Origin of the sequence: Streptomyces sp. NBC_01264 (assembly GCF_026340675.1) — a bacterium.
Taxonomy (GTDB): Bacteria; Actinomycetota; Actinomycetes; order Streptomycetales; family Streptomycetaceae; genus Streptomyces.
In genome coordinates, this window is the sequence record NZ_JAPEOX010000003.1 from 57,351 (window position 1) to 115,021 (window position 57,671).

Here is a 57,671-nt window from a genome sequence, read left to right on the forward strand (position 1 = left end):
CGAGCCCTCGCCCGACATCCAGTGGCTGCACGAGAGCGTGCTCAGCCCGGCCCGGGTCCCGGCTGCCCCCGCCCTCGTGCCGGGCGGGGGTGTGGTCGTACCCCTGTGGGAGTCGGCGCGCACGGGCTGAGCACGGGGGTGAGCACGAGCGTGGGCGCCGGTCGGCCCCGGGAGGGGACCGGGCGGGCTCAGCCCGCGCCGACGACCGCGGACTCGGCGCGCCAGGCCGGAAGGTCGTCGTGGAGGTGCGCGGCCCTGGCGGCCGAGATCTCGAGGCGGGGCAGGACGGTGGGGGTCGCGATCGCGGGCAGCAGGAGCTCGAGGAGCAGAGCGACCTCGTCGGCCAGGCCGTAGGTGCCGGGAAGTCCCTCGGTCACCACCCGGACGCCGGTCCAGGTGCTCACGATCATGCGGGCGGTGTCCGCCTCGTTGACGTGGGGAAGGACCTCTCCCCGTTCCTTGGCGTCCCTGAGGAATCCGACGAGCAGCTCGACCCAGTCCGGCCAGGCGGTGCCGAACTGCCCGCGCGACTGGGGGTCGACCGCGATCCGCAGGGCCGCGCTGAGCATCGGCTCACGAGGCAGCCGGTAGGCCAGCAGCAGCAGGGTGTCGACCATCTCCTGGAGCTTGAGCTCCTGCGGGCGGACGCCGTCCGTGGTCACGGCGGCGGCGAGTACGGCGCGCGCCAGATCCCCCTTGGAGGGGAAGTGGAAGTACAGGGCTCCCTTGGTCACATCCGCCCGCTCCAGGATCTCGGCGATGGTCGTCGACTCGTAGCCGCGCTCGTCGAACGTCTCGGCAGCGGCCTCCAGGATGCACCGCCGGGTACGGATAGCACGTTCCTGCTGCGCCACAGGCCACCTCTCAGTACTTGTCTTCTAAAAACTGTTCCTTGAAAAGGACCGCTCAGCCGGTATCTTATCTCGTGCCGGAACCCGGCGCCTCAATCCAGGCCTGACCCAGGGGGGATCATGCCCAAAGCCTTACTCTCCGATCGCAGACGGCACACGAAGGCCGTCCATCGGATCGGTGCGTCCGTCCAGAACGTCCCCCAGGAGTACGTGCATCTGCACGACGCGGAGGCCGTCCTGCTCACGAAGTGGTCCTCGCTGGGGTCGGACCGCTACGCCCTGAGCGCGCACTGGCCCGAGACCGGGGTCTACGGCGGCTCCGTCCCACTGCTCCTCACCCAGACGGTCCGTCAGGGTGCACTGCTCATAGGGCACTCCGAGTTAGAGGTCCCGCTGTCCCATCAGACGCTCATGGAGCTGATGGACTTCAGCGTTTCCAGCGATTTTTACGATCCGAATAACAAACCGGGCAACCTGTTCATTTTAGTGACGGTCAAACGCAACAGGCCGCGCTCCCTGCGCGTCGAGCAGTCGATCCTGTCCGAGGGACGGCTGGTCGCGGAGGCACGGCTCGACTACAGCTGGATAGCCTCGGCCGCCTACCGCCGGCTGCGCGGCGAGCACACCGAGGTCGCGTGGGAAGAGGTGACCTCCCCCGCTCCGGTACCCGCGCACACGGTCGGGCGCACCCACGAGCGCGAGGTCGTCCTCGCTCCGAGCGACGTGCCGAACCGCTGGCAGCTGCGCACGGACGTGTCGAACCTCGCATTGTACGACCACCGGGTCGACCACGTGCCCGGCCTCGCGCTGATCGAGGCCGCCTACCAGGCCGCGCACGCGGTCACCGCACCGGACTGCCACCCCATCCGGGTGATGAGCACCTTCAACCGCTACGTCGAGTTCGACTCCCCGTGCTGGATCGACGCGATCGTCGTCCCGGCTCCGGACAAGGGCGTCATGCACGTCGAGATCACCGGGGTGCAGAACGGCGAGCGCGCCTTCTCCGTCTCCATGGACTGCGCACGGTAGCGAAGCCGGCGTGGGGGGGGTACGGTCCGCGGGCAGGCGTCGGCCCCCGTTCCGTACCCGCCCGACCGCGCTCAGTGGTTGAGGTAGCCGCCGTCCACCGGCATGACGACACCGGTGACGTACGAGGACCTGTCGCTGAGCAGCCAGGCCGCGGCCTCGGCCACCTCCTCGGGTGCGGCGGTGCGCTTCTGGGAGGTGGCCGCCTCGACCGTCTCCTCCAGACCGGGGTTGCGCGCGAACCAGCCGAGCGTGATCTCGCTGCGGGTCGGACCGGGCGCCACCGCGTTCACGCGGATGCCCCGCAGCGCGTACTCGTCGGCGGCGGCGCGGGTGAGGCCGGCCACCGCGTGCTTGGACGCCACGTACGGGGCCGCGGCGGAGATCGCCACCAGGCCGCCCACGCTGCTGTTGTTGACGATGGCGCCGCCGCCGGCGAGCATCGCGCCGATCTCGGCGCGCAGGCAGTTCCACAGCCCCCGCACGTTGGTGTCGAAGATGCTGTCGTAGACCTCGTCCTCCATCTCGTGGAGGGGGGTCCGGTCCCCGCCGATGCCCGCGTTGTTGAAGGCCCCGTCGAGCCCGCCGAAACGTTCCGTCGCATGCGCGACCGCCCGCCGTACGTCGTCGGCGCGGGTCACGTCGCAGACCATCGACGAGGCCCGGAACCCCTTGTCGTTCAGCTCCGCCGTGAGGGCGGTCAGCCGCTCCTCCCGGCGCGCGGCCAGGACCACCGACGCGCCTTCCCTGGCGAAGACGGACGCGGCCGCCGCCCCTATGCCACTGCTCGCCCCCGTGATCAGGACGACCTTGCCCTGAAGTAACCCACCCTTATCCACATCCACCATGGCGCCGATGCTGCCACGTTCCGCCGAGAAAGGTAAAGGATGTCTCAAGTCGAAGGTCCGGGCCTGGTCACGCCGTTGGAACCGGGCCCGGACCTCAGGGTCACGCGTGCGCCGGCACCCGTCCCGGCGCGGGCGGGAAGTGGCCGACCTCCACGAAGAACTCGACGTACCGGGCGAAGAGTCCGGCGGTGAGCGGCGGGCAGTCGACGCCGGTCCCCGCGAGGGCCGCGAGGGTGTCGGAGGTGTCGATCGGCGGATAGAAGCCGTCGGTGTCGGAGGTCATCATCTCGAAGGCGTGGAGCAGGGGACGGAGCGCGTTGTCGCCGCTCGCACCGACCGTCTCGCTCCAGCTGTGCCAGTCCTGCTCGGCCAGCGCGTACCCGTGCTCCCGGAGGTACTCCACGCACTGGGCGAGGCTGAGGGAGCTCCGGTTGAACAGGTGGAAGGTGCGGCCGACGGTGTCCCGCTGCCGGGCGAGGGTGGTGATGGCGGCGCTGACGTAGTCGACCGGCAGCAGGTGGAACCGGCCGCCGGTGCCGGTGGGCACCGCCGCGGACTGGAGGATGCCCTTGAGGCTGAGCCAGACGAAGTCGCGGGTCTGGCAGGCCCCGCTGCGTGTGTCGCCGGAGATCACGTCGACCCGGTAGACGGAGACGGGCAGTCCCCGCTCGCGGGCGATGCCGATGAGCTGCTCGGCGACCCACTTGCTCTGGAGGTAGCCACTGGGCAGGGCCTCGGCGGGGCCGGTCGGGTCGGTCACCTTGAGCGGGACGCCCTCCTCCCGTACGCCGTCGAAGACGCCGACGGTGGACACGTAGTGGACGGGCACGGTGCGGTGACGGGCCGCCAGGCGCAGCACCTCCTGCGTGCCGCGGACGTTGGCGTCGCGCAGCGTGGTGTACGGATGCAGCCAGTGGACCCGGGCGCCGTTGTGGTAGACGGCGTCCACGGTCCGGGCCAGGGCGTCGAAGCGCTCCTCCGTGAGACCGAGCCGCTCCTCGGCCAGGTCGCCGAGGACGAGGGACAGCCGGCTCCCGTCGACCTCGTCCCACAGTCGGTACCACTCCATGTTGGTCCGCAGCCGGTCCAGGGCCTCGTCCTGGTCGGCGCCGCGGACGAGGCAGTGGATCGTCGCCGTGGTCGTCCGCATCAGGTCGCGCAGCAGGAAGGCGCCGAGGAAGCCGGTGGCTCCGGTGAGCAGGATCTCCCGCGGTTCCCCGGCCGGCGCCGCGACCCGGGCTGCCGGGCGGATGTCCTCGGCGAGGCGCACCTCGGCGGCGAAGTCCACGGCGGGGAGGGCCGGGACGGCGTCCGGACCGGGCCCGCCGGGGAGCTGTCCGGAGACGAAGGCCGCGAGGGCGGCGGGGGTGGGGTGGTCGAAGACGAGCGTCGCGGGCAGCTTGGAGCCCGCCAGGGCGCTCAGCCGGTTGCGGAGCTCGACGGAGGTCAGCGAGTCGAAGCCCAGCTTGGTCAGCGGTTGTCCGGCCTGGATTCCGGAGGTGTCGGCATGGCCGAGAACGGCCGCGATCACTCCGAGCGCCGCGTCCAGGACGGCCTGTTCCCGCTCGGGCCCGCCGAGTCCGGCGACCAGGTCGGCCAGCGAGCCGTTCGTGGCCGCGCCCTCCTCGGAGGCGGCCCGTCGGAGGGGGGCGGGGGCGAGCCCGGTGAGCACCACCGGGATGCGGCCGGGCTGTTCGCGCAGGACGGCGATGTCCAACGGGGTCGTGACGACGGCCGGACGGCCGAGGGCCATCGCCCGGTCGAGCAGGGCGGGCCCCTGGTCCTGGGGGACGGGGCGGAAGCCGCTCCGGGCGATCCGGCCGAGGTCGGTCTCGCTGAGGTGGCCGCTCATGCCGCCGGACTGCTCCCAGAGCCCCCAGGCGACCGAGGTGGCGGGCAGGCCGTGCACGTGCCGGTGCTGGGCGAGGGCGTCCAGGAACTGGTTGGCGGCGGCGTAGTTGGACTGGCCGGGTCCGCCGACGACGGCCGCGATGGAGGAGAAGAGGACGAAGGCGGTGAGCTCCTTGTACTGGGTGAGCCGGTGCAGGTTCCAGGCGGCGTCGGCCTTGGGCCGCAGTACGGCGTGCAGCCGCTCGGGGGTGAGGGTGCTGACGAGGCCGTCGTCGAGGATGCCGGCGGCGTGCACGACACCGGTGAGCGGGAGGTCGGCGGGGACCGTGTCGAGGAGATCCGCGAGGGCGACGGGGTCGGCCGTGTCGCAGGCCGTGATGGTGACCCGGGCGCCGAGGGCGGTGAGTTCGGCCGACAGCTCCTTCGCGCCGGCGGCGGCGGGGCCGCTGCGGCTGGTGAGCAGGAGGTGGCGCACTCCGTGCACGGTCGCGAGGTGGCGGGCGAAGAGGGCTCCGAGACTGCCGGTGCCGCCGGTGATCAGGACCGTGCCGTCGGGGTTCCAGGCCGGGGTGGCGCCGGGAGCGGGTGCGACGGCGCGGGCGAGGCGGGGGACGTACGCCTGTCCGCCGCGCAGGGCGGCCTGGGGTTCGCCGGAGGCGGCGAGACCCGCGATCAGTGCGTCGCTCACGAGATCGGCGCCGGGGGCGAGGCCGGGGGCGGCGTCGGGGGCTGCGTCGATGAGGACGATGCGGCCGGGGGCTTCCGACTGGGCCGAGCGGAGCAGGCCCCAGACCGCTGCGCCCGCCAGGTCGGTGACGTCCTCCCCGTCCTCCGTGGCCACCGCACCCGAGGTCACCACGACGAGCCGGGTCTCCTCGAGACGCTCGTCCGCCAGCCACTCCCGCACCAGAGCCAGGGCCTTCTTCGTCGCGGCGTGGACCGAGCCGGGCAGCGAGCCCGTCGGTTGCGGCTCGGCGCGGAGCAGGACGAGGGGAACGGACCGGCCCGCGGCGATGGCGGCGGCCACCTCGGCGGGGCTCGTGAACTCGCCCTCCTCGCCGAGCGTGGCCGGGCGGGTCTCCCCCGCCTCCACGCTCAGGGGCGTCCAGGCCAGGTGGAACAGCGCGTCGTCGTGCCGGTCGACGGCCGTCGCGAACTCGCCGTCGTCGACACGGCGCACCGCCGTCTCGGCGACGAGGGCGACGGGCTGCCCGGCCGGATCGGCGAGTTCGACGCGCGCGGTGCCGGGGCCCCACTGGGCGATCCGGGCCCGGAGCGAGGTGGCGCCGGTCGCGTAGAGCCGTACGCCGCGCCAGTGGGCGGCGTACGGAGTGCCGTCCTGCACGGCGGGGAGCAGGGGCCGCAGGGCCGCGTCGAGGAGCGCGGGGTGCAGGGCGAAGCCCTGGGCGCCGGCCGCCCCTTCGGGCAGGGCGACCTCGGCGAAGAGCTCGTCGCCGCGGCGCCAGGCGGCCGTGAGGCCCTGGTACGCCGGCCCGTACGAGAGGCCCGCGTCGGCGAGCCGGGCGTACAGCTCTTCGAGGGCGATCTCCTCGGCGTCGGCCGGGGGCCACACGACCGGCTCGAACGCGGGGCCTTCGGCGGTGACGCTCAGCGTGCCGTGGGCGTGCGCGGTCCACGGCGCGTCGGGGTCGTCGGGGCGGCCGTGCACGGTGACCGGACGGCGACCGGTGGCGTCGGGAGCCCCGACACCGACCTGGAGCTGGTGCGTGCCGCCCGCGGACAGGACGAAGGGGGTGTCCAGGGCGAGTTCGTCGAGGACGGTCGCCCCGAACTCGTCGCCGGCCCGGATCACGAGCTCGACGAGGGCCGCGGCCGGCAGCACCACGGAACCGGAGACGGTGTGGTCGGCGAGCCACGGATGGGCGCGGGGGGAGAACGTGCTGGTGAACACGGCCTGCTCGGCGCCCGCGAGGACGACGGCGGCGCCGAGGAGCGGGTGGCCGGTCGGCCGCATGCCGAGCCCGGCGGCGTCGGCGGCGGCGGCCGTCGACTCGACCCAGTAGCGCTGGCGCTGGAAGGCGTACGTCGGCAGGGGGACCCTGCGTGCACCGGTGCCGGAGAAGAACCCCTCCCAGTCGACGGGGACGCCGAGCTGGTGGAGTCGGCCGAGCGTGGTGACGGCCGTGACGGCTTCGGGGCGGTCGCGGCGCATCAGGGCGACGGTGGAGGGGAGGAGATCGGCGGCGAGGGCGGAGAGGGTGCTGTCGGGGCCGAGCTCCAGGGTGGTGGTGACGCCCTGGGCGGCGAGCGTGCTCACGGCGTCGGCGAAGCGGACCGTGCCGCGGACCTGGTCGGCCCAGTACTCGGCCGACCGCAGATCGGTTCCGGCAGCCACCTTTCCCGTCACCGTCGAGACCACCGCGATACGGGGGGCCGCGTAGGTCAGTTCGGAGGCGACGGCCTTGAACTCGTCGAGCATCGGATCCATCAACGGCGAGTGGAACGCGTGGCTCACCGTCAGCCGGCGTGTCTTGCGGCCCAGCTCCTCGAGCTTCCCCGCGACCGCGAGGACCGCTGCCTCTTCACCGGAGATCACGACCGACCGGGGGCCGTTCACGGCCGCGATCGCGACCTGGCCGTCCAGCAGGGGAAGGATCTCGTCCTCCGAGGCCTGGACGGCCACCATCGCGCCGCCCTTCGGCAACGCCTGCATCAGCCCCGCACGCGCCACCACCAGACGCACCGCATCTTCGAGGGAGAACACCCCCGCCACATGGGCGGCGGCGATCTCACCGATCGAATGCCCTGCGACGAAGTCGGGCCGCATGCCCCACGACTCCACCAGACGGAACAGAGCGACCTCCACCGCGAACAACGCCGGCTGAGTCCACCCCGTCTCGTCCAGACCCTCACCCGAGACGATCACCTCTTGGAGGGAGCCGCCAAGAGCCGCATCACAGTGCTTCGACACCTCATCGAAAGCCGTAGCGAACACCGGGAAAGACGCGTACAACTCCTGCGCCATCCCCACCCGCTGCGCGCCCTGACCAGTGAAAAGAAAGCCGACCCGGCCGCCGGAACGCTCACCTCGCACGAGACCCGGAGACGTGCCGCCCTCGGCCAGCGCCCGGACCCCCTCAAGGAGTTCAGCACGGTCCCGGCCCGTCACCACCGCACGGTGGTCGAGCGATGCCCGACCCGTCGCCAACGAGAAACCGACGTCCAACGGGGAAAGGGCTGCCTCGTCGGCTGCCTCGCCGACATGGTCGTACAGGCGGCGGGCCTGCTGCCGTAGGGCTTCCTCCGTCTTGCCCGACAGCAGCCAGGGCACGGCGGGAAGCGCTGCCGCGGGCGCGGTCTTCTCGGCGGTCTCCTCCGCGGACTCCTTGGCCGCCGGCGGCTCCTCGATGATCACATGCGCGTTCGTCCCGCTGACGCCGAAGGCGGAGACGGCGGCCCTGCGGGCGCGTTCGGTGGCCGGCCAGGCGCGGGCCTCGGTCAGCAGCTGTACCGCGCCCGAGTCCCAGTCCGCCATCGGCGTGGGGCTCTCCACGTGCAGGGTGCGGGGCAGCACACCGTGTTCCATCGCCTGGATCATCTTGATGACGCCGCCGACGCCGGCCGCGGCGACGGTGTGCCCGATGTTCGACTTGAGGGAGCCCAGGTAGAGCGGGCGGCCCTCCGGGCGGCCCTGACCGTAGGTGGCGAGGATCGCCTGCGCCTCGATCGGGTCGCCGAGGCGCGTCCCGGTGCCGTGCGCCTCGACCGCATCCACGTCGGAGGTGGTCAGGCCCGCGGCGGCCAGCGCCTGACGGATGACCCGCTCCTGCGCCGGACCGTTGGGAGCGGTCAGGCCATTGGATGCGCCGTCCTGGTTGACGGCCGTGCCGCGGATGACGGCGAGGACCTGGTGGCCGTTGCGGCGCGCGTCGGACAGTTTCTCCACGAGGAGCATGCCGACGCCCTCCGACCACGAGGTGCCGTCGGCGTCGGCGGAGAAGGACTTGATGCGGCCGTCGGGGGCCAGGCCGCTCTGCCGGGAGAAGTCGACGAACCCGCCGGGGGTCGCGGTCACGGTGACGCCGCCGGCGAGCGCGAGGTCGGACTCGCCGGAGCGCAGCGACTGGACCGCGAGGTGGAGGGCGACCAGGGAGGAGGAGCAGGCGGTGTCGACGGAGACGGCCGGGCCCTCCAGGCCGAGGCTGTAGGCGATCCGGCCGGAGGCGACGCTGCTGAGCTTGCTGGTGAGCAGGTAGCCCTCGAACTCCTCCGGTCCTTCCAGACCCAGGTAGCTCTGCTCGATGATGCCCGCGAAGACGCCGGTGCGGCTCCCGCGCAGGGTGTCGGGGTCGATCCCGGCCTGCTCGAGCGCCTCCCACGAGGTCTCCAGGAGGAGGCGCTGCTGCGGGTCCATGGCGAGGGCCTCGCGGGGGGAGATCCCGAAGAAGCCGGCGTCGAAGAGGCCCGCGTCGTGCAGGAAGCCCGCCTGGCGGGTGTAGGAGGTGCCGGGGCGGCCCGGGTCGGGGTCGTAGAGGCGCTCCAGGTCCCAGCCGCGGTCGGCGGGGAAGTCGGTGATGGCGTCGGTGCCGGAGTCGACCAGCTGCCACAGGTCCTCGGGGGAGGCCACTCCGCCGGGGAAGCGGCAGGCCATGCCGACGACGGCGATCGGCTCGGACTCGGCGGCCTCGAGCGAGGCGATCTTCCGGTTCGCCTTCTGCAGGTCGACCGTGACCCGCTTCAGGTACTCGACCAGCTTCTCTTCGTTCGACGGGTTGGACATCGGGTTCGTGCTCTCCTCGGGCGAAGGCTGAGTGGCAGGGGCCGGTCCGGTGGGGGCGCCACCGGACCGGCTCTGGGCTCGGTCCGCCACCGGGGCGGACCGGGCATCTAGCTGGTGGAGCTGCCGAGTTCGTTGTCGATGAAGCTGAGGAGCTCGTCGACCGAGGCCAACTCGATGGCGTCGGACGCGCTGCCGGCGCCCTCCGCGGTCGTCTCGTCGGTCCCCTCGATGCGGGACAGCAGTGCCCGCAGGCGGGCGGAGACGGCGGACCGGTCCTGGCCGTTCTCGGAGACGGCGGCCAGCTTCCGTTCCACCTGGTCCAGTTCGTCGAACAGCTCCTGGCGGGCGTCCGGCGCCTTCGGGAGGAGGCGTTCTCGCAGGTACGTGACGAGGGCCGCCGGGGTGGGGTGGTCGAACACGAGGGTGGCGGGGAGCTTGGCACCGGTGGCGGTGGCGATCCGGTTGCGCAGGTCGACCGCGGTGAGGGAGTCGAAGCCCAGGTCCTGGAAGGCGCGGCCCGGGGCGATGGACTGTGCGTCGGTACGGCCGAGGACCGCGGCCACGTCGGAACGTACGAGCGTCAGGAGCAGTTGCTCCTGCTCCGCCTCGCTCAGTCCGGCCAGCCGCGCGCCGAGGTCGGCCGCCGCGTCGGCGGCGTGATCGGCGGGCCCGGACCGGGCGACACGGCGGCCCGTCACGGCCGCGAGCTCGCTCAGGAGGGCGGGGATCCGGGCCTGGGCCCGTACGGCGGACACGCCCACCGGCGTCGCGACGAGCGCGGCCCGGACGTCGGCGGTGGACCGGTCGAACAGGGAGAGGCCCTCGACCCGGGCGATCGGCCGGAAGCCGTCGCGGGCGAAGCGGTTGAGGTCGCTCTCGGCCAGGTGGGCGTTGATGCCGCCCGCCTGCCACAGACCCCAGGCGATGGAGGTCGCGGGCAGGCCCTGGGCGCTGCGGTGCGCGGCGAGTGCGTCGAGGAAGGCGTTGGCCGCCGCGTAGTTGGCCTGGCCGGGGCCTCCGAGGACGCCGACGGTGGAGGAGAACATCACGAACGCCTCCAGATCCAGGTCCCGGGTCAGCTCGTGCAGGTGCCAGGCCGCGTCCGCCTTGGGCCGCAGCACGCCGGCGAGCCTGTCGTCGGTGAGGGCGGGGATCAGCCCGTTGTCGAGTACGCCGGCGGTGTGCACGACGGCGGTCAGCGGGTGCTCCGCGGGGATGCCCGCGAGCACCTGGGCCAGCGCGTCCCGGTCGCCGGCGTCGCAGGCGGCGACGGTGACGTGGGCGCCGATGCCCCGCAGGTCGTCCAGGAGCTCCGGCACGCCGTCGGCCTGTTCCCCGGTGCGGGAGAGCAGCAGGAGCCGGGCGGCGCCGTGCTCGGCGACGAGGTGCCGGGCGATGACGGCTCCGAGTGCGCCGGTGCCGCCGGTGACGAGGACGGTGCCCCGGTCCCAGGCGGGGGCCCGGCCGGCGGGTGCGTCGGTGACGTGGACGCGTCGCAGGCGGGGCAGGAACGTGTGGCCGCCGCGCAGGGCGGCCTGCGGTTCGCCGGCGGCGACGAGGGCGGACAGGGCGCGGGTGCCGGTGTCGGTGCCGGGCGCGGTGTCCGTGCCCGTGCCCGTGCCCGTGCCCGTGCCCGTGTCCGTGTCCGTGTCCGTGTCGATGAGGACGATCCGGTCGGGGGCTTCCGACTGGGCCGAGCGGAGCAGGCCCCAGACCGCGGCGCCCGCCAGGTCGGTGACGTCCTCCCCGTCCTCGGTGGCCACCGCGCCCGAGGTGACCACGACGAGCCGGGTCTCCTCGAGACGCTCGTCCGCCAGCCACTCCCGCACCAGGGCCAGGGCTTCGCGCGTGGCCGTGTGCGTGGCGGCGGCCTGGTCGGCGTCGGGTTCCGCGGGGGTCCACGGCAGCATGACGGCGTCGATCCGGGTGCCGGCGGCGAGGGCCTCGGCCACGGCCCCCGGGTGCGGGTACGCGTTCTCGCCGGTGCCGTTCGGGTCCAGGACGGCCCACGCGAGCGGTTCGGCGGGCTCCTGCGGCGTGGCGGGCGTCCAGTCGACGTGGAAGAGCGATTCGCGTCCCGTGCTGTCACCGCCCACGGCGGACCTGAACTGCTCGTTGGGTATGTCGCGGAAGACGATGGACTTCACGGAGAAGACCAGGTCTCCGGCCGCGTCGGCCAGCTGGAGCGAGAAGGAGTCCTCGTCGGTCTCCGTGACCCGCGCCTTGACGGCGGTCGCTCCGGTGGCGTGGAGCCGTACCCCGTACCAGTCGGCGGGGACCGGGACCGTACCGGCGGCCGGGTTGTCCGGGCGGACGGGCAGGGCCGCTTGCAGCAGGACCGGGTGCAGCCCGTACCGGCCGGCGTCGGCCTGGAGGCCGTCGGGGAGGTGGATCTCGACGGTCCGGCCCGTCGCGCTCTCGTCCCAGGTGAGGGACGCCGCGACCTCAGGCTCCTCGGTCAGGTACCAGCCCTCGGCGTGCATGGTCCACGGCGCGTCGAAGTCATCGGGGCGGGAGTACAGGCACAGGCAGTGCCGTCCGGTGTCGTCGGGGGTGCCGGCCCTGACCTGGAGCTGGATGTTGCCCTCCTCCGGGAGGACCAGCGGTACCTGGAGGTTCAGCTCGTCGAGCGCCGGGTGGCCGATCAGGTCGCCCGCGTGGATCGCGAGTTCGACCAGTGCCGAGGCGGGGAGGACGGGCGAGCCGAGCACCACGTGGTCGGCGAGCCACGGGTGGCTCTTGAGGGAGAGGCGGCTGGTGAACAGGATCTGGTTGAAGCCGGCCACGGTGATGGGTGAGCCCAGGACCGGGTGGCCGGTGGTGGGGGCGCCGTTGCCGAAGGCCTCCAGGACGGGCCGGGGTTCGAGCCAGTAGCGCCGGCGCTGGAAGGCGTACGTCGGCAACGGCACCCGACGGGCACCCGTCCCGGCGTACAACGCCTGCCAGTCGACCGGAACACCTCGCGTGAACAACGACCCGACCGCCGAGAGCAGCGTCGTGACCTCGTCGCGACCGCGACGGAGCGCCGGAACAGCGCCCTCGGCCAGAGCCGACAGGACACCGTCCGGACCGATCTCCAGATACGAGGTCACACCCTCCGCGGCCAAGGACTCCACCGCGTCCGCGAAGCGGACCGTGCCACGGACCTGATCAGCCCAGTACTCCGCCGACCGCAGATCAGTGCCCTCCGCCAGCCGACCGGTGACCGTGGAGACCACCGCGATACGGGGACCCGCGTAGGTCAGTTCGGATGCGACGGCCTTGAACTCGTCGAGCATCGGATCCATCAACGGCGAGTGGAACGCGTGGCTCACCGTCAGCCGGCGCGTCTTACGGCCCAGCTCCTCGAGCTTCCCCGCGACCGCGAGGACCGCTGCCTCCTCACCGGAGACCACCACGGACTGCGGACCGTTGACCGCCGCGATCGCCACCCGGCTGTCCAGCAGCGGCAGGACTTCGTCCTCCGAGGCCTGGACGGCCACCATCGCGCCGCCCCTCGGCAACGCCTGCATCAGCCCCGCACGCGCCACCACCAGACGCACCGCGTCCTGGAGGGAGAACACCCCCGCCACATGGGCGGCGGCGATCTCACCGATCGAATGACCCGCGACGAAGTCGGGCCGCACGCCCCACGACTCCACCAGACGGAACAGAGCGACCTCCACCGCGAACAACGCCGGCTGAGTCCACCCCGTCTCGTCCAGACCCTCACCCGAAGCGATCACCTCACGGAGGGAACCGCCAAGAGCCGCGTCCAGAAGACCCGACACCTGGTCGAAAGCGGCGGCGAACACCGGGAACGACGCGTACAGCTCCTGCGCCATCCCCACCCGCTGCGCACCCTGACCCGTGAACAGGAAACCGACCCGGCCGCCGACGCGCTCACCGCGCATCAGACCCGGAGCGCTGCCGCCCTCGGCCAGCGCCCGCACGCCTGCGAGCAGCTCGCCACGGTCCCGGCCCGTCACCACCGCACGATGGTCCAACGACGCCCGGCCCGTCGCCAACGAGAAGCCGACGTCCAACGGGGACACGCCGAGGTCCACCGTGAGGCGGGCGTACAGCCGCCGCGCCTGGTCGCGGAGCGCGTCGGCGGTCTTGCCGGAGACGGTCCACGGCACGACGGGAAGCGCTGTCGCGGCCACGCCCTCCTCGGCGGTCTCCTCCGTGGACTCCTTGGCCGCCGGCGGCTCCTCGATGATCACGTGCGCGTTCGTCCCGCCGAAGCCGAACGAGGAGACGGCCGCGCGGCGCGGGGTTCCGGTCTCGGGCCAGGGCCTGGCCTCGTGGAGCAGGGAGATGGCGCCCGTGTCCCAGTCGACGTGGGTGGTCGGCTGTTCGCTGTGCAGGGTGCGGGGCAGCACGCCGTGTTCCATGGCCTGGATCATCTTGATGACGCCGCCGACGCCGGCCGCGGCCTGGGCGTGGCCGATGTTCGACTTGAGGGAGCCCAGGTAGAGCGGGCGGCCCTCGGGACGGCCCTGCCCGTAGGTGGCGAGCAGGGCTTGTGCCTCGATCGGGTCGCCGAGCCGCGTCCCGGTGCCGTGCGCCTCCACGACGTCGACGTCGGCGGTGCTCAGCCCCGCGGCGGCCAGCGCCTGACGGATGACCCGCTCCTGCGCCGGACCGTTGGGGGCGGTCAGGCCGTTGGAGGCGCCGTCCTGGTTCACGGCCGAGCCGCGCATGACGGCGAGGACCCGGTGGCCGTTGCGCCGGGCGTCGGACAGCTTCTCCACGAGGAGCAGGCCCGCGCCCTCGGCCCAGCCCGTACCGTCCGCGTCGGCGGAGAAGGACTTGCTGCGGCCGTCGGCGGCGAGCCCGCGCAGCCGGGAGAACTCCACGAAGGCGACCGGTGTCGACATCACGGTGACGCCGCCGGCGAGCGCGAGGTCGCACTCTCCGCGCCGCAGGGCGTTGGCCGCGAGGTGGAGGGCGACCAGGGAGGAGGAGCAGGCGGTGTCGATGGTGACGGCCGGGCCTTCCAGGCCGTACGTGTAGGCGACCCGGCCCGAGGCGATGGAGCCGGCGCTGCCGCTGAAGAGGTAGCCCTCGAACCCCTCGGACGGAAGGTGGGAGCGCGAGCCGTAGTCGTTGTACATGACGCCGGCGAACACACCGGTCCGGGTGCCCTTGAGCGAGGCCGGGTCGATGCCGGCGCTCTCGAAGGTCTCCCAGGCGGTCTCCAGGAGGAGGCGCTGCTGCGGGTCGGCCGCCAGGGCCTCGCGCGGGGACATCCCGAACAGTTCGGGATCGAAGAGGTCGGCGTCGTAGAGGAAGCCGCCTTCGCGGGAGTAGGAGGTGCCGGTCTTCTCCGGGTCGGGGTCGTAGAGGCGCTCCAGGTCCCAGCCGCGGTCGGCGGGGAAGTCGGAGACTGCGTCGACTCCGTCGGCCACCAGCTCCCACAGGTCCGCGGGCGAGGCGACGCCTCCCGGGTACCTGCAGGCCATGGCGATGATGGCGATCGGCTCCTGTTCCTTGTCCTCGACCTCGCGCAGACGCTTGCGCGCGTCTCGGGCGTCGGCGATGGCCCTCTTGAGGTATTCGCGGAGTTGTACCTCGTCAGCCACGTGAATTCAGCTCCCCGGTGTTGGTGTGTCCGATTGCCGTGTGCGCGCCGTGGGCGGCGCGTGCCAGGTGGGTCATTCGAGCTCGTCGAGGAGGGCGAAGAGCTCCTCGTCGCTCGCCGTTTCGAGGTCCTGGTCGTCCTCGGTGTCCTCCGGGCGCCCTAGGTCGCCGGCGCCTTCGGCCGCCTTGAGCAGTTCCTTGAGCCGTACGGTGATCAGGTCGAGCGCCTCCTGGCCGGGTGTGGCGGCGATGGCCGCCTCCAGACCCGCGAGGGGGGCGAGGACCGTTGCGGCCGGCGAGGCCTCCTCCACCCCCAGTTCACCGAGGAGGTGGGTGGCGAGGGCCTGCGGCGACGGGTGGTCGAAGACGAGGGTGGTCGGCAGGCGCAGTCCGGTCGCCCGGCCCAGCTGGTTGCGCAGTTCGACGGCGGTGAGCGAGTCGAAGCCGAGCTCCTGGAAGGCCCGGTCGGCCTCGATGCGGCCGGGGTCTCCGTGTCCGAGGACACCGGCGACCTGGGCGCGTACGAGATCGGTGAGGGCGCGTTCCCGTTCCGCGGGGCTGAGGGGGGCGAGCCGCTGGGCGAGCGGTGCCTCCTCGGTGGTCCCGCCGCTCGCGGCGGTGGTGGCGCGGCGCTTGGCCGGTCCGGCGAGGGCGCGCAGGACGGGCGGCAGTTCGTCGCCCCTGCTGCGCAGGACCGTCGTGTCGAGGCGGGTGACGGCGAGGACGCTCTCGCCGGTGGCGGGGGCGGCGTCGAAGAGCGCCATCCCGTCGTCGGAGGCGAGGGGACGCAGGCCGATGCGGGCCAGGCGGCGCAGGTCGGCCTCGTCGAGAGCGCCCGAGATGGTGCTCGCCTCGGCCCACAGGCCCCAGGCGAGGGAGAGACCGGGGAGGCCGTGGGCGCGGCGGTGGGCGGCGAGGGCGTCGAGGAAGGTGTTGCCGGCCGCGTAGTTGGCCTGTCCGGCGGTGCCGATGAGGCCGGCCACGGAGGAGTAGAGGACGAAGGCCGTGAGGTCCAGGTCCCGCGTGAGCTCGTGCAGGTGCCAGGCGGCGTCGATCTTGGGGCGCAGGACCTTGTCCAGCTGGTCGGGGGTGAGCTGGGCGGCGACGCCGTCGTCGAGGACGCCGGCGGTGTGGACGACTGCGGTCAGCGGGTGCCCGTCGGGGATGGCGGCGAGGACCTCGGCCAGGGAGCCGCGGTCGGTCACGTCGCAGGCGACGGTCTGCACGTGGGCGCCGAGTGCCTCCAGTTCGGTACGGAGTTCGGTGGCGCCGGGGGCGCCGGGGCCGCGGCGGCTGAGCAGCAGCAGCCGGCGGGCTCCGTGTTCCGTGACGAGGTGCCGGGCGAGGACGGCTCCGAGGGCGCCGGTCGCGCCGGTGACGAGGACGGTGCCCCGGTCCCACTGGGGGGTCCGGTTCTCGGCCGCGGGGGCGGTGCGGGTCAGGCGGGGGACGGTGAGGGCGTCGCCGCGTACGGCGATCTGCTCCTCGCCGCTCGCGACGGCGATGTCGAGGAGCCGGTCCTCGGCGGCCGTGCGGTCCCCGCCGGTGGCGGCGGGGTCGAGGTCGACGAGGACGATCCGGCCGGGGTTCTCGGTCTGCGCGGACCTGAGGAGGCCCCAGACTCCGGCGTGGGCCAGGTCGGTGACGTCCTCGGGGCCGGCGGCGACGGCTCCCCGGGTGGTGACGACGAGCCGGCTCTCGGCGAGGCGGTCGTCGGCGAGCCAGTCCTGCACGGTGTCGAGGACCTGGCGTACTGCGGTGCGGGCGCGCTCCGGCAGGGCGGCGCCGTGGTCCGCGGTGGCGCCGGCGGCGTGGCCCGCCGTCTGCAGGAGGAGTACGGACGGTGCCGCGGCACCGGCGTCGAGTGCGACGCCGAGGGCCCGTACGGTTCCCTGGCCGCCGCCGGCGAGCAGGGTCCAGCCGGTGCGGCCCGGTGCCGTACCGGTGTCGGGCAGGGGCGTCCAGCCGAGGCCGAACAGGCCGTCGCGCGCGGCCGTGCCGGCCCCGCGGAGCGCCTCCTCGGACAGCGGGCGCAGCAGAAGAGATGCGGCGGTGGCGACGGCGGCGCCCGCGCCGTCGGCGACGGTGAGTGCGACCCGCAGGGAGTCTTCGCCGGACCGGTTCAGGGTGAGCCTGACGCGCAGGACGGTCGCCCCGGTGGCGTACAGGCTCACTCCGGACCAGGAGAACGGCAGCCAGGAGGGGCCTTCGGGCTCGGTGACGCCGGGGAGCAGCGGGTGCAGGGCGGCGTCGAGGAGGGCGGGGTGGATGCCGAACCGGGGGGCGTCCGTGCGGTGTTCCTCGTCGAGGACGACCTCGGCGAAGAGTTCGTGCGGTGTCTTCCAGAGGCGGCGCAGGCCCTGGAAGGCGTTCTCGTAGCCGTATCCGGCCGTGGCGAGCCGGTCGTACACGCCGTCGAGGTCCACTTCGGTGGCGCCGGCCGGGGGCCAGGCGAGCAGCCCTTCCGGGGTGGTGGCGGCGGCGCCGAGACGTCCTTCGGCGTGCAGGGTCCACGGCTGCCGCGTGTCGTCCTGGTCGGGCCTGGCGTAGACGGCGAGCGGGCGGCCGCCGGTCTCGTCCGGTTCGCCGACGACGAGCTGCAGCTGGACGGCGCCGCTCTCGGGCAGGACCAGCGGCGCGGCGAGCGTCAGTTCGTCGACCCGGTCGCAGTCGACCTGCTCGGCGGCGCAGAAGGCCAGGTCGAGCAGTGCGGTGGCGGGCAGCAGGACGGTTCCGCGGACCGCGTGCCCCTCCAGCCAGGGGTGGGTGCGGCGGGAGACGCGGCCGGTGAAGAGGTACGCGTCCCGGTCCGCGACCCGTACCGCCGCGCTGAGCAGCGGGTGGCCGACGGGGGCGAGGCCGAAGCCCTCGGCGTCGCCGGGTGTGGCGTCGCCCTCCAGCCAGTAGCGGGCGTCCTCGAAGGAGTAGGTGGGCAGGTCGACCCGGCGGCCGCCGGGGAAGTACGACTTCCAGTCGGGGCGGGCGCCGCGCAGTACCGCGCCCGTGAGGGCGGCGGCGACGGTGGTGGCCTCGGGCCTGCCGGAGCGCAGCAGCGGGGCGAGGAAGCAGGCCTCCCGGGTCAGGCACTCCTGGGCCATGGCGGTGAGGACGCCGTCGGGGCCCAGCTCCAGGTACTCGGTCACGCCGAGCTCTTCGAGGTGGCGGACGCCGTCGTGGAAGCGGACCGCTTCACGGATGTGGGTGGCCCAGTAGTCGGGCGAGGTGAGCTGTTCGGTGGTGGCGAGGACGCCGGTGACGTTGGAGACGATCGGGATGCGGGGTGCGTGGTAGGTCAGGCCCTCGGCGACGGTGCGGAACTCGTCGAGCACCTCGTCCATGTGCGGCGAGTGGAAGGCGTGGCTGACCGGCAGCCGCTTGGTCTTGCGGCCCCGCGTGCGCCAGATGGCGCTGATCTCCTCGACGAGGTCCCGGTCGCCGGAGACGACGGTGGCGCGGGGGCCGTTGATCCCGGCGATGGCGACGCCGTCGTAGTCGGTGAGCAGGGACCGCACCTCCTCCTCGGAGGCCTGGAGCGCGGCCATCGCGCCGCCCTCGCGGGCCGCCTGCATGAGCCGGCCCCGCTCGGCGACGAGCGCGCACGCGTCGGCGAGGTCCAGGACCCCGGCCAGGTGTGCGGCGGTGACCTCGCCGATGGAGTGGCCGAGGAGGTAGTCCGGGGTGATGCCGTGGTGTTCGGCCAGCCGGAAGAGGGCGACTTCGGTGGCGAAGAGGGCGGACTGGGTGAAGGCGGTCTGGTCGATCAGGGCCGAGTCGGCCGAGTCCTCGGGGGCGAAGAGGACGTCCTTGACGGGCCGGAACAGTTCGGTGTCGAGGTACTTGCATACCTCGTCGAGAGCGCGCCGGAACACCGGGGAGGTCTCGTACAGGTCGCGTCCCATGCCGAGCCGCTGGCTGCCCTGTCCGGTGAACAGGAACGCCGTCTTTCCGCGCCGGCCGCCGGCGGCCCGTACGACCGAGGGCGTCGACTCGCCGCCGGCGAGGGCGGCCAATGCGTCCATGAGGGTCGCGCGATCGGTGCCGAGGACGGCGGCGCGGTGCTCCAGGGTGGCGCGGGTGGTCGCCAGGGTGAGGCCGACGTCGCCCGGTTCGATCTCGGGGCGGTCGGTGAGGTGGCGGTGCAGTCGGTCGGCCTGGCGGCGCAGGGCGGTCTCGTCCTTGGCGGTGAGGATCCAGGGCAGGACGACGCCCTCGGCCGGGGCGGCGGCGGACGCGGACGGCGACGGGGTGTCGGCGGCCAGCTCCAGGATGACGTGGGCGTTGGTGCCGCTGATGCCGAAGGAGGACACCGCCGCGCGGGCGGGGCGGCCGGTGGCGGGCCACGGCGTCGCTTCGGTGAGCAGCTCCACCGCGCCGGCCTCCCAGTCGATGTGGGGGGAGGGGTTCTCCGCGTGCAGGGTCTTCGGCAGGGTGCCGTGCCGCATGGCCTGGATCATCTTGATGACGCCGCCGACGCCGGCGGCGGCCTGGGCGTGGCCGATGTTCGACTTGAGGGAGCCCAGGTAGAGCGGACGGTCCTCCGGGCGGCCCTGGCCGTAGGTGGCGAGCAGGGCCTGCGCCTCGATCGGGTCGCCGAGGCTGGTGCCGGTGCCGTGCGCCTCGACGGCGTCCACGTCGGAGGTGGTCAGGCCCGCGGCGGCCAGCGCCTGACGGATGACCCGCTCCTGCGCCGGACCGTTGGGGGCTGTCAGACCGTTGGAGGCGCCGTCCTGGTTGACGGCCGAGCCGCGCATGACGGCCAGGACCCGGTGGCCGTTGCGGCGGGCGTCGGACAGCTTCTCGACGAGGAGCAGGCCCGCGCCCTCGGCCCAGCCGGTGCCGGAGGCGTCGGCGGAGAAGGAGCGGCAGCGGCCGTCCTCGGAGAGGCCGCGCTGCCGGGAGAACTCCACGAAGGTGCTGGGGCCGGACATCACGGTGACGCCGCCGGCGAGCGCGAGGTCGCACTCGCCCTGGCGCAGCGCGCTCGCCGCGAGGTGGAGGGCGACCAGGGAGGAGGAGCAGGCGGTGTCGATGGTGACGGCCGGGCCCTCCAGGCCGTACGTGTAGGCCAGGCGGCCCGAGACCACGCTGGAGAGGTTGCCGGCGAGCAGGAAGCCCTCGAACTCCTCGGGGCTCTTGGCGAGCCGCGAGGCGTAGTCGTCGTACATGGCGCCGGTGAAGACGCCGGTGCTGGTGCCGCGCAGGAGGGCCGGGTCGATGCCGGCGCTCTCGAAGGTCTCCCAGGCGGTCTCCAGGAGGAGGCGCTGCTGCGGGTCGGTGGCGATGGCCTCGCGCGGGGACATCCCGAAGAATCCCGGGTCGAACCGGTCGGCGTCATGGAGGAATCCGCCGTGCCGGACGTAGGAGCTGCCGGTCTTCTCCGGGTCCGGGTCGTAGAGGGAGTCCAGGTCCCAGCCGCGGTTGTCGGGGAACCCGCTGATGGCGTCGGTGCCTTCGGCGACGAGCCGCCACAGGTCCTCGGGCGAGGCGACGCCGCCGGGGAAGCGGCAGGCCATGCCGACGATGGCGATGGGCTCGTCGGCCGCCGCGGCGGACCGGCGGGCGGGTGCGGCGCTCGCGGCGGGCCCGCTGCCCGTGGCCTGCTGGTACAGATAGGCGGCGAGGGCCGCGGGTGAGGGATGGTCGAAGACGGCGGTGGCGGGCAGCCGCAGTCCGGTGACGGCGTTGAGCCGGTTGCGCAGGTCCACTCCGGCCAGCGAGTCGAACCCGATCTCCTTGAAGGCGCGCTCCGGGTCGATGCCCTCCGGGCTGGTGTGGCCGAGGACGCCGGCGACGATGCCGCGGACGAGGTCGGCGGCGGCGGCCCGGCCCTCCTCCTCGGAGAGGGAGGCGATGCGGCCGGCCCATTCGGTACCGCCGCGCGCTCCGGCGGCCGTCGCACCCTGGGCGGCGGCCCGCGTGGTGGGGCGGGGACGGATCAGCCCGCGCAGCAGGGCGGGCGGATCGCCGGCCGCGGCCCCGCGCAGCCGGGCCAGGTCGAGCAGGGCCGGAACGACGAGGGCGTCGCCGCCGGCGAGGGCGGCGTCGAAGAGGGCGAGGCCGGTGTCCGGGTCGAGCGGGGTGACGCCCGCCCGGCTCCAGCGGGCCAGGTCGGCCTCGCCGAGCTGGGCGCCCATGCCGTGGCTGGAGTCCCACAGGCCCCAGGCCAGCGAGGTGGCGGCCAGGCCCCGGGCCTGGCGGTGGGCGGCGAGCGCGTCGAGATAGGTGTTGGCGGCGGCGTAGTTGGACTGGCCGGCGGTGCCGGTGATGCCGGACACGGAGGAGAAGAGGACGAAGGCGGCGAGGTCCAGGTCCCGGGTCTGGTGGTGCAGGTTCCAGGCGGCGTCGACCTTGGGCCGCAGGACCTTCTCCAGCTGCTCGGGGGTGAGCGACTCCACGGTGGCGTCGTCGAGGACGCCGGCGGTGTGCACGACCGCCGTGAGCGGGTGCGCGGGGTCGACGGCCTCCAGGAGGGCGGCGACGGCGTCCGGGTCGGCGGCGTCGGCGGCGACCGTGGTCACCTGGGCGCCGAGCTCGGCGAGTTCGGCGGCGAGCCGGTCTGCGCCGGGTGTACGGGGTCCGCGCCGGCTGGTGAGCACGAGGTGGCGTACGCCGTACCCGGTCACGAGGTGGCGGGCGAGGAGGCCGCCGAGGCCGCCGGTTCCGCCGGTGACGAGGACGGTGCCCTCCGTGTCGAGGCGGGGCGCGTCGGCGGGTGCCGCGGCCCGGTCCCGGGTGAGCCGCGGGACGTGCAGGCGCGTGCCGCGCAGGGCGAGCTGGGGTTCTCCGGTGGCCAGCGCGGCGGGCAGCCGTTCCTCGGCCTCGGGGGTGCCGTCGACGTCCAGGACGACGACCCGGTCGGGGTGTTCGCTCTGGACGGCACGCAGCAGACCCCAGACGGGGGCGGCGGACAGGCCGTCGACGTTCTCGCCGCGGACGGTGGCGACGGCGCCGGTGGTGGCGAAGGCGAGGCGGGTGCCGTCGAAGCGCTCGTCGGCGAGCCACCGCCGGGTCAGGTCCAGGGCGCGGGCGGCGTTCTCGTGGGCGGCGGCCGGGGTGAGGGGGTCGTCGGCTCCGACGCGGACCAGAAGGACGTCGGCGGCGAGGGCCCGCGGGTCCGGGAGGGTGCCGGTGTCGCCGGGGAGTTCGGCGATGCGCGGCACGGGTCCGCCCGCCGGGGTGAGGGTGGTCCAGGCGACGGTGAACAGGCCGTCCGTCGTGGCCGCCGGGGCGAGCTTGTCCTTGGCGACGGGGCGCAGCATCAGCGAGTCGACGGTGGCCACGGGGGCGCCGGCGGCGTCGGCGAGGTGCAGGGCGACCGTGTCGGGGCCGGTCCGTTCGATGCGGACGCGCAGGGTGGTGGCGCCGACGGCGTGGGTGGTGACCCCGCTCCAGGCGAACGGCAGCCGGATGGTGTCCGGTTCGGCGGCGTCGGCGGCGTCGAGGACGACCGGGTGGAGCACGGCGTCGAGGAGCGCGGGGTGGATGCCGTAGCGGGCGGCGGCCTCGTGCTGGTCGTCGGGGAGGGCGACTTCGGCGTAGGTGGTGCCGTCCTCGCCGCGCCACAGGGCGCGCAGCCCCCGGAAGGTGGGGCCGTACTCGTAGCCGAGATCGGTGAGCCGCTCGTACGTGTCGTCCAGCGGTACCGGCCGGGCATCCCGCGGCGGCCACGGGAGCGGTTCGTCGAAGGCCGGGCCGGCGGTGGGGGCGGTGTCGGCGAGGGCGCCGGAGACGTGGCGGGTCCAGGCGCTCTGCTCGTCGTCGTTCTCGGGCCGGGAGTACACGGTGAAGGTCCGGGTGCCCGAGGTGTCGGGGGCCGATACCGCGACCTGGACGCGGACCGCCCGCTGCTCGGGAAGGGCGAGCGGGGCCTCCAGGGTGAGCTCGACGAGGTGTTCGGCGCCGGCCGTCCGGCCCGCCGCCGAGGCGAGTTCGATGAAGGCGGTGGCCGGTACGAGGACGGTGCCGTGGATGCGGTGGTCGGCGAGCCAGGGGTGGTCGTTCAGCGACAGACGGCTGGTGAGGACGAGGCCCTCGCGCTCGGCGAGGTCGACGGCGGTGGCCAGCAGGGGGTGGCCGGCCGGGTCGAGTCCGAGACTGCGGGCGTCGGTCCGGGCCTCGGGCCGGAGCCAGTAGTGGCTGCGCTGGAAGGCGTACGTGGGCAGCTCGACGCGCGAGGCGCCGGGGAAGAGCGACGCCAGGTCCAGCGGGGCGCCGAGGGTGTGGGCGCGGGCGAGCCCGGCGGCGAGCGTGGCGCCCTGGGGGCGGCCGGCCCGCTGGAGGGCGACCGCTTGAGAGGTGTCGGCCAGGAACGAGCCGCCGGCCGTCGCGGTGAGGACGGCGTCGGGGCCGACCTCGACGAAGACGATGACGCCCTCGTCCTCCAGGGTCCGGGTGGCGTCGAGGAACCGTACGGCCTCGCGGATCTGGCGCACCCAGTAGTCGGGGGTGACGAGGTCGTCGCCGGTGGCGGGCCGGCCGGTGACGGTGGAGACGACCTGGAGGTGCGGCGCGTGGTAGGTCAGGCCCTCGGCGACGGTGCGGAACTCGTCGAGGATCGTGTCCATGTGCGGCGAGTGGAAGGCGTGGCTGACCGTCAGGCGACGGGTCTTTCGGCCGCGTTCGCGCCAGAGTTCGGCGAGCGCGTCGGCGGCGTCGGCGTCGCCGGAGACCACGACGGCGTCCGGGCCGTTGACAGCGGCGACGGCGAGCCGGCCGGCGTACGGGGCGAGCGTGCCGGCGACTTCGTCCTCCGCGGCCTGGATCGCCACCATCGCGCCGTCGGGGACGGCCGCCTGCATGAGCCAGCCGCGGGCGGCGACCAGGGCGGCGGCGTCCTCCAGGGAGAGGACCCCGGCGACGTGGGCGGCGGCGAGCTCGCCGATGGAGTGCCCGGCGACGGCGTCGGGGGTCAGCCCGTGCGCCCGGAGGGTGTGGTGGAGGGCGACCTCGAAGGCGAACAGCGCGGGCTGGGTGGCGCGGGTCTCGTGCAGCAGGGCTCCGCTGGACTCGCTGTCGGAGGCGCTGGGCTGGCCGTCGGACGCGTCGGTGTCGGCGGCCTCGGCGGCGCCGGGCTGGCCGTCGGCGTCGGCGAACATCACGTCGCGCAGCGGGCGGCCGAGGTCGAGGTGGGGGTCGAGTGCGGCGCACACCTCGTCCAGGGCCGCGGCGAACGCGGGGCGGGTCTCGTACAGTTCACGGCCCATGCCCAGGTACTGGGCGCCCTGCCCGGTGAACAGGAACGCGGTGCGGCCCGCGCGGGCCGCGGAGCCGGTGACCAGGTGGGGGGCGTCGGCTTCGGCGTCGCGTCGCAGGGCGTCGAGGCCCGCGAGGAGTTCCGCCGCCCCGGTGCCGGTGACGACGGCCCGTTCGGGCCAGGTGGCGCGGGAGGTCGCGAGGGAGAACCCGATGTCGGCGATGTCCTCGGCGCCGAGCTCGGGGCGGCCCTCCAGGTGGGCGTGGAGCTTTTCGGCCTGGGCGGTCAGGGCCGCGCGATCGGGGGCGGAGAGGGCCCACAGGGCGGGCGTCGCGGCACCGGCGGTGGTGGCCCCGGGGCGAGCCGGGCCTGTGTCCTCGGGGCGAGCCGGGCCGGTGTCCTCGGGGCGAGCCGGGCCGGTGTCCTGCGGCCGGTCGGCGCCGTCCTGCGGCCAGTCGGCGCCGTCCCGTACCCGCTCGGCGCCGTCCCGTACCCGCTCGGCGTCGTCCTGTGCCCGCTCGACCGCCTGCTCGACGATGACGTGGGCGTTGGTGCCGCTGATCCCGAACGAGGAGACGGCGGCGCGGCGGGCGCGCTCGGTGGCCGGCCAGTCGCGGGCCTCGGTGAGCAGTTCGAGTTCGCCGGCCGTCCAGTCGACGTGGGGGGTGGGCTCGGTGACGTGCAGGGTGCGCGGCAGTACGCCGTGGCGTATCGCCTGGACCATCTTGATGACGCCGCCGACACCGGCCGCGGCCTGCGCGTGCCCGATGTTCGACTTGAGCGATCCCAGGTACACCGGGGCTTTGTCGCTCCGGTCCCTGCCGTAGGTGGCGAGGATCGCCTGCGCCTCGATCGGGTCGCCGAGCCGGGTGCCGGTGCCGTGCGCCTCGACCGCGTCCACGTCGGCGGTGGTCAGGCGGGCGTCGGCGAGGGCCTGGCGGATGACCCGCTCCTGCGCCGGACCGTTGGGGGCGGTCAGGCCGTTGGAGGCGCCGTCCTGGTTGACGGCGGTGCCGCGGATGACGGCGAGGACCTGGTGGCCGTTGCGGCGCGCGTCGGAGAGCTTCTCGACGAGTAGCAGGCCCACGCCCTCGGCCCAGGAGGTGCCGTCCGCCCCGGCGGAGAAGGACTTGCTGCGGCCGTTGGCGGCGAGGCCGCGCTGGCGGGAGAACTCCACGAACATGCCGGGGGCGGACATGACCGTCGCGCCGCCCGCGATCGCGAGGGTCGTCTCGCCGTGGCGCAACGACCGGACAGCCATGTGCAGGGCGACGAGCGAGGACGAGCAGGCGGTGTCGATGGTGAGGGCGGGGCCGACGAGTCCCAGTTGGTAGGCGATGCGGCCGGACATGACGCTGCTGGTGGAGCCGGTGAGCAGGTGGCCCTCGACGCTCTTCGGCGCGTCGTGCAGACGCGGGCCGTAGTCGAGTGCGGTGGCGCCGACGAAGACGCCGGTGCGGGTGCCCTTGAGGGTGTGGGGGTCGATGCCGGCGCGCTCGACGACCTCCCAGGCGGTCTCCAGGAGGAGGCGCTGCTGCGGGTCCATGGCGAGGGCCTCGCGGGGCGAGATCCCGAAGAAGCCCGCATCGAAGAGGGCTGCGTCGTGCAGGAAGCCTCCCTCGCTCACGGAGCTCTTGCCGGAGCGCTCGGGGTCCTGGTCGTACAGGTCGGTGTCCCAGCCGCGGTCGACGGGGAAGCCGGAGATGGCGTCGCCGCCGTCGGCCACGAGCCGCCAGAGGTCCTCGGGCGAGGAGACGCCGCCGGGGTAGCGGCAGGCCATGGCGACGATGGCGATCGGCTCGTCGTCCTGGAGCGGCGTGGCGAGGTGCTGCGCGTCGGCGTCGGCCGAGCCGGTCAGTTCGGCCTCGATGTACGCGGCGAGCGCGGCGGGGGTGGGGTGGTCGAAGAGCAGGCCGCCGGCCAGGCGCAGGCCGGTGGCGGTCGCGAGCCGGTCGCGGAGTTCGACGGACATCAGGGAGTCGAAGCCGAGGTCCTTGAAGGACTGCCGGGCGTCGGCGCGGTGGCCCTTGTCGTATCCGAGGACGGCGGCGATGTGCGCGGCCGTCAGGTCGGTGACGGTGCGGGAGCGTTCGGCCGCGGACAGGGCGGCGAGCCGGTTGCCGAGTTCGCCACGGGGCACGGTGGTCCCGGCGGGCGCGCTCGCGGAGGGGGCCGGCAGGGCGGGGGCGGTCCTGTCGCCGGAACCGGGTTCGAGCCAGTGGCGCCGGCGCTGGAAGGCGTACGTCGGCAGGGGGACCTGACGGGCACCCGTCCCCGCGTACAACGCCTGCCAGTCGACCGGAACACCTCGCGTGAACAACGACCCGACCGCGGACAGCAGGGTCGCGACCTCGTCGCGGCTACGGCGGAGCGCCGGAACGGCGCCCTCGGCGAGAGCGGACAGGATCCCGTCCGGACCGATCTCCAGATACGAGGTGACACCCTCCGCGGCCAAGGACTCCACCGCGTCCGCGAAGCGGACCGTGCCGCGGACCTGATCAGCCCAGTACTCGGCCGACCGCAGATCGGTTCCGGCAGCCACCTTTCCCGTCACCGTGGAAACCACCGCGATACGGGGAGCCGCGTAGGTCAGCTCCGAGGCGACAGCCCTGAACTCGTCCAGCATCGGGTCCATCAAGGGCGAGTGGAACGCGTGGCTCACCGTCAACCGGCGCGTCTTGACGCCCAGTTCCTCGAGCCTGCCCGCGACCGCCAGGACGGCCGTCTCCTCGCCGGAGACCACCACCGACCGGGGGCCGTTGACGGCCGCGATCGCCACCTGGCCGTCCAGCAGCGGCAGGACTTCGTCCTCCGAAGCCTGGACGGCCACCATCGCGCCGCCCCTCGGCAACGCCTGCATCAACCCCGCACGCGCCACCACCAGACGTACCGCGTCCTGGAGCGAGAACACCCCCGCCACATGGGCGGCGGCGACCTCACCGATCGAATGACCCGCGACGAAGTCGGGCCGCACGCCCCACGACTCCACCAGACGGAACAGAGCGACCTCCACCGCGAACAACGCCGGCTGAGTCCACCCCGTCTCGTCCAGACCCTCGCCCGAAGCGATCACCTCACGAACAGAGCCGCCAAGAGCCGCGTCAAAAAGCCCCGACACCTCATCGAAAGCGGCGGCGAACACCGGGAACGACGCGTACAGCTCCTGCGCCATCCCCACCCGCTGCGCGCCCTGACCCGTGAACAGGAAACCGACCCGGCCGTCTCGTACGTCTCGTACGTCTCCTGCGACGATCCCGGTGCCGGGCTCGCCCTCGGCGAGGGAGTCCAGGCCGGCGAGGAACCCGTCCTTGTCGTCCGCCAGGACGAGCGCGCGTGCGTCGAAGGTGGTGCGGGTGGTCAGCAGGGACCAGCCGATGTCGGCGGTCCCCGCCTCGCTCGCGGCGGCGAAGGCACGCAGTTTCCCGGCCTGGGCGCGCAGCGCGGCCGTGTCCCGGCCCGAGAGGACCCAGGGCAGCAGGGACCGCGCGTCCACGGCGGGGGCCCGTTCGGAGACCGGAGCTTCCGTGAGGACGACGTGGCAGTTGGTGCCGCCCATGCCGAAGGAGGAGACCCCCGCGACCAGGGGACGGTCGGGGTGCGGCCAGGCGGTGAGCTCGCGCGGTACGGAGAGGCCGAGGCCGTCGAGGTCGATGGCCGGGTTCGGGGTCTCGAAGTTGAGGCTCGCGGGGATCTCGCGGTGCGTGAGGCTCAGCAGGGCCTTGAGCAGGCCGACCATGCCGGCCGCCCCCTCCAGGTGCCCGACGTTGGTCTTGGCCGATCCGACGAGCAGCGGGTCGCCGGGCGCACGGTGCGAGCTGAAGACGTCTCCGAGCGCGGCGGCCTCGATGGGGTCGCCGACGGGGGTTCCGGTGCCGTGCAGTTCGACGTACTGAACGGTAGAGGGGCTGATTCCGGCCTTTCCGTATGCCTCGCGGAGGAGCCGGCTCTGGGCCTCTCGGCTGGGCACGGTCAGGCCGGGCGTGGCGCCGTCGTTGTTGACCGCGCTGGCGCTGATGACGCCGTAGATCCGGTCGCCGTCCGCCTCCGCCTGGGCCAGGGGCTTCAGGATGACGGCCCCGCCGCCCTCGCCCCGCACGAAACCGTTGGCGCGGGCGTCGAAGGTGTAGGCGGTGCCGTCCGGTGAGAGGCCGCCGAACCGCTCCTCGGTCACGGCGCTCTCGCCGAGGATGTTGAGGTTGATGCCGGCGGCAATGGCGGTGGTGGACTCCCCCGACCGGAGCGACTCGCAGGCGAGGTGCACGGCGACGAGGGAGGAGGACTGGGCTGCGTCGACGGTCAGGCTGGGTCCGCGCAGCCCCAGGTAGTAGGAGACGCGGTTGGCGATGACGCCGCGGTTGAGGCCGGTCATGGAGTGCTGGGTGATGACCTGCTCGCCGTACTGGTTGGCGAGGCTCGTGTAGTCGTCGCGGAGGGTGCCGACGAAGACGGCGGTACGGGAGTCGCGCAGTCGGGCGGGGAGGACTCCGGCGTCCTCCAGGGCCTCCCAGGCCAGTTCGAGGACGAGTCGCTGCTGCGGGTCCATGGCGGCGGCCTCGCGGGGCGAGATCGCGAAGAACTCGGCGTCGAAGTCGCCGATGCCGTCGATGAATCCGCCGCGGCGAACCCCCGCCCCGGCCTGTGGTTCCGCGGTGTTCCAGCGTCCGGGCGGTGCGTCGGTGATCGCGTCGGTGCCGCTGCGCAACATCTGCCAGAAGTCGGCCGGGCCGAAGGCCATGGGGAGCCGGCAGGACATGCCGATGACGGCGATGGCTCCCTCGTCGCCTCGCGGCGCCGGGCTCTCCACAGAAATGCGATTAGTCGTCATGGCGCTCGACTGCCCTTTCCTGACTGATATTGGAACGGCCCGGGTATCCCGGATGGGGAACCCAGCCTTATCGACCTTAAGACCGGTCGCGCTGTTTGTTCTCAATACCTGGTCATGCACGGGTAACCGCCAAATTTTGCGGCGGGGTGGCCCGTCCGTTATTTGCCGGTGGGCGGCCGGTGAGGACGGCCCCGTTACGGTCTGGACAGATCTCCGTGAAACTCCTCGAATTCCAGGGTGTCATGCCGGAAGAAAGCAGGATCGGTCCACAATGAGCAATCTGACCAGCGATGTCGAGCAGCACACCGCGCTGTACGAGGCGGCCTTCAACTCGGGCGACGCCGACGCCGTGAACGAGATGTACACCGACGAGGCCGTCGCGGTCTGGGAGCCGGGCAAGCCCCTCACGGGCCAGGCCCGGAAGGACGCCGTCAAGGAGTTCCTGACCCGCGCGCCGAAGATGAGCGCCAAGCCGCGCCAGACGTTCGTGACCGGAGACACCGCGCTCCTGATCGTCGACTGGTCCATCGCCACCGTGGACGACTCGGGCAACCCCGAGCTGCTGACGGGAGTCGGCGTCGACGTACTGCGCAAGGGTGCGGACGGCAAGTGGCGCTACGCGATCGACGAGCCGTACGGCGAGCAGAAGTAACCCTCACGCTTCCCCGCCCCACGGAAGTCCCCATGACCCAAGAAAGTGGTGTCGCAGACCATGAGCATTCCCGGTATCACCGTCGACTTCGACGTCGACAACCCTGATCTGACCGGTGACGCGGATACCCAGAACGAGATCTTCATCCAGCTCTTCAATTCCGGTGACGGCGCCCTGTTCGACCTCCTCTACCGCGAGGACGCGATATCGAACTTCTCCGGCTCCCCGCTCACCGGGAAGGAGCGCCTGGAGTTCTTCAAGGAGTTCCTCGCGCCGAAGCCCTTCCTCAAGGCCGAGATCACGCACGCCTACGTGGCCGGCGACGTGGCCCTGATCGGCGTGAAGTTCAGCGTCGACAGCACGGGTCCCGAGGGCGAGCCCGTCCGTATCGAGGGCAACTGCACCGATGTGCTCCGTCTTGGCGAGGACGGCCGCTGGCTCATGGCCATCGACCGTCCGGTCGCCGGCACCCTGCTGCCGGAGTAGCCCCGCTTCTCCTGGCCTGCCCGTTCCCTCCCCCCACCCGGGCAGGCCGCTCACCGGACGGCGGGGCCGTCCGGTGAGCGGCCCTTTCAGGACTGGTTCGATCAGGGCCGATAGAAACCGCGAGCGCGGTTCGTACGCTGGACGCTCTTGAGGGGCCGTCAGCAGCGCCCCAGGCATCCACGGAGTGCACATGGCTATACAGGAACGCGCTGTCCGCACACGAGCGGCGGTGCTGCGGTCCGCGGCGGAGATCTTCGACACGGACGGGTTCGTGTCGGCCTCCCTCTCCGCCATCGCCCAGCGGGCAGGAGTGAGCAGCGGCGCCCTCCACTTCCACTTCGCCAACAAGGGCACGCTGGCGGAGGCGATCGAGACGGCGGCCGAACAGCGTCTGCGGCGGATCACCGGCCCCGCGCCGGACGGACCGCAGGACGACGGGTCACAGGGCGAACTCGACCCGATCCAGAACCTCGTGGAGACCTCCCACCACCTCTTCGACCGGCTGACCACCGACATCATCCTGCGCGCCGGGTTCACGCTCGGCTGCGAGCCCGCGTGGCCGAGCCCGGTCGACCTGCACGGCCAGTGGCGGGACTGGATCGAGTCCGCCCTGCGCCGCGCGTCACAGCTGGGCGCGCTCGCCGACGGAACCAAGCCGGAGGACGTCGTCACCGTCGTCGCCGCGTCGACCGTCGGCTTCGAAGCCCTCGGCCGCAAGGATCCCGTCTGGCTCTCCCAGCAACGACTCGGCCAGTTCTGGCAGTTCATCCTCCCCCGTCTGGTGCCACCGGGTACCGGCCCGCTGAAAGGGACGTAGTGGATAGCACGTGGTTCCGGCGCTTCGGAGCGGCCCCCGAGGGCAGCATGCGGTTGGTGTGCTTCCCGCACGCGGGTGGCGCCGCCAGCGCGTTCCTTCCCCTCTCGCGGGCGCTGGGCGGGCGTCTCGACGTGCTGGCCGTCCAGTACCCGGGCCGGCAGGACCGGCGGCGGGAGGAGCCGTACCGCGGCATCGCCGCGCACGCCGACGCCCTCGCCGAGGCCTTGGGTCCGCTGACCGACGGCCCCTACGCCCTGTTCGGGCACAGCATGGGGGCGGTCCTCGCGTACGAGACGGCCCGGCGCCTCGCCGCCGCCGGGCGGCCGGGACCCCTCCGGGTGTTCCTCTCCGGGCGCGGCGCGCCCTCGCCGAGGCCCGGCGCGCACGACCGGCTCGGCAGCGACAAGGAGATCCTGAACGCGGTGCGCGGGCTCGGCGGGACCGGGCACACCGTGCTCGACGACCCGGAGCTGCTCGCCATGGTGATGCCGGCGCTGCGCGCGGACTACGGCGCCCTCGGCGCGTACCGCTGGACCGCCGGGTCCCCTCTCGTCTCCCCCCTCACCGTCCTGGTCGGCGACGCGGACCCCGTGGTGGCGGTCGACGAGGCCGCGGCCTGGCACGACCACACCACCGGTGACTTCGACCTGCGGATCCTGCCCGGCGGTCACTTCTATCTGGACGACCGCACCGACGAGGTCCGCGACATCATCACGACCAGCCTGCTCGTCGCGGGCTCCGCGGCGTGATCCGCAGTACCGGCGCCACCCCTGAGGGCCCCTCCTCCCCCGGCAGTCTGCTGGCCGTCAGCGACCTGCACGTGCGCTACGAGGAGAACCGCGCGATCGTCGAGTCGTTGCGGCCCTCTTCGGAGGAGGACTGGCTGCTCGTCGCGGGCGATGTCGGGGAACACATGGCGGACATCGAGTGGGCCCTGTCCACCCTCGCCGGCCGGTTCCGCAAGGTCGTGTGGGCGCCGGGCAACCACGAACTGTGGACCCCTCCGGACGACCCGGTCCAGGCGCGCGGCGTCGCCCGCTACGAGGCCCTGGTCCAGCTCTGCCGGAGCCTGGGCGTGACCACCCCCGAGGACCCGTACCCGGTGTGGCGCGGGGCGGGCGGTCCCGCGGTGATCGTGCCGCTCTTCCTCCTGTACGACTACAGCTTCCGCCGGCCCGACGTCCGCACCACCGAGGAGGCGCTACGGCGGGCGGCCGACGCGGGGGTCGTCGCGACCGACGAGTTCCTGCTCCACCCCGACCCGTACCCCTCCGTCGGGGACTGGTGCCGGGCCCGCCTCCGGCGGACCGCCGACCGCCTGGACGCGCTCCCCGCCGACCTGCCGACCGTCCTCGTCAGCCACTTCCCGCTGGTGCGCGAGCCCACGGAGGTGCTGCACTACCCGGACTTCGCCCTGTGGTGCGGCACGGAGGCCACCGCCGACTGGCCGGTCCGGTACCGGGCCGCCGCCGTCGTCTACGGCCATCTGCACATCCCGCGGCTCATCCGGAAGCAGGGGATACCGCACTACGAGGTGTCCCTCGGCTACCCGCGCGAGTGGCGCCGGCGCCCCGGGGAACCCGGCCACCCCCTGCAGGTCCTGCCGGCCCCGGCCCCCTCCGGGAGGCAGGGGTGATCGCCTCGTTGCTCCCCGCGCCGGTCGTCACCGCCGAGCTCTTCCACGACCCGCCCGGGGAGTTCGGCCTCTTCCCCGAGGAGGAGCTCGTGGTGGCGGGAGCCGTCACCGGACGCCGCAGGGAGTTCGCCTCGGTCAGGGAGTGTGCCCGCCAGGCCCTGGGCCGGCTCGGGCTGCCGCCGACCCCTCTCCTGCCCGGCGCGCGGGGAGCACCCCGGTGGCCGGACGGCATCGTGGGCAGCATGACGCACTGCCGGGGCTACCGCGCCGCGGCCGTGGCCCGCAGTTCGGACCTGGTGGCGATCGGCTGCGACGCCGAGCCGAACGCGCCGCTGCCCTCGCCGGACACGCTGGAGGCGATCTCGCTCCCCCAGGAGCGGGTCTGGCTGCGCGAGCTCACCGTGCGGCGGCCCGCCGTCTCCTGGGACCGGTTGCTGTTCAGCGCCAAGGAGAGCGTCTACAAGGCCTGGTTCCCCCTGACCGGGCGGCCTCTGGACTTCGACGAGGCCATGATCACACCCGATCCGTCGGCGGGCACCTTCCGCGCCCGGCTCCTGGTTCCCGGCCCCGTGGTGAACGGCGTCCGGGTGACCGCCTTCGACGGACGGTGGCGTACGGGGAACGGGCTGCTGGTGACCGCCATCGGCCTGCGGTCCCCGGAGTTCCCGACGCCCACGCCGCCCCGCCGGCTCCGGGCCACGGGCGCCGGGGCCCATCCACTCGACGACCGGAGGACCTGATGCGCGACCACACCGACGACGCCGACCTCGGCCACGCGTTCCCGAGGTGTCTGGCGTGCGCCCTGCGCTACCCGCCGCTCGGGCTCGCCGGCGCGGACGAGGAGCCCGGGGAGACCCACATCGTCCGCGGCATCGACTGACCACGTGCCGCGGGCCCGGCTCCCCGGGCCCCGGACGGACCGAATCCGGCCGACCCGTGAGGGTCGGCCGGATTCTCCGCTCCACGACCGCGACGGCCGCGCCCGTACGGGCGCGGCCGTCGCGTGTCAGGCCTCCGTCGCCGTGCCGGTGAGGCCGGCCCCGTCGTGGGTGCGGAAGACCAGGCAGGCGCCCCGGAGGGCCCGCTCCAGCTGGTCGATCTCGGCGTCGGTCAGGTACAGCGAGGGCTCGAACCGGAGCGTGTTCACGGCGCTCGCGGTCGGGAAGGTACGGATCCGGTGCTCGCGCATCAGATACCCGGCGACCGTGTAGCCGAGCAGGGGGGCGCTCTCACGGATGGCCTCGGAGCGGGAGCCGGACTGGTCGTGGAACTCCAGGCCGAGCATCAGGCCCCGCCCCCGCACGTCCTTCACCACGTCGGGGAAGTCCGCGCCCACCGCCTCCAGCATCCCGAGCAGCTTCCCGCCGCGCTCGCGCACCGTGCGGTAGGCGGCGCCGTCGTCGGCTTCGAGGATCTCCAGGACCTTCTTGGAGATGAAGCAGGAGAGTGCGTCCTTCGCGAAGGTGGAGCTGTGTACGAGTTCGAACTCGGAACGGTAGCGGGACTGACGCGTGAGCATGACGGACGTCTTCGTTATTCCGCCGCCCAGGCTCTTGGCGAGGGCGTAGTAGTCGCCGCGCAGGCCGAGCGCCGCACTCGCCAGGAAATCGCCGCTCCGGCCCATTCCGCTCTGCACTTCGTCCACGATGACCGGGCAGTCGACCTCGGCACAGGCCCGCTGGATCTCCCGGGCGAATTCCGCGGACAGGGCGCGGATGCCGCCCTCGCCCTGGATCGGTTCCAGGACGAAGGCGCAGAACACCGGGGAGTTCAGCTCGACCACCGACACCGTGCCGTCCTCGACGACCAGGTCGAGCACGGTCGCCCGCTCGCTCTCGAGCGCCGCCTTGAGGGCCTGCGCACTGCCGGCGGGGATGAACCGGGCGGGTGTCGCCAGCGCCGCGAAGGGGGCCCGGTAGCCCTCGTTGTGGGTGAGCTGGACGCTGCCGACCAGCTTGCCGTGGAACCCGCCCTCCAGGGTCAGGAGCACGGGCGGCCGGCCGGTCTGCTCGGCGTTGCGCCGTACGATCTCGGTCGCGAGCGCCTCGAATCCGGCCGCCCCCTCCTGCGCGTCCACGCCGGCCAGGCGGTACGCGTGCGCCGCGACGCCGGCCCCGTCCGCCACCGCCGCACGGGCGGCGGCCAGGTTCCCGTCGAGCCGCTCGCGGAGCTCGGCCAGCCGGATCCCGCGGTCGAGCTCGGCGTGCTTGACGGCCGCCTCGACCGCCTCGGCGCCGGTGTTGGCGAAGATGGCGGAGTAGTTCTCCTCCGTGGCCAGCTCGCGCTGGAGGATCCGGTTGAGGGCGACGGCGACGTCGTTCGCGTACGGATGGCGGGAGAACTGCGCGTGCACCGGGGTCTGGGCCCCGAGCAGCTGCTGCGCGTACGCCGTGATCTCCGGATGGTTGTGCCCCAGGATGAGCGACCCGTACCCGCCCGCGAAATCGAGTACCGGGATCTCTTCGCCACTCTCCCCGAGGTAATAGAGCGTATTTCCCTCGGCCCGCACGTAATCGACGTCGAGGCCGAGCGAGGCCAGCCAACCGAGCATGTACGGTTCCGCGAGCTGCGGATCAGCAGAGACAGTATTCATGCCACCCTCAATTTGACAGTGCCCGACCTAAACGCCCAGATCCTAAGCACGGAGCGCTCATCCCCCCGTGGACGTGCGCTCACGGCACGGTAATCCTCCGCTCCCCCCGGCGCTGCTGAGCGGACAGTTACTCCACGGTTCCTCCCGCACGGGAACCCTCTCGTACATTTCTTCCCATGGATTACATGAAAGGTGCGGCATGAATTCCGTATCCGCTGACGTCGCCGTTCCCCGGGGATATACGGCGAATCCCGCCCCCTTGCGCGAGGTCATGTCCCTGTTCGCGACCGGTGTCACCGTGCTGTCCGTCGGCGGTGAGCACATCCACGGCATGACGGCGAACGCCTTCACGTCGGTCTCCCTCGACCCTCCGTCCGTGCTGTGCTGTGTGGCGCACAGCGCGGTCATGTACGAGGCGATCACCTCCGCCGGGCACTTCGGCGTCTCGATCATGGAGGCCGGTCAGGAGGGTCTGGCCCGCTTCTTCGCCGACAAGAAGCGCCCGCTGGGGCCCGGGCAGTTCACCGGCGTCGACTGGGTCCCCGGCCCGCGAACCGGCGCGCCGCTCCTGAACGGGTCCCTGGCCTGGCTGGAGTGCGAGCTCTCCGCCGCCCACGAGATAGGCGACCACACCGTCTTCATCGGCGACGTGGTCGGCTCGAGCCGTGGCACCGGCGAGGACGGGCTGCTCTTCTTCGGCGGCGCCTTCCACCGCGCGTACTCCCCCGGCCGATGAACTCCGAGGTCGCGGTCGCCGGTTGGGGGTCCGCCATCGGCCCCGGTTTCGCCGAGGCACTGCAGCAGGGACTCGTCCGCGTGGCCCAGCGGGCGTCCCCCGCGCCGCCCATCGCACGCCAGCTCGTCCCCCGGAGGACGGTGCACTCTCCCGAGGGACCGGGCCCAGAATTCCTGGACGCGGTGCTGCGCCGGTTCGAATCGGCCCTCCCGGCCGCGCTGAGCACGACGGTCCGCTGGGACAGCTCGGTGCGACAGGCCCTGAACGACCGGGCCCGTACCGTCCTGGCCGCCGCCTTCGGCACCGAACCCGCGACCGGCGGCGGGCTGTCCGCCCCGCCGGTGCGGCCGGCGCCCCACCACAACGCGGCGGCGGCGGTCCTGCTGATGGAGTGCGCCATGCTCCAGATGATGGAGAGCGGCCGCCTCGACGAGGGTTCTGTGCGGGTCCTCGCCGAGGCGGTCCGGCAGGCCGGTGAGGGCGGGAGCCCGGTGGACCAGTCCGTGTGCTGCTGGCAGGAACAGCGTCGGATCTCCCGCGAGCTGCACGACGATGTCGCCGATGGCGTCACCGCGGCCCGGCAGGCACTGGAGGAGTGCGACGAGCTGCCGGATCCGGTCGCCGCCGACCGGATCGCGGCCGCCCGGGACGCGCTGCGGGACACGGACGCGCGGCTGCGGGACCTGGTCGGCGGGGTACGGGAGCGGTCCGTCGTTCCGCCGCTCGGCGTGGCGCTGCGCGAGTTCGCGGCCGGGGCCGCTCCGGCCGGGGTCCAGGTCACCGTGAAGGTGACGGGCGACGAGGGCCTGCTCCCCGACGTACGGCGCCGGGACCTCTACCTCACGCTCCGCGAGGCGCTGCGCAACAGCTTCGTGCACGCGCGAGCCGGCCGCGTGAAGGTTTCCGTACGGTCCACCCGCTGGTGGGCGTATGCCAGTGTCGAGGACGACGGCCGCGGGTTCGACGTCGAGCGGGTCCTGCGGCCCGGCCACTCCCATCAGGGGTTCCGTTCGATGGCGGAGCGGATGGAGGACGCCGGCGGCCGACTGACCGTCAGCAGTTCGCAGGGCCACGGGGGTCAGGCGGGCCACGGGACCCATGTGGAGGCGCATTTGCCGCTTCAGCCGCATCGGCACGGGGCACGGGTGGGGTCCGCCCATATGTGAGCCCGTATACGAGACCCGTGTACGGGACCCGTAGACGAGACCCGTGTACGGGACCCGTAGACGAGACCCGTCGAATACGTCGTAAGAAGGTATGAGGAGCCGTCGTGCGCAAGGTGCTCATCGCCAACCGTGGCGAAATCGCAGTCCGCGTTGCTCGGGCCTGCCGGGATGCCGGGATCGCGAGCGTAGCCGTCTACGCCGACCCGGACCGGGATGCGTCGCATGTCCGCGCGGCCGACGAAGCTTTCGCGTTGGGCGGTGACACCCCGGCCGCCAGCTACTTGGACATCTCCAAGATCCTGCAGGCCGCAGCCGACTCCGGTGCGGACGCCATCCATCCCGGATACGGCTTCCTCTCCGAGAACGCCGAATTCGCCCAGGCCGTCATCGACGCGGGCCTCATCTGGATCGGCCCGTCCCCGCAGGCCATCCGCGACCTCGGCGACAAGGTCGCCGCCCGCCACATCGCGCTCCGCGCCGGCGCCCCGCTCGTCGCCGGCACCCCCGACCCGGTCTCCGGCTCGGACGAGGTCGTCGCGTTCGCCAAGGAACACGGTCTGCCGATCGCGATCAAGGCCGCCTTCGGCGGCGGCGGCCGCGGTCTGAAGGTCGCCCGGAACCTCGAAGAGGTCCCCGAGCTGTACGACTCCGCCGTGCGTGAGGCCGTGGCCGCGTTCGGGCGTGGCGAGTGCTTCGTGGAGCAGTACCTCGACAAGCCGCGGCATGTGGAGACCCAGTGTCTGGCCGACTCACATGGCAATGTGGTGGTCGTCTCCACCCGTGACTGCTCGCTGCAGCGCCGCCACCAGAAGCTGGTGGAGGAGGCCCCCGCGCCGTTCCTGACGGACGCCCAGAACGCCGAGCTGTACGCCGCGTCGAAGGCGATCCTGAAGGAAGCCGGCTACGTCGGGGCCGGAACGGTGGAGTTCCTGGTGTCCGCCGATGGTCTGATCTCCTTCCTGGAGGTCAATACCCGTCTTCAGGTCGAGCACCCGGTCACCGAAGAGGTCTCCGGCCTCGACCTGGTCCGCGAGATGTTCCGCATCGCGGACGGGGAGGAGCTCGGCTACGGGGACCCCGTCCTGCGCGGTCACTCCTTCGAGTTCCGCATCAACGGTGAGGACCCGGGCCGTGGCTTCCTGCCGGCTCCGGGCACCGTCACTCGGTTCGCCCCGCCGACGGGTCCGGGCGTGCGCCTGGACGCGGGGGTTGAGTCCGGTTCGGTCATCGGACCGGCATGGGACTCGCTGCTCGCCAAGCTCATCGTTACGGGTGCCACGCGCGAGCAGGCCCTGCAGCGGGCGGCGCGCGCGCTGGCCGAGTTCGAGGTGGAGGGCATGGCCACGGCCATCCCCTTCCACCGCGCGGTGGTCGTCGATCCTGCTTTCACGGCCGATCCGTTCACGATCCACACCCGTTGGATCGAGACCGAGTTCGTCAACGAGATCCCGGCGTTCGTGGTCCCCTCCGCGGACGACTCCGAGGACGAGCCGGGCCGCGAGACCGTGGTCGTCGAGGTCGGCGGCAAGCGTCTGGAGGTCTCGCTGCCGCCGTCGCTGGGCATGACCCTGGCCCGTACGGCGGCCGCGGGCGGCGCGAGGCCCAAGCGTCGTGCGGCGCAGAAGTCCGGGCCGGCGGCTTCGGGGGACACGCTGGCCTCGCCCATGCAGGGCACGATCGTGAAGGTCGCGGTCGAGGAGGGGCAGCAGGTCAATGAGGGTGACCTGGTCGTTGTCCTCGAGGCCATGAAGATGGAACAGCCGTTGAACGCGCATCGTTCGGGCACGGTCGTGGGGCTCGCGGCGGAGGTCGGAGCGTCGCTCACCTCCGGCGCGGCCATCTGCGAGATCAAGGACTGACCTCCTGGTCGGGGCCCCGGGCGCGGGGGCGTTCGCCGCTGCGCGGGGCGAGGTCCCCTACCCGCCCTTCCACCGTTCCCAGGGCTCCGCCCTGACCCGGTCCTCAAGCGCCGGACGGGCTGAAAGGCCCCTGGGGCTCCGCCCCAGACCCCGGTCCTCAAACGCCGGACGGCTGGATTTGGCTGCGCGGGGACGAGTAACGTGCCTGATCATGCTCGCTATACGGTTCGACCGGTTCGGCGGTCCCGAGGTGCTCATGGCCGTCGATGTGCCCGCCCCGGTTCCCGGGCCCGGCGAGGTGCTGATCACCGTGGAGGCGGCCGGCGTCAACTTCGCCGACACGTTCCAGGTGGACGGGTCCTACCTCTCCCCCGGCCTGCTGCCCCACATCCCCGGCAGCGAGGTCGTCGGCCGGACCGAGGACGGACGCCGGGTCCTCGCCAAGGTCACCCACGGGTACGCGGAACAGGTGGTCGCCCCGGAGTCGGCCCTGGTGGAGATCCCCGAGGAACTGGACGCCTCCCGGGCTCTCGCCCTGCTGATGCAGGGGGTCACCGCCTGGCACCTGCTGCGCTCCGCCGCCTGGTTGCGACCCGGTGAGAGCGTCGTCGTGCACTCCGCCGCGGGCGGCGTGGGCAGCCTCGCGGTCCAGTTGGCCCGGGAGTTCGGGGCGGGCCGCGTCCTGGCGCAGGCGTCCACGCCGGAGAAGGAGCGGATCGCCTTGGATCTGGGCGCCGACGAGGTCGCCCGGTATCCGCTGGCGCTGCGTGCGGACGTGATCCTGGACGCGGCCGGCGGCAGCCTCTTCGACCACGCGCTCGGCTCCCTCGCCGACTTCGGCCGACTCGTCACCTACGGCAACGCGTCCCGTACCGCGTTCGCCGCGCTCGACCCGGCACGGCTGAGCCGGCTCAACGCCGCCGTCGTCGGCTTCTGGCTGCGGCCCACGCTGGCTCGTCCGGGGGCCCTGCGCGAGCCGTTGGAGGAGCTCTTCGCGCTCACCCTCCAGGGGCGGCTGCGTCCGGTGACCGGCGCCGACTACCCGCTCGCCGAGGCCCGTACGGCCCACACCGACCTGCGGGAGCGCCGTACGACGGGCAAGGTCGTGCTCCGGCCCTGAAAGCCGGCTGAAGGCCGCGTGCGAGGAACTCCGCACGCGGCCTTCGTCGAGGGCCGGCGGTCTAGAAGAACTCGGTGTCGGGGTCGAGTCCGACGAGCACCCGGCCGTACGCCTCGAAACCGCCGAGCGGCGCCATCAGGCCGTGCAGCGCGAGCCCCTGGATGTCCCGGTGCACGCGCTGGAACGGCTGGGAGCGCTGGATGACCGAAGCACCGCTGACCGAGTGCAGGATGTCGACGGACTCCTTCGCCAGCAGGACCGCGTAGGCGATCTGGCTGCGGATCTCCACCCGGTCGTTCACGGACATGCGTTCGTCCGCGTCCGCGGCGCCCTGCATGCGCAGGGTCCAGCTGTCGGCCAGTGCCTGGGCCGCGGAGATCTTGTTGGCGGCGGCGGCGACCTGGAACTGGATGTGCGGGTGTGCGCTCTGCTCTTCCCAGTGCGTGTAGGCGATGCCCTTGCCGGGCAGCCGGGCGAGGAAGAGTTCGAGGCCGGCCCGGGCCATTCCGACGTAGGCCGCCGCGGACAGTGCCATCACGTACGCGGTGAGTCCGTACTCGCGGCCGCTCCCCGCGGTGTGGGCACGGCCGGGGACCTGGCCCTCCAGCACCTCCATCCCGTCCACGACCCGGTGGGCCGGGACGAAGAGGTCGGTGACGGAGGAGGTGCAACTGCCGGTACCCGCGGCCGAGGTGACGTCCCAGTCGTCGGCGAGGGTCATCGCGTCGGCGGGCACCACCGCGTAGACCTCCTCGTGCACGCCGTCGGTGCGGTCGACGAGGGCGGCGAGAATGTTCCAGTCGGCGCCGCGGATGCCGGTGTTGAAGCGCCAGCTTCCGTTCAGGAGGAAGCCGCCCTCGGTGCGGGTCGCCCGGCCGGTGGGGGTGAAGCCTCCGGAGACCTTCAGCGAACCCCCACTGGTCGCGTAGATCTCCTCCTGCGCGAGGTCGGGGTACTGGGAGATGATCCAGGCGCTGGAGATCCAGGCGTTGGCCACCCATCCCGTGGAGCCGCAGCCGCGAGCTATCTCGGCGATGATCGCGAACTGGTCGGCGAGCGGCAGGTCCAGCCCGCCGAACCTGCGCGGAACCGCGGACCGGAAGACGCCGGCCTGATCCAGCAGGTCGAGGTTCTCCTGCGCGAGCCAGCCGCGTTCCTCGGTCAGGCGCCCGTTCTCACGGAGTACGGGTGCTATCTCCCGAACCGCTTTCAGTACCGTGCCGGTGTCGATGTCGACCGTGGCCATCCTGCCTCCTCTGCCGCGATATTCATTCGATTCGGCCCCGACTGTACCGGCGTTCCATTGCACTACTTCCGGAATTCCCTCACACCTCGATCATTGCCGGGACTTTGAATTGATGAGCGTCCGGTTACCGCGATATGGGATTCTTGAAGGTTCCCGGCGGAGTCCGCATGCTCGTCACACGCCCTCGGCACGGGCCCGGCGCGGACAGGGGCCGATTCACCTGCCCGCGCCGGGAGTCGGAGCCAGCGGTCAGCGCCCGCTCTCGTCGGTCCAGATGCGGCTGCTGAGGTCCGAGCCCCGGAGCACCTGCACCCGCCAGGGATCGATGCGCAGGACGTGGTACTTGGGGTCCTCGGGGCCGCCGCGCCAGAAGTTGAGCGGGTTGTAGCCGACGCCCGCGGGGCTTCCCTTGCGGTAGAGGTCCCAGGCGTACTGCCTGGTTTCCTGGTCCTCGGCCCAGGCGGAGACGCTGTCGACGAACACCGCGTTCTGGCGGGGGGACCAGTACGAGTAGGTGGTGTGCGGGTTGTTGGCCAGATGGGCGACCTTGACGGGTGTCTTGTAGGCGGCCAGCCAGCCGACCGGCTTTCCGTCGACCACTTCCCAGATGGGCAGGAGCACCCGGGCCCGGGGGCGCGATTTTCTGTCCACCGTGATCATGGTGCAGTAGACGATGTCCTGGATGTAGGAGAAGAACTTGTCTTCGATTTCCGAGAAGGATTCCACGCTGGTAGCCATATCTATTCCTCTCGGCATCCGACTCTTTACGGCGAGGGCCATTGGAAGGCCCCTTCCGGCATCAGCATGCGACACGGCCGCCGGTCACGGAAGAAGGCACTTCGAAGTCACCGACTTATCTCGCGGATACCGTCGGGGACGTGGGGGGACGTGAGGCGGAACGGATCGATGACGCGGACGCACGACCCTCGGCGGCATGGACGTTCAGGGGTCTCGCGGGCCATGTGCGCGCCGGCGTCGATCCGTTCCGTCAGGTCCCGGGCCCTGACCGGCGCCCCGCTCCCAGAATTGCCGGGCCCACTTCGAATTCCCCGCCGCTCACGGGTTTCCGCATTTCCCGGCCACCCTGGAGGGGATTCCCTTCACGCACTGCTCAAGATTCTTTCAAGGTACCGGTGCGAGAGTAGGGAAATCCGAATATACGGTCAAACCTTGGAGCGGGGGGCAATGAGGTTCAGATTGCTGGGGCCGTTGGACGCGATATCGGCAGACGGACCCGTTGCCCTGGGAGGCACGAAGCAGCGCGCGACGCTCGGATATCTGCTGCTGCACGCCAACCGCGTGGTGGCGACGAGCAAGCTCGTGGACGTCCTGTGGGAAACGGAGGACGCACCGGCCACGGCCCGGAAGATCCTGCACAACGCGATATGGGGACTGCGGACGATCCTGACCGAAGGCGCCGGGCCGGCCTCCCCCGGTGCGCCGGAACTCGTGACCAAGGCGCCGGGCTACATGCTGCGTGTCGATCCGGACGATGTGGATCTCCTGGTCTTCCGCCGATGGGTGGCCGCCGGCCGGGCCGAACTGGCCGCTGGTTCACCGGACGAGGCCTCGCGGCTGCTGAAGAAGGGGCTCGACCTCTGGGGAGGCCCGCTCCTCGCCGATCTGGCCGAGTCGGGCATCGCCTGGCCGGAGCTGGACGCCGCTCGCCGGGACCGGCTCGATGTCCTGGAGGACTTCTTCGAGGCCGAACTGGAGTGCGGTCGCCATCACTCCGTGCTCGGCGAGCTGACGATGATGGCCGAGGCCGAGCCGTGGCGCGAGCGGGCGCGCGGGCAGTTGATGCTGGCACTGTACCGCTGCGGACGGCAGGCCGACGCGCTGAACGTCTACGAGCGGGGACGGTCCTCGCTGGTGGAGAACCTCGGTCTGGAACCGGGCCACGGCCTGCGTACGCTCCAGCACGCGATCCTGACCCACGACCCCGTGCTGGCCGCGGAGGTACCGGCTCCACCGCGCGAGGTCGTCACTGCGGCCGTCACCGCGGCCGTCACCGCGGCCGTCGCACCCCGCGCCCCGGTCGAACAGCCCGCTCCCGCCCCGCTGGTGGTGCCGCGCCAGGGCCGCGCGACCGTGACGGAGCGGATTCCCGTGAGCGCCCTGCTCGTGGGGCTCCGGCTGGGCAGTCTCGACGAGGCGTCCCCCCGGGAGATCGACGCGGCCCTCCACACCGTCGAGGACGTCATCACCCGGTTCGGCGGCACCGTGGTCGCCGCGATCGGATCGGTCACGTTGGCCCTCTTCGGCGTCCACGGACCCGGGGAGGACGATCCCGAACGGGCCGTGCGGGCCGCCCTGACCCTGCGCGAGAGGTTCTCGATCGACACGCAGACGGCCCTCAGGGCCGCGGTGACCACCGGCAGGGCCCTGGTCCGGCTCGATCCGGAGGCCGAGGTCGGTCGCCCGTCGGCCATCGGAGCCGTGCTGGACGACGGCCGGGCCATGCTGGCACGGGTGCCGGACGGCGAGGTGTGGATGAGCGGTGCGGCGCGCCTGGCGACCACGGCGTCCGTCGCGGCGAAGCCGGCCGCCGGCTCCCAGGACGGGTGGCAGGTCTTGGGGCTGGTGGGGGACGAAGCAGGTTTCCGTACCGACCGCGAGCACGAGCTGGGGGTGCTGAACGGTCTGCTCGACTGGGCCCGGCACAGCTCCGTTCCCCATCTGGTGACCGTCCTCGGCGCGCCGGGCGTCGGCAAGTCCCATCTGCTGGCGGAGTTCGAGCGCAGCATCGCCGTGCAGTCGCCGGCGACCGCGCGCGTACTGAGCGCCCGGGCCACCGGCCGGGGTGAGCCGCTGTCCGTGGCCGGGCTGATCCTCTCCGGCTACTGCGGTGTGCTGGCCGAGGACGCGGCCGAGGTCTCCCGGGCCAAACTCGCCACGGCCGTCTGGCGTCTGCCCCTGCCCAAGGCACGCCGCGTCCACGTGTACCAACGCCTCCTGCCGCTCCTGCCCTCGGGCGGCTCGTCGGTGCACCCGGCCGACCGGGGCGAGGTCCTGAACGTGTGGGCGGAGCTCCTCGCGGCGGCCGCCGCGCTCGAACCGGTCGTGGTCTTCGTCGACGACGCCCACAAGGCGGCGGACGTCGTACTGGACCGGCTCGAGTCGCTGTCCGACGGCGCGGGCACGGCCCCGTTGCTCACCGTCGCCACGGCCCGGCCGGAGCTGCTCGACCGCCGCCCCGGCTGGGGCGGCGGAAAGCACCGCGCGTCGACGCTGACCCTGCTGCCTCCGCGGACGGACCGGTCCGCGGTTCCCCCGGCGGCCGATCCGTACGCTCCGGCGCGCGGACGGAAGGTCGCCGTGTGAGGTCGCGGGACCGCGAAGGGGCCCCGCCGGTGATCCGGCGGGGCCCCGGCACGTCGGGCCTGAAGGGAACCCGGGGAACTCAGACGTTCCAGACGCCCCGCGCGGCGGCGTCCTTCACGAAGTCGGAGAAGTCCCGGGGCTCACGGCCCAGCACGCGACGGACCGTGTCCGTGGGGGTGGCGTTCTTGTCGTCGCGGATCTGGGCGACGAGATCGGCGACGAAGAGCGCGTAGTCGGCGGGTACGTCGTAGCCCACGAGCTCGTCCACGTAGGCCTGGTGCTCGACGGGGACGTAGCGGATGTCCCGGCCGGTGGCCCGGGCGATCTCGCTGACGGCTTCGTCCAGGGTCAGGGCCCGGGCGCCGCTCAGCTCGTAGGTCTGTCCGGCGTGGCCGTCCTCCAGGAGGGCCTCGACCGCGACGGCGGCGACGTCCTCGGCGTCGACGAACGGCTCGCGGCCCGACCCCGCGGGCAGGGACAGCTCACCGGCGCGGACACCGTCCAGCAGGACGCCCTCGTCGAAGTTCTGGAAGAACCAGTTGGGCCGCAGCACGGTCCACTCGGCACCGGACTCCTGGACGGCGCGCTCGCCGGCTATCAGGGACTTGCCGCCGACCGGCTCGCTCACCCGGGCCTGGAGCAGCACCAGCCGGCGGACCCCGCTGTCGACGGCGAGGCCGGACAGCTTGCGCAGGGCCGCATCGGCGTCCCAGACACCGGGCTTGTCCTGCGCGTCCACCAGGTAGGCGACGTCGACGCCGGCGAGCGCGGGCTCCCAGGTGCCGGCGTCGTCCCAGTCGAAGCGGACGTCTCCGGAGCGGCTGGCGGCGCGGACGGTGGCCCCGCGCTCCTTCAGCTGGTTCACGACGCGGCGGCCGGTCTTTCCCGTGCCGCCGAGGACGAGGACGGTGGTGTCGGTCATGGCAATGGGCCTTCCTGGAAGGGGGATGTACGAGACCGGGCCGCCCGCGCGTGCGGGCGGCCCGGTGGCCGGAGCGTTCCGGTCATCCGGAACGGTGGATCACAGGAACGGGGTGTCGGGGGCGAGACCGAGGATGGCCCGTCCGTGCACTTCCTGGTTGGTGTTGAAGGCGAACAGGGCGTGCAGGGCCAGGCCCTGGATGTCCCGGTGGAACCGCTGGAACGGCACGTCGCGCATGATCACCGAGGCACCGGCGGCCTCGAACAGCCCGTCGACGGCTTCCTTCGCGAGCTGGATGGCGTAGCCGGCCTTGCCCCGGGCTGCGGCACGCTCGTCCACGGAGGGGCTCGTGCCGGCGTCGGCGTGCTGCTGGAGCTGACGCAGCCAGGTCTCCTGGAGCGCCTCGGCGGCCGCGATCTTGTTGGCGGCGACGGCGACCTGGATCTGGGTGACCGGCGACTGACTCTGGTCGGTCCAGGAGGTGTAGGTGATGCCGCGGCCCGGCAGCCGGTCCAGGAACAGCTCGTAGGCGCCCTTGGCCATCCCGATGTACGCGGAGGCGCCCTGTGCCATGAAGAAGGGGACGAAGGCGTAGTTGGTGCCGGTGGCGCCGGTGTTGGAGCGGTCGCCGGTGGTGCCGCCGAGCACCTCGATCAGGCTGACCACCCGGTGGGCCGGGACCGTCACGTTCTCGGCGCTGACCGTGGAGCTGCCGGTGCCCGCGGCGGACGAGGCGTGCCAGTCGTCGGCGATGCTCAGCTCGCTGAACGGGACGAGGGCCGCATAGGGGGCCGGGGTCCCGTCCGGTCCGGTGAGCAGAGCGGACAGCAGCGCCCAGTTCGCACCCCGGGAGCCGGAGATCCACTTCCAGGAGCCGCTGAGGGTGTACGAGCCTTCGCCCGCCGTCAGCGTGCCGGAGGGGGTGAAGCCGGTGGAGACGCGCACCGCGCCGCCGGCGTAGACCTCCTCCTGGGCCTTGTCGGGGAAGAGGCTGGGAACCCAGGAGCTGGACACCCAGATCATCGAGACCCAGCCGGTGGCCGTGTCGGCGCGGGCTATCTCGCTCAGGATCCTGACCTGGTCGGCGACCGGCGCCTCGAGGCCACCGAAGCGGCGCGGGACCGCCAGGCGGTACACGCCGGCCTTGTCGAGCAGCTCGATGTTCTCGTCGGGAATCCAGCGACGGTCCTCGGCCTCGGGCCCGCTCGTGCGGAGCGTGGCGACGAGGGCTGTCACCTCGTCCAGCACCGCGGTGACGGCACTGTCGGTCGTGGTCATCCTGTCTCCTAAAAATTTGCCGCAGCAACTTTACGGCGCGTGTTTTCTTTTACGCCGACGGGCATTCGTATTCTCTCCGAAGACGGGTCATGTACAGGTAATCCGGCAGTCTCGACAAAGGGTTGAGCAGGCGGTTACCGAGGAATGTGGCCGCACATGAAATGGCATTGCCCTGACCTCCAGGGGGATGGAGGCCAGGGCAATGCTGTCCGTGCGCGCCGGCTGGTTCGCAGGCGCGAGAACTACCTGGACACCTCCACGGGCGCCGCCGGAGCGGGCACCTCGACGGGTGCGGGGGCGGCGTCGTCCGCCCCGGCCCGGCTGCGCAGGCCGAAGGCGCTGATGAAGGCCGCGACGAGGGCGGCGACCAGCGGCACGACCAGGGCGGCCTGGTAGCCGTCGAGCAGGGCGGCCGGGGACGTACCGTCCGTGGCCGCGATGTTGACGGCGGCCACGGAGGACAGGCCGAGCGCGGCACCGAACTGGAAGGACGTGTACAGCAGACCGCCGGCGACGCCCTGCTCCTCCTCCGCGATGCCGTCGGTGGCGACGATGGTGAGCGGTCCGTAGGCCAGGGAGAAGGCCAGGCCCAGGATGATCAGGCTCGGGAACATCGCCAGGTAGGTCCAGTCCGCGCCGATCGGCAGGAACAGGGCGTAGGACAGGGCCGCGAGGAGCAGACCGCCGAAGATCACCCGGGCGTTGCCGAACTTGGCCACGAGCTTGGGAGTAAGGGTGGGCGAGAGGATCGCGTCCACACCGATGACGATGAGGGCGAAGCTGGTCTGCAGGGTCGACCAGCCGCGCAGTTCCTGCAGGTAGAGCACCGCGATGAACTGGAAGCCGAAGAAGCCCGCGGCGAAGAGCATGCCGGCCAGGTTCGCCCGGACCAGCGAGCCGCTGCGGAAGATGCCCAGGCGCACCAGGGGCGAGGACGAGTTGCGCTCGATGGCGATGAAGGCCAGGAAGAGGATCAGGCTGACCCCGATCGTGGCGGTCGTCACGGCCGCGGAGGCGTGCGTGGCCCGCTCGACGCCGAAGACGAGGAGCAGGATGCCGCCGGTGACGGTGATCGCGCCCGCCAGGTCGACGCCCTGGCCCGTACGGTCCGGACGCGCCGACTTGGGGATGAGCGCGATCGCGGCGATGAGGATCAGGAGCGAGAGGATGACCGGCGCGAAGAAGACCCAGCGCCAGTTGACGGCGGCCAGCAGACCGCCGACGACCAGGCCGATGGAGAAGCCGCCGGCAGCGGTGCCGGAGTAGACGAGCAGGGCCTTGTTGCGCTGCGGGCCTTCGTCGAAGCTGGTGGTGATGATGGACAGGCCCGCCGGGGTCATGAAGGCGGCGGCGACACCGGTGACGAAGCGGGCGACGATCAGCATCCAGCCTTCGGTGGCGAAACCGCCCAGGCCGGAGAAGAGCAGGAAGACGACGAGCCAGAAGACGAACATCTGGCGGCGTCCGAACAGGTCCGCGGCCCGGCCGCCCAGCAGCATGAAGCCGCCGTAGCCGAGCACGTAGGCGCTCATCACCCACTGGAGCATGCCGGTGGACATGTCCAGGTCCTCGCGGATCGAAGGCAGCGCCACGTTGAGCATGGCCACGTCGATGCCTTCGAGGAAGATCGCGCCACACAGCACGAACAGCACGCCCCATGCGCGCCCGCTCATACGGTCGGTGCCGCTGCCTGACGGCGATTGCAGTGTGGACACAGAATTTTCTCCTTGAACGCGAAGGAATAGCGAGAGGGAACCATCCGCATTGTTGCTACGGGCGCGTGGCGTTCCCTTGAAGTTCGCGTGAGAACCCGGCCGGCTCGGACGAGTTGCAAAGAAGCAATTCTGCTGGTTCCCACTTGTAACCACTGGCAGCATGCGGCACCGTGAGGAGCTATGGAAGAACGCACTTTGAAGTCACCGAGTCACTGCACGGGTACCGACCACGACTACGACATCCACCAGTGGGACACCCGCGAGGGGTGCGAGGTGCGGCAGATCCTCGACCGTGTCGCCGACAAGTGGTCGCTCCTCGCCATAGCGCACCTGGAGCGCCAGACCCTGCGCTTCTCCGAGCTCCGCCGACGCATCGAGGGCATCAGCCAGCGCATGCTGACGGTGACGCTACGCCAGCTCGAACGGGACGGCCTGGTGAAGCGGACGGTGCACCCGGTCGTCCCGCCGCGTGTGGACTACGAACTCACCCCGCTCGGAGCGACCCTGCACACCACCATCCGGGCCCTGGTCGACTGGACCGAGCACCATCAGGAGGAGATCGCCAAGGCCCGGTCCGAGTACGACAGCCGGCTGGACGCGCTGGAGCCGGTCTCCTGACCCGCTCTTGAACAGCCGTCACCGAATCTTTCGGTCCCGTACAACCCTTCTGCAGGGTCGTGGGTCCTCCTTCTGCAGCGCCTGACGCGCGCCTCCGCCCGGTCCTCGGGACCGGGCGGGGGGGGCCGTCGGAGCGCGACGAGATGTGGATCTTCGGCGGTGGGACGTCCCACCGCCGCGTACCGAGCAGGGGGAATTCCATGAATTCAGTTGCACGCCGCGGACTGGTCGCCGCCACCGCCATCGTGGTGGCCATGGGCGTTGCGGCCGGTTCGGCGTTCGCCGCCGGGGACCCGGCCGCGGCCGCTGCCCTGCAGAAGGCCAAGCAGCAGGCGCAGAGCGCGCCGTCGAAGCGCGCCGCCGTGTCGGTGGCGGCGCCCACCTTCCCGCTGTACGCGGTGAACAAGAAGAACTCCGGGATGGACCTGTTCTTCCCGAACGGAAAGGGCGGCCTCGACCTCGTGGCCAACATCGGCTACGACTTCTCGGGGCTGTCCGACGCCGTCGACGTGGACAACGACAACGACGGCTACGGCGAAGCCACCTGGATCGCCGAGAAGAACGGGCGGCTGACCTACGCCTGGGTCGACGGCGCGGGCGAATCCCAGGAGCGGCAGGTCGGGACCGGCTACCACATCTACGCCGGGAAGCTGCTGTCGCCGGGTCAGCTCGGCGGGGGCAAGGAAGCCGATCTGCTCGGCGTCGACAAGGCCGGCGTGCTGTGGGAGTACCTGGCCTACCCGAACGGGTCGCTCACGGCCCGGATCAAGATCGGCGCCGGCTGGGGCCAGTACTCCCAGATCGCCGGACAGGGCGACCTGACCGGCGACGGCAAGGCCGACATCGTCGCCCGCGACACCTCGGGCGTCCTGTGGCTGTACAAGGGCACCGGCAACTACGCGGCGCCCTTCGCACCGCGCACGAAGATCGGCGCGGGCTGGAACATCTACGACCGCCTCGTCTCGGTCGGTGACCTGAACGCGGATGGCAAGACCGACCTGGTCGCGCGCAAGTCCAACGGGTCCCTGTACCGGTACTCCGGCACGGGCAACGCCTCCGCGCCGTTCAAGAAGCCGGTGAAGATCGGCAGCGGCTTCCAGGTCTACAACATCCTCTGAGCTTGTGATTTATGGTCCGTCATCGAACGCGTCTCGTACTTGATCGACGTTTTCGCTGATCAGCGGACATGAAGGCGGCCTTCGGCTGATCCTGTACTCCGTCACGGAGCAGATCAGCACGAAGGCCGTGGTCATGAGTCGGGGAGATCAGGGCGTCCTACGGGATGCGCTCGCGGAAGTGTCACACTTCCGGTCGGAGTTGTACGCGTGTCTGACCGGCTGCGTCGGGCCCTGGCGGGGGTGCCGCTGCCGAGGGCCGCTGACGGCAGGCTGATGCTGGCGGTGGACGTCTCGCCGTGGTTGCGTCCGGACGCCAACACCAGTGCTGACCGGGCCTTCTGCCACACCTTCGGTCGGGGTGAGGGCAAGCATCAGATGGTGCCCGGCCGGCCGTACTCGGTGGTGGCCGCCCTCGAGACCGGTCGCACGTCCTGGACGGCGGTGCTGGACGCGGTCCGCCTCCAGCCCGGCGCCGACGTCGCCGCGGTCACCGGCAGCATCCCGCCGGCGGACGCCCGCCGAGGCACGGCGGCGAGTTCGTCTTCGGCCAGTCCGACACCTGGGGCCCCGAGCATGTCGTGACGGCCACGGACACCCGCCTCTACGGGAAGGCGACCGCACGGGCGTGGGACCGGCTGGACCCCAGGCTGACCCGCCGGGCCGCCTGGCTCGATCACGGGGCCGAACTGCCCGTGATCGAGGGCACCGTCATCGGCCTGAGCGTGGAGACGCTGCCCAGCGGCGGGGTCAACAAGCCTGTCTGGCTGTGGTGGTCGCGCACCGGTGCCACCGCCGCGGACGTCGACCGCTGCTGGCAGTCGTTCCTGTGACGCTTCGACATCGAGCACACCTTCCGCCTGTTCAAGCAGAGCCTCGGCTGGACCAAGCCCCGGCTCCGCGACTCGGACGCGGCCGACCGCTGGACCTGGCTGGTGATCGCCGCCTACACCCAGCTCCGCCTCGCCCGCCCACTCGCACACGACCTCCGCAGACCCTGGGAGAAGCCGTGCGGCTGGACGGCACCAAGGAACTGATCGCGCCGGCCGAGGGGCTGTGCGAGTCCACCGAGTCGTGGGCCGACCTGCTGCGCGACTGCCGCCGCGGCCCGGACGACCGCCTCGACGCTCAGCGCCCGTCTCGCCGGCGCCATACGCCGGGGTGCGGCCCGCCCGGCGCCGTTTGTCCGGTCGGGCGCCAGGGGCGGTGTCCGGTTCTGTGGTGGGCCGCCGTCGCCCGGGCCTCTCGGACCTCGGCGAGTGGGGCGCACGGGAATCGACGTGCATGAAGCTGAGGCCTGCGCGGGCTGGGCGACCGGGGTTGCGTCCCCGCCACCCTCTGAGCAGCAGGCCGCACTCGGCATCTCCCTGCCCTCAAACGATCACCCCCGACAACGTGGCAACGCCCCGGTTCGCGCTCGACGGGGCATCAGAACGAGTGAAGAAAATGATGTCACGTCACACGAAACCCAATGTCGGGTAATAAGACATTTCGGCATGCATTGTCGACGTGAGTGAGGGATCGATGAAGTTCTCCTGCCGGGTGGGAGCCAGGTCTCTTGGAGTGATGGCAGCCGGAGTCTTGATGACGGCGGTGCTCGGTACAGCTGGACCGGCGGCTGCGTCGGTGGTGGCGGACGGGCATTCCGGAGGGGCCGTGCCGGGGAATGTGGAACCTCAGGGAAACCCCTGTGAGGAAGGGCCGCCACCGCCCGGCGAACACGGGGACGAGTGCCGCCCCGAAGATCATGGTCCGCATGGGCATGACGGAGGCAAAGAAGGTCACCCCGGGCATCCCAGTGCGGCTGGCAAGCCTGGACCTGTTGGCCCGGCGGGTCCTGCTGGACCTGCCGGGCCGGCGGGCGCTGCCGGTCCGGCCGGGCCGGCGGGCGCTGCCGGGCCGGCGGGCGCTGCCGGATCTGCCGGGCCGGCGGGCGCTGCCGGGCCGGCCGGGCCGGCGGGCGCTGCTGGACCGGCTGGGGCCACCGGAGCCACGGGCGCAACTGGGGCCACCGGAGCCACGGGCGCGACCGGGGCCACCGGAGCCACGGGCGCGACCGGGGCCACCGGAGCCACGGGCGCGACCGGGGCCACCGGAGCCACGGGCGCGACCGGGGCCACCGGAGCCACGGGCGCGACCGGGGCCACCGGGTCCGTGGATGTAACTCAGAAGGTCGGAGAGACGATCACTGTGCCGGCCGGAATGCAAGCCACAGCCTTTGCCACTTGTGATCCCGGCCTCAAAGCCGTCAGTGGAGGTTTCCAGTCGGCCTCACCCAGCGGCGCGGGACCCTACCCGACCACCTTCGAGATTGGCCCCAACAACGATTGGTTCGTCACCTTCTACAACCCCACCGCGGTCGACGCTCAGGCGTTCGCCATCGTCTGCTGCTCGCCCTGATTCGCGGTGCCCGCTAGGGTCTGTTGCGAAAGTGCTGGTCACAGCCATTCGTTGATGGCTGCGACCAGCACGGTTGCTTCGTAGCGGACGGCGAGTTTGTCGTACCTGGTGGCGACGGCCCGGCGGCGCTTGAGGCGGTTGATCCCGCACTCGACCGCATGTCGCTGGTTGCAGTCGTCCCTGTCGAACTTCGGCGGACGGCCGCCGCGTGAACCGCGCCCGAGTCGGTTGCGTACCCGATCCGCGGTGAGGCTCCCCGGGTGGGTGGGAGGTACTGATCAGCTGGCCGTGATGGGTTGATGGGTGTTCAGGTTCGCCCGTTCGGTGGCCGCCTGTTGTTCGGCGAAGGGATGTCCGGCGGGAGCGGTGCTGTGTGCGGACGGTCCGGTGAAGACGCTGGTCGGTCTGGCGCTCGCGCCGGAGCACAGGCGTGGACACGGGGCCTTGTATGCAGGGCTGAACCAGGGGCGAGTCGATGTGGGCCGGCTGCGGAGGGCTCTGGTCTCTGTCCCGCTGCCGAAGGCGGCCGACGGCCGTATGGTCCCGGCCGTCGATGTGTCGCCGTGATTGCGGCCGGACGCGGACACCTCCCCTGACCGGTGTTTCTGCCATGCCTACGGGTACGGGGACAACAAGCATCTGATGATCCCGGGCTGGCCCTATTCGGTCGTGGCAGCGTTGGAGACGGGCCGGACCTCGTGGACCGCGGTACTGGACCTGCCCATCGAGATTCTGGGCCGGACGCGCTCGGACCGGGTGATGCGCCGGCCGGCGCCCTCCCGCGAGGAGTTCCACCGGAACCATCCCGCCGGCGGACGCCCGCCCAGACACGGAGGCGAGTTCGTCTTCGGCCGGCCCGACACCTGGGGCGAAGAGCAGACGGTCACGGTCACCGACACCCGCCACCGCGGCCGACGTCGACCGCTGCTGGCAGGCCTTCCTGCGAAGGTTCGACGTCGAGCACACATTCCGTTTCTGGAAGCAGACCCTGGGCTGGACCGCCCCAAGCTCCGCAGCCCCGAGGCCGCGGACCGGTGGACATGGCTCGTGGTCGCCGCTCACATCCGGCCCCGGTCCCGGACGGCCACCCGAATCGAAGAACCGGCGCCCCGAAGCAAGCCCCGAAGGGGGCCGTCCCGGCAGCGTGTCTGCCGGGACGGCCCCCTTCGGGGTGTTGCGGGTTCGTGCGGGTCAGGCGTTCTTCCAGACCGGGGCGGTCTGGTGGGCGAAGCCGTGGACGAAGTTGGAGAGGGTGCCGTTCGCGTTCAGCACGACGATGGTGTTGTCGGACTGGAGGATCACGGACTTGCCCTTGGCGAAGTAGGTCCAGTTGCTCCAGGCGCCGCGCGAGGTCATCTGGACGCCGTACAGACCGGCCTTCTTCACCAGGCGGACCTTCTCGGTGGCCGCGAGCTTGTACACGCCGAGCTTCGGGGAGACGGTGGTGGCACCGGTCCAGCTGTGGATCCCGCCGTCGACGGTGAGGCTGATGTAGCGGGCGCCGACCTTGCGCACGTCCCGGTAGGCGTTGGGCGAAGGGTGCAGGAAGCCCACGCGCTTGCCGTTCTCGACGATGTACGAGCTGAAGACCTGCGGGCCGGCCTTGTACGTCTTGACGGTCAGGCTGCCGTACTTCGTCGTGGAGTAGAGGCTGCCGGCGGTGTTGCACTCCTTGGGCAGCTTCGGGAACGCGACGGCGGTCCACGGCGTGTCGCCGCCCTGGCTGCGGTGCTTGAAGACGGGTGCGGTGGACAGTACGCCGTCGATCCGCAGGCCGGAGGAGAGGTCCAGCGGCTTGGACTGGTCGACCGCGGCCACCACCTTGCCCTTCTCGTCGCGCAGCTGGGCCTTGGCTCCGGTGTGGGCGCTGTTGGTCAGCTTGACCGTCATGCCCGCGAACACGGACGGGATGGTCTTGGTCTTGACGCAGTTCTCGGCGACCACCTCGGTCCGCGCGGGAGAACCCTGCTCGGCCGGGGAAGAGGCCGCGAACGCCGTGGCGGGGGCCGCGATCGCCGCGCCGAGGAGGACGAGGGCGGCGGTGGTGGCGCGGAGGGCGGTGCGCATGACGACTCCTTGGAGCTGTGCTGTGAGTGAAGGAGAGCCGTATGCCGTGGTCTCTTCCGGTGGAGGCCGTCGAGTTCGGGCTGTTGGCTGCAGACAGAAAATTAGTGATCTTGTGTGGGTGGAATGGTCCGGTCCGCGTCACAGGCGTGTGACAGACCATCCGGAGCGCTCCGCCGTACAACCATGCCGTGGGGAGGTGAGTCTTGCTGCTGCGGGCGGGAGCGCCCTTGACGGAGGAACTTCATGCGTATGCGTATGCGGTTTGCAGTGGCGGCGGCTCTGTGTGCCGCCGTGTCCGGTGGCCAGGCCTTCGCGCAGCCCGTGGCGGTCTCCGGGGGCGCGCTGCCGGGTGACTTCAACAGCGACGGCTACCCCGATGCCGTGATCGGCGCCGCGGAGGCGAACGTGGACGGGGTCCGGTGGGCGGGGTATATGACCACGCTGAACGGGTCGGCGCGCGGTCTGACCACGAGCGGGGGCAAGCTGCTCAGCCGGGCCAACCTTCCCGGGGATCCGCTGGCGGCCGAGGCCTTCGGCACGGGGCTGGGCGGTTCCGGGGACCTGGACGGCGACGGGTTCGCGGCTCAGGTCGTCAACGCACAGGGTATCCGCACGTGACGATCGTGTGGGGCGGCAAGAGCGGCCTGTCCGGCGGGACCCGGGTGCGCGGCCCCTATCCCCTGACTCCCAGCGTGAAGCAGTCCGACGTGGGGGACGTCAACGGCGACGGCCACGCCGACATCGTCGTCGAGGGCTGGCTGGCCGACAGCGCCGGACACGGCAAGGGCTCGGGCCTGGCCCTGTTGTACGGCCCGTTCGACCGCACCAACGGCAACCCGGCTTCCTCGGCCTTCTACCCCACCCAAAACAAGGACGGCATCCTGCCCGGGCCCGTCACCATGGGCGACGTCAACCACGACGGCAGGGCCGACGTGGTGGTGCGGGGCAGTACGGCCGCGGTGGAAGGCCGTCCCGCGAAGGAGACGATCGCCCTGTTCCTGGGGAGCAGGACGGGTCTGGCCCACGCGGGCCAGCCCTTCGGTGAGGTCTCCGCCAACGACGTCGCCATCGGCGACCTGAACGGCGACGGCTACGGCGACTTCGTCGCCGGCATGGCCGGTACCGACCGCGTGCCCGGCGGGCTCGGCGGAACCGTCACCGTCGCGTACGGCGGCCCGCAGGGGGTGAGCACCACGCGGGGGTCCCGGAGGATCACCCAGGACGCGCCCGGGGTTCCGGGCACGGGCGAGGCATCCGACCGGTTCGGCTCGGACGTCGCCGTCGGTGACACCGACGGGGACGGGTACGCCGACATCGCGATCGGGGTCGACGGAGAGACCGGCACCGACACCACCGCCACCAAGCAGGCGGGCACCGTGACGATTCTTCGGGGCAGCGCCGGCGGTGTCACCACCGTGGGCGCCCTCAACTTCACGCAGGACTCCGCGGGCGTTCCCGACCGTTCGCAGCGCTGGGACCACTTCGGCGAGGCGGTCTCGCTGATCGACGGCAACCGCGACGGCAAGGCCGATCTCGTCGTCGGCGCGTACCGCGACAACAACTACACCGGGCGGGCCTGGGTTCTGAAGGGGACGCCGGGCGGCATCACCGGCGCCGGCTCCATCAGCTTCACCGGCGCCGCCTTCGGCGCCCCCAAGGGCACCGACTGGTACGGCGCCGCCATATCCGGCTGACCACCACCGCCTCCCGCGGGCGAGGCCCGCGGGAGGCGGTGGTGGTCAGCCGGCCTGCCGCTCGGCCGGATGGAGCGGCGTCCGGGTCAGGCCCTGGTGGTCCTGTTTGCCGAAGCCGGACCACAGCGCGGCCGTGAGGAGGAGCAGGGCGCCGAAGGCCAGGTAGACGGGCTTGCCTCCGATGTGGTCGAAGAGGAAGCCGGTGGCCAGGATCGCCGCCGCGCTGACGATGCGGATGAGGGCGTCGAGGAGTCCGTACCAGGTACCGAGCAGTGCCGAGGGGGCGTTCAGCTGGATGAGGAGTCCGGCCGAGCGGAGGTAGACGGTGAAGCCCAGGCCGAAGAGGATCAGGCCGACTGCGAGGATCCACTGGTTCTGGCCGAGGAGCGCGACCGTCAGTGTGCCGGCGCCGGCGAGGGCCGGGGCCCAGCGGAGGCTGGTGTGGATTCCCTCGGGTCCGGCTCTGGCCACGAGGAGGCCGCCGATGACGGCTCCGATGGTCGAGAAGGCGAGGTAGGCACCCGCGCGGGCCGGGGACATGCCGAGGGTTTCCCGCATCAGGGAGAGCAGGGAGAGGATGACGGTGGAGAGGGCGAGCACCGTCAGCGCGTGGAAGACGGTGAACCGGCGCCAGGCCCTGCTGCTGTTGATGGTCCTTGCCACGGTGCGTCGGGACGGGAGGTCGGCCGGGGTCCCGTCCTGCCGGGCCGGTACGGCGTCCTCCTCGGTGGCCCCGTGCGGTGCGGCGCCGGGCGCGCGGGCGGCGACCGCGACGAAGGCGGCGAAGACCGCGAGCGCGAGCACCTGGAGGCCGGCGGCCACCAGCAGGGCGCGCGAGCCGGGCATCAGGGTGATGACGAGGCCGGCGACGACGGGCGAGAGGAGCTCGCTGGCCGACCGGACGGTTCCGGCGATGCCCTGTACGCGGACGAGGGCCGTGGCGTCGAGGATCCGCGGGAGGAGGACGAACAGCGCCATCTCCCCGATGTGGTGGACGAGGTCGACCGTCGCGGCCGCGAGGACGATGGCCCACAGGTGGGACGAGAGGAACGTCGAGCCGAGTCCGATGAGGGCGAAGACGCCGATCTTGATCAGGTACGACGTGACCAGGACGGTCTTCGGATCGCCCCGGTCCAGGAGGGGGCCGGCCGTGACGGAGGCCACGACCTCGACTCCGTAGCCCACGCAGTAGACCAGGCCGACGGTGCTGACCATTCCCGACAGGTCCAGTGCCAGGTTGGCGAAGGCGATGTCGTAGATGCCCTCGCTCATCGAGCGGCTCAGGACGAGGACGGCGAACACGGCGATCAGCAGGCTCAGCCAGCGT

At 72.2% G+C, this 57,671-nt stretch carries 31 protein-coding genes and 4 pseudogenes (2 of these 35 cut by a window edge); 21 read left to right on the plus strand and 14 right to left on the minus strand.

Annotated elements, in window-relative coordinates:
• Positions 1 to 130 carry the final stretch of an AfsR/SARP family transcriptional regulator gene (locus OG435_RS44215; RefSeq protein ID WP_266886713.1) on the plus strand. It extends 701 nt beyond the left edge of the window, so 130 of the gene's 831 nt are visible here — the last part of the coding sequence; its start codon lies beyond the left edge, outside the window; its stop codon occupies positions 128 to 130.
• A 58-nt stretch (positions 131 to 188) separates the two neighbouring features.
• Here OG435_RS44215 and OG435_RS44220 read toward each other — a convergent pair whose 3' ends face one another.
• Positions 189 to 854, minus strand: a complete 666-nt coding sequence (locus OG435_RS44220) for a ScbR family autoregulator-binding transcription factor (protein WP_266886715.1) — start codon at positions 852 to 854, stop codon at positions 189 to 191.
• Positions 855 to 971: 117 nt separating this feature from the next.
• Between OG435_RS44220 and OG435_RS44225 the strand changes: the two genes are divergently transcribed.
• Entirely contained in the window at positions 972 to 1,880 is a 909-nt protein-coding gene (locus OG435_RS44225) for a ScbA/BarX family gamma-butyrolactone biosynthesis protein (RefSeq protein WP_266886717.1), read from the plus strand.
• Between the two features lie 71 nt (positions 1,881 to 1,951).
• Here OG435_RS44225 and OG435_RS44230 read toward each other — a convergent pair whose 3' ends face one another.
• From OG435_RS44230 to OG435_RS44245, 4 genes and pseudogenes are all read right to left on the minus strand, one after another.
• Positions 1,952 to 2,725: an SDR family NAD(P)-dependent oxidoreductase gene (locus OG435_RS44230; RefSeq protein ID WP_266886719.1), complete on the minus strand. Its 774-nt coding sequence runs from the start codon at positions 2,723 to 2,725 to the stop codon at positions 1,952 to 1,954.
• A gap of 100 nt (positions 2,726 to 2,825) precedes the next feature.
• Entirely contained in the window at positions 2,826 to 9,317 is a 6,492-nt protein-coding gene (locus tag OG435_RS44235) for a type I polyketide synthase (RefSeq protein ID WP_266886721.1), read from the minus strand.
• 107 nt (positions 9,318 to 9,424) lie between these two features.
• A pseudogene (locus OG435_RS44240) lies at positions 9,425 to 14,845 on the minus strand (type I polyketide synthase); the annotation flags it as partial.
• A gap of 111 nt (positions 14,846 to 14,956) precedes the next feature.
• The gene (locus OG435_RS44245) at positions 14,957 to 28,900 is read right to left on the minus strand and encodes a type I polyketide synthase (RefSeq protein WP_266886724.1); all 13,944 of its coding nucleotides are present in this window, start codon (positions 28,898 to 28,900) and stop codon (positions 14,957 to 14,959) included.
• Between the two features lie 271 nt (positions 28,901 to 29,171).
• On the opposite strand from OG435_RS44245, the gene OG435_RS44250 reads away from it, so the two are divergent.
• From OG435_RS44250 to OG435_RS44280, 7 genes are all read left to right on the plus strand, one after another.
• Complete coding sequence (locus OG435_RS44250) at positions 29,172 to 29,552, plus strand: YybH family protein (protein ID WP_266886726.1); 381 nt, start codon at positions 29,172 to 29,174, stop codon at positions 29,550 to 29,552.
• A gap of 60 nt (positions 29,553 to 29,612) precedes the next feature.
• On the plus strand, positions 29,613 to 30,038 hold the full coding sequence (locus OG435_RS44255; RefSeq protein ID WP_266886728.1) for a YybH family protein: 426 nt from the start codon (positions 29,613 to 29,615) through the stop codon (positions 30,036 to 30,038).
• 190 nt (positions 30,039 to 30,228) lie between these two features.
• Entirely contained in the window at positions 30,229 to 30,855 is a 627-nt protein-coding gene (locus OG435_RS44260) for a ScbR family autoregulator-binding transcription factor (protein WP_266886730.1), read from the plus strand.
• A complete protein-coding gene (locus OG435_RS44265; protein WP_323188032.1) occupies positions 30,855 to 31,604 on the plus strand; it encodes a thioesterase II family protein in 750 nt (249 codons plus the stop codon). Before OG435_RS44260 ends, OG435_RS44265 begins: the two co-directional genes overlap by 1 nt.
• On the plus strand, positions 31,601 to 32,491 hold the full coding sequence (locus OG435_RS44270; protein WP_266886732.1) for a metallophosphoesterase family protein: 891 nt from the start codon (positions 31,601 to 31,603) through the stop codon (positions 32,489 to 32,491). The genes OG435_RS44265 and OG435_RS44270 overlap by 4 nt, the downstream gene beginning before the upstream one ends.
• Positions 32,488 to 33,231, plus strand: coding sequence for a 4'-phosphopantetheinyl transferase family protein (locus OG435_RS44275; RefSeq protein ID WP_266886734.1), 744 nt, complete (start codon positions 32,488 to 32,490; stop codon positions 33,229 to 33,231). Before OG435_RS44270 ends, OG435_RS44275 begins: the two co-directional genes overlap by 4 nt.
• The gene (locus OG435_RS44280) at positions 33,231 to 33,371 is read left to right on the plus strand and encodes a hypothetical protein (RefSeq protein ID WP_266886736.1); all 141 of its coding nucleotides are present in this window, start codon (positions 33,231 to 33,233) and stop codon (positions 33,369 to 33,371) included. The genes OG435_RS44275 and OG435_RS44280 overlap by 1 nt, the downstream gene beginning before the upstream one ends.
• Positions 33,372 to 33,497: 126 nt before the next feature.
• Here OG435_RS44280 and OG435_RS44285 read toward each other — a convergent pair whose 3' ends face one another.
• The gene (locus OG435_RS44285) at positions 33,498 to 35,084 is read right to left on the minus strand and encodes an aspartate aminotransferase family protein (protein ID WP_266886738.1); all 1,587 of its coding nucleotides are present in this window, start codon (positions 35,082 to 35,084) and stop codon (positions 33,498 to 33,500) included.
• A gap of 199 nt (positions 35,085 to 35,283) precedes the next feature.
• Here OG435_RS44285 and OG435_RS44290 point away from each other — a divergent pair, with 199 nt between their 5' ends.
• The 4 genes from OG435_RS44290 (at position 35,284) to OG435_RS44305 (ending at position 39,965) form a co-directional block, all read left to right on the plus strand.
• Entirely contained in the window at positions 35,284 to 35,820 is a 537-nt protein-coding gene (locus tag OG435_RS44290; RefSeq protein ID WP_266886740.1) for a flavin reductase family protein, read from the plus strand.
• Positions 35,817 to 36,986, plus strand: coding sequence for a sensor histidine kinase (locus OG435_RS44295; protein WP_266886742.1), 1,170 nt, complete (start codon positions 35,817 to 35,819; stop codon positions 36,984 to 36,986). Before OG435_RS44290 ends, OG435_RS44295 begins: the two co-directional genes overlap by 4 nt.
• A 104-nt stretch (positions 36,987 to 37,090) precedes the next feature.
• Complete coding sequence (locus tag OG435_RS44300; protein WP_266886744.1) at positions 37,091 to 38,845, plus strand: acetyl/propionyl/methylcrotonyl-CoA carboxylase subunit alpha; 1,755 nt, start codon at positions 37,091 to 37,093, stop codon at positions 38,843 to 38,845.
• A 211-nt stretch (positions 38,846 to 39,056) separates the two neighbouring features.
• Positions 39,057 to 39,965 (plus strand): quinone oxidoreductase family protein, encoded by a 909-nt coding sequence (locus OG435_RS44305; RefSeq protein WP_266886746.1) that lies wholly within the window; start codon positions 39,057 to 39,059, stop codon positions 39,963 to 39,965.
• Between the two features lie 61 nt (positions 39,966 to 40,026).
• Here OG435_RS44305 and OG435_RS44310 read toward each other — a convergent pair whose 3' ends face one another.
• Positions 40,027 to 41,211 carry an acyl-CoA dehydrogenase family protein gene (locus OG435_RS44310; RefSeq protein WP_266886748.1) on the minus strand — a complete coding sequence of 395 codons (1,185 nt, stop codon included), beginning with the start codon at positions 41,209 to 41,211 and terminating at the stop codon, positions 40,027 to 40,029.
• A 249-nt stretch (positions 41,212 to 41,460) separates the two neighbouring features.
• On the minus strand, positions 41,461 to 41,949 hold the full coding sequence (locus OG435_RS44315; RefSeq protein ID WP_266886750.1) for a pyridoxamine 5'-phosphate oxidase family protein: 489 nt from the start codon (positions 41,947 to 41,949) through the stop codon (positions 41,461 to 41,463).
• 447 nt (positions 41,950 to 42,396) lie between these two features.
• On the opposite strand from OG435_RS44315, the gene OG435_RS44320 reads away from it, so the two are divergent.
• Entirely contained in the window at positions 42,397 to 44,535 is a 2,139-nt protein-coding gene (locus OG435_RS44320; protein ID WP_266886752.1) for a BTAD domain-containing putative transcriptional regulator, read from the plus strand.
• 79 nt (positions 44,536 to 44,614) lie between these two features.
• On the opposite strand, the gene OG435_RS44325 is transcribed toward OG435_RS44320, so the two are convergent.
• The 3 genes from OG435_RS44325 to OG435_RS44335 form a co-directional block, all read right to left on the minus strand.
• Entirely contained in the window at positions 44,615 to 45,457 is an 843-nt protein-coding gene (locus tag OG435_RS44325) for an NAD(P)H-binding protein (RefSeq protein ID WP_266886754.1), read from the minus strand.
• Between the two features lie 99 nt (positions 45,458 to 45,556).
• Positions 45,557 to 46,735, minus strand: coding sequence for an acyl-CoA dehydrogenase family protein (locus tag OG435_RS44330; protein WP_266886756.1), 1,179 nt, complete (start codon positions 46,733 to 46,735; stop codon positions 45,557 to 45,559).
• Between the two features lie 242 nt (positions 46,736 to 46,977).
• Complete coding sequence (locus OG435_RS44335) at positions 46,978 to 48,408, minus strand: MFS transporter (RefSeq protein ID WP_266887147.1); 1,431 nt, start codon at positions 48,406 to 48,408, stop codon at positions 46,978 to 46,980.
• A 222-nt stretch (positions 48,409 to 48,630) separates the two neighbouring features.
• On the opposite strand from OG435_RS44335, the gene OG435_RS44340 reads away from it, so the two are divergent.
• The 4 genes and pseudogenes from OG435_RS44340 to OG435_RS44355 all read left to right on the plus strand — a co-directional run bounded on the left by OG435_RS44340 (position 48,631) and on the right by OG435_RS44355 (position 52,583).
• Positions 48,631 to 49,068, plus strand: coding sequence for a winged helix-turn-helix transcriptional regulator (locus tag OG435_RS44340; RefSeq protein ID WP_266886758.1), 438 nt, complete (start codon positions 48,631 to 48,633; stop codon positions 49,066 to 49,068).
• Positions 49,069 to 49,268: 200 nt separating this feature from the next.
• Positions 49,269 to 50,186 (plus strand): FG-GAP repeat domain-containing protein, encoded by a 918-nt coding sequence (locus OG435_RS44345; RefSeq protein ID WP_266886760.1) that lies wholly within the window; start codon positions 49,269 to 49,271, stop codon positions 50,184 to 50,186.
• A 186-nt stretch (positions 50,187 to 50,372) separates the two neighbouring features.
• Positions 50,373 to 51,193 (plus strand): annotated as a pseudogene (locus OG435_RS44350) (transposase); the annotation flags it as partial.
• Between the two features lie 1,144 nt (positions 51,194 to 52,337).
• On the plus strand, positions 52,338 to 52,583 hold the full coding sequence (locus OG435_RS44355) for a hypothetical protein (protein WP_266886762.1): 246 nt from the start codon (positions 52,338 to 52,340) through the stop codon (positions 52,581 to 52,583).
• A gap of 38 nt (positions 52,584 to 52,621) precedes the next feature.
• Here OG435_RS44355 and OG435_RS50860 read toward each other — a convergent pair.
• Positions 52,622 to 52,828: pseudogene (locus tag OG435_RS50860) on the minus strand (IS5 family transposase); the annotation flags it as partial.
• 58 nt (positions 52,829 to 52,886) lie between these two features.
• Here OG435_RS50860 and OG435_RS44360 point away from each other — a divergent pair.
• Positions 52,887 to 53,729, plus strand: a pseudogene (locus OG435_RS44360) (transposase); the annotation flags it as partial.
• A 45-nt stretch (positions 53,730 to 53,774) separates the two neighbouring features.
• On the opposite strand, the gene OG435_RS44365 reads toward OG435_RS44360, so the two are convergent.
• Complete coding sequence (locus OG435_RS44365) at positions 53,775 to 54,650, minus strand: hypothetical protein (RefSeq protein ID WP_266886764.1); 876 nt, start codon at positions 54,648 to 54,650, stop codon at positions 53,775 to 53,777.
• Positions 54,651 to 54,893: 243 nt separating this feature from the next.
• On the opposite strand from OG435_RS44365, the gene OG435_RS44370 reads away from it, so the two are divergent.
• Together OG435_RS44370 and OG435_RS44375 are read left to right on the plus strand one after the other, a co-directional pair.
• Positions 54,894 to 55,268 carry a hypothetical protein gene (locus OG435_RS44370; protein ID WP_266886766.1) on the plus strand — a complete coding sequence of 125 codons (375 nt, stop codon included), beginning with the start codon at positions 54,894 to 54,896 and terminating at the stop codon, positions 55,266 to 55,268.
• A complete protein-coding gene (locus OG435_RS44375) occupies positions 55,265 to 56,344 on the plus strand; it encodes an FG-GAP and VCBS repeat-containing protein (protein ID WP_266886768.1) in 1,080 nt (359 codons plus the stop codon). The genes OG435_RS44370 and OG435_RS44375 overlap by 4 nt, the downstream gene beginning before the upstream one ends.
• 45 nt (positions 56,345 to 56,389) lie before the next feature.
• Here OG435_RS44375 and OG435_RS44380 read toward each other — a convergent pair whose 3' ends face one another.
• A protein-coding gene (locus tag OG435_RS44380) for an MFS transporter (protein WP_266886770.1) crosses the window boundary here: on the minus strand, positions 56,390 to 57,671 show its 3' portion. 56 nt of this gene lie beyond the right edge of the window; only the last 1,282 of its 1,338 coding nucleotides appear in the window; its start codon lies beyond the right edge, outside the window; it ends in the stop codon at positions 56,390 to 56,392.

Excerpts from the sequence above, each read along its gene's own strand:
- OG435_RS44245 (WP_266886724.1), bottom strand. The coding sequence starts at position 28,900 with ATGACGACTAATCGCATTTCTGTGGAGAGCCCGGCGCCGCGAGGCGAC.
- OG435_RS44225 (WP_266886717.1), top strand. The coding sequence starts at position 972 with ATGCCCAAAGCCTTACTCTCCGATCGCAGACGGCACACGAAGGCCGTC.
- OG435_RS44310 (WP_266886748.1), bottom strand. The coding sequence starts at position 41,211 with ATGGCCACGGTCGACATCGACACCGGCACGGTACTGAAAGCGGTTCGG.
- OG435_RS44330 (WP_266886756.1), bottom strand. The coding sequence starts at position 46,735 with ATGACCACGACCGACAGTGCCGTCACCGCGGTGCTGGACGAGGTGACA.
- OG435_RS44255 (WP_266886728.1), top strand. The coding sequence starts at position 29,613 with ATGAGCATTCCCGGTATCACCGTCGACTTCGACGTCGACAACCCTGAT.
- OG435_RS44305 (WP_266886746.1), top strand. The coding sequence starts at position 39,057 with ATGCTCGCTATACGGTTCGACCGGTTCGGCGGTCCCGAGGTGCTCATG.
- OG435_RS44315 (WP_266886750.1), bottom strand. The coding sequence starts at position 41,949 with ATGGCTACCAGCGTGGAATCCTTCTCGGAAATCGAAGACAAGTTCTTC.
- OG435_RS44365 (WP_266886764.1), bottom strand. The coding sequence starts at position 54,650 with ATGCGCACCGCCCTCCGCGCCACCACCGCCGCCCTCGTCCTCCTCGGC.
- OG435_RS44345 (WP_266886760.1), top strand. The coding sequence starts at position 49,269 with ATGAATTCAGTTGCACGCCGCGGACTGGTCGCCGCCACCGCCATCGTG.
- OG435_RS44320 (WP_266886752.1), top strand. The coding sequence starts at position 42,397 with ATGAGGTTCAGATTGCTGGGGCCGTTGGACGCGATATCGGCAGACGGA.
- OG435_RS44325 (WP_266886754.1), bottom strand. The coding sequence starts at position 45,457 with ATGACCGACACCACCGTCCTCGTCCTCGGCGGCACGGGAAAGACCGGC.
- OG435_RS44285 (WP_266886738.1), bottom strand. The coding sequence starts at position 35,084 with ATGAATACTGTCTCTGCTGATCCGCAGCTCGCGGAACCGTACATGCTC.
- OG435_RS44290 (WP_266886740.1), top strand. The coding sequence starts at position 35,284 with ATGAATTCCGTATCCGCTGACGTCGCCGTTCCCCGGGGATATACGGCG.
- OG435_RS44295 (WP_266886742.1), top strand. The coding sequence starts at position 35,817 with ATGAACTCCGAGGTCGCGGTCGCCGGTTGGGGGTCCGCCATCGGCCCC.
- OG435_RS44260 (WP_266886730.1), top strand. The coding sequence starts at position 30,229 with ATGGCTATACAGGAACGCGCTGTCCGCACACGAGCGGCGGTGCTGCGG.
- OG435_RS44230 (WP_266886719.1), bottom strand. The coding sequence starts at position 2,725 with ATGGTGGATGTGGATAAGGGTGGGTTACTTCAGGGCAAGGTCGTCCTG.
- OG435_RS44340 (WP_266886758.1), top strand. The coding sequence starts at position 48,631 with ATGGAAGAACGCACTTTGAAGTCACCGAGTCACTGCACGGGTACCGAC.
- OG435_RS44370 (WP_266886766.1), top strand. The coding sequence starts at position 54,894 with ATGCGTATGCGTATGCGGTTTGCAGTGGCGGCGGCTCTGTGTGCCGCC.
- OG435_RS44280 (WP_266886736.1), top strand. The coding sequence starts at position 33,231 with ATGCGCGACCACACCGACGACGCCGACCTCGGCCACGCGTTCCCGAGG.
- OG435_RS44335 (WP_266887147.1), bottom strand. The coding sequence starts at position 48,408 with ATGAGCGGGCGCGCATGGGGCGTGCTGTTCGTGCTGTGTGGCGCGATC.
- OG435_RS44250 (WP_266886726.1), top strand. The coding sequence starts at position 29,172 with ATGAGCAATCTGACCAGCGATGTCGAGCAGCACACCGCGCTGTACGAG.
- OG435_RS44235 (WP_266886721.1), bottom strand. The coding sequence starts at position 9,317 with ATGTCCAACCCGTCGAACGAAGAGAAGCTGGTCGAGTACCTGAAGCGG.